The organism is Dietzia sp. 2505, assembly GCF_040546785.1.
Classification (GTDB): Bacteria; Actinomycetota; Actinomycetes; order Mycobacteriales; family Mycobacteriaceae; genus Dietzia.
Map to the genome: position 1 here is coordinate 743,208 of NZ_JBEPON010000001.1, position 57,671 is coordinate 800,878.

The window sequence follows — 57,671 nt, forward strand, 5'->3', positions numbered from 1 at the left end:
GTAGATCCTGCTGATGACCGCCCGGGGAGAGTTGGCTGGTGCCTCCGCGGTGAGAGGAATCGAGTCGAGTAGAGGAGTAGGGATGAAGAAGTCCGCGAGTGCCCCTTTGACCAGGGACGGAACGTTCGCCCGTCGGACCGAGGAGCGGGTTCGGGAGATGATCCTCGACGGCACCCTTCCCCCGGGGGAGCGATTGAACGAGGTGTCGATCGCCGAGGTGCTCGGGATCAGCCGGGGGCCGCTCCGAGAGGCCATCCAGCGCTTGGTGGGCGAGGGTCTGTTGACGATCGTCAGCCACCGCGGGGCATTTGTGAAGACGTTCGAGCCCGGTGAGGTCGACGACCTGTACGAACTCCGAACCGCTCTGGAGACACACAGCGTCCGCCTCGTCTGCCGGAGGGCGACGGAGGAGGAGCTGCGGGAGCTCGAGCAGCTGGTCGGAGAAGCGGGGGAGGAGCTGTCCCAGGATCCCGCCCGCCCGTATCCCGCCGACCGGGACCTCCACACCCGGTTGACGTGGATGAGCGGCAATGACGCCCTGGCCGCCGCGACGGTCGAGGTCCAGCGTCAGATCTCCCTCGCGAGACAGACATCGGCCAAGAAGCCCGATCGGGCCCGTGAGGCGCTCGCCGAACACGAGCGACTCGTCGCGGCGATCGTCGACCGCGACGAGGACCGTGCGGCAGAGATCCTGCGACTGCACCTCGACAAGGCACGGAAGAGCGCCGTGGACGCACTGGGGATCACATCCGAATAGCGGCTCAAACGGGCCAGGAAAGGTGCAACAACCCATGACGACAACCAAGAAGTTGCGGGGTCTCCTCTCGTCAGGAGGGCTTCCGTTGATGGTGCCGGGTGCTCCCAACGCGCTCACCGCCCGAGTAGTCGAGGAGACGGGATTCGAGGCCGTGTACGTGACCGGCGCAGGAGTGACGAACTCCTACCTCGGTGCCCCCGACCTCGGACTCATCACCCTGAGTGAACTGGTGGGTCACGTCAACGCGATCGCCGACGCCGTGCAGATCCCGGTGGTCGTCGACGGCGACACGGGCTTCGGCAACGCGTTGAACGTGCAGCGCACCGTCCGGCTCATCGAGGGTGCCGGTGCGGCCGCCCTCCAACTGGAGGACCAGGTCAGTCCCAAGAAGTGCGGCCACTTCACCGGGAAGGAGGTCATCTCGGCGGACGAGATGGTCGGAAAGATCAAGGCTGCTGTCGACGCCCGTAGAGACGACGACTTCGTGATCGTCGCCCGGACGGATGCCCTGGCCATCGAGGGCATCGACGCGGCGATCGACCGCGCCGGACGGTACCTCGAGGCCGGGGCGGACGTGCTCTTCGTCGAGGCCCCCCGGGACGTGGACCAGATGCGCAGGATCACGACGAGTGTCCCGGGGATCCACATGGCCAACATGGTCGAGGGTGGACTGACCCCGCTGCTCCCGCGGGAAGAGCTGGGTGAACTCGGTTTCGCCGTTGCCCTCTACGCGAACGCGGCCATGCGTGGCGCGGTGGCCGGGATGCGTCAGGTGATGAACCACCTCGCGGAGGTCGGGGACACTCGTGACGCCGGTGAGCTGATGATCAGCTGGACAGACCGACAGGCCCTGGTGCGCAAACCCGAGTTCGACGAGCTCGACACGAAGTACGCGGTGGCGCAGAACACCGAGAATGGAGCAGTCGTATGACCACGTATGACCTTCGTCTGCACGGCGGCGATGTCTTCCTCAACGGAGAGGGGGTCCGCCGGGTGGACCTACTCGTCAAGGACGGGACAATCGCGGGGATCGTGACCCCCGATGTCGAGGTGGAGGCCACCGAAGTCGTCGACCTGCAGGGAAAGCTCGTCCTCCCGGGAGCGATCGACCCGCACGTGCACCTGGGAAAGGACATCAGGGTCCCCCGCGATCCCGATGACGCCCTCTTGGAGTCCGCGTCGGCCGTGGCCGGCGGCGTCACCACGATGCTGGTCTACCTGATGAGCGGCGAGTCCTATTCGGATGTGCTCCCCGGGTCCCGGGACGTGATGTCGCGTGACTCCCACGTGGACTTCGGGTTCCACATCGTCGTCGGCTCCGAGGCGCACTACGAGGAGATGCCGCACTACATCGACGAGTTCGGCGTCTCAAGCTTCAAGTTCTTCATGAACTTCCGCGGTGAGGAAGGCGCGTACCTCGGGCTGCCCGGCAACGACGACGGTTACATGTACGACGTGCTGGGCATGGCCGCCGATCGTGGAGCCATGATCAATCCCCACCCGGAGAACATCGAGTTGGTCTGGAAGCTCAAGGGCCGCCCGATCGACGAGTCCCGCGGCCCATTGCACGCCTGGAACATGTCGAGGCCGTCGTTCGTCGAGGCGGAGGCGGTGCAGAGGGTCTCGTTCATGGCGAAGGTCACCGGTGCCTCCATGTACTCGGTCCACACCAGCAGCGCTCTGGCGCTCGAAGCCGTCCTGCGTCAGCGGGAGTCGTATGAGAACCTCTTCGTCGAGACCTGCACGCAGTACCTCACCCTGACCACCGAGACCGATCCCGGGCCGGGAACCTACGGGAAGGTCAATCCTCCTCTCCGTGAACCGAGGGACCTCGAAGCGTTGTGGACCGGACTGGCGAACGGCGACGTCGACACCGTCGGCTCCGATCACAATGCCCGGCACCGCGTGAACAAGGAGAAGGACATCTGGAAGGCCAGTGCCGGCTTCCCCGGGGTGGGGGGCGTCCTGCCACTGACCCTGACGGAGGGGCTGCGCCGCGGCGTCCCGCTCGACCGGCTCGTGAACGCCACGTCCACCCGGTCCGCGCAACTCTTCGGCATGTACCCGAGAAAGGGCACGATCCAGGTCGGATCGGATGCAGATCTCGCGGTGGTCGACCTCTCAGGGGAGACCGTGATCGAAGCCGCGACCCAGCACTCCGGGGCCGAGTACACGCCCTGGGAGGGCACGCGGGTACCGATGCGGGTCGTCCACACCCTGGTCCGTGGGCACTTCGCGATGCGTGACGGTGAACTGTCCGCGACGACCACCGGCGAGTACATCGAGCGTCCCCACAGCGGCGCGGCGGCACTCGCCGAGCTGACCAGTCTCCCGAAGGAGGAGCGATGAACGAGTCCTCGGCACTCGACGACCTCACCCGCCGACGGTACGAGGCCGCGGGCTTCGGCCGGCCGGTCGGCCTGGGTCGGCGTCCCGGTCTGCTCATCATCGATGTGCAGTACCGCACCGTCGGTACCGCCCCGATGCCCTTCGACGACGCGCTCGAGGAGTTCCCCACGAGCTGCGGTGAGGTCGGCTGGCAGGCGGTCAGTCACATCGAACGCCTGCTCGCGCTGTTCCGGGCGAAGGGGTGGCCGGTCCTCTACCCCCATGTGGCTCCCAAAAAGGAGTACGACCAGGGCGCCCTGGGGGCGAAGGTCCCCGGCATCATGTCCATCCCGGAGAAGGGCTACGAGTTCGTGGCCGAGGTCGCTCCACGGGACGGAGACGTCCTACTGCCCAAGCGTCACCCGAGCGCGTTCTTCGGCACACCGTTGGCCAGCTATCTCGTCCAGGCGGATGTCGATTCCCTCGTCGTGACCGGGTGCACGACCTCGGGGTGTGTCCGTGCCAGCGTTGTCGATGCCTTCTCGTACAACTACAAGGTCGCCGTCCCATCGGATGCGGTGTACGACAGGAGCCCCACGGTCCACGAGGTCAACCTGTTCGACATGGCGCAGAAATACGCTGACGTGTCTACCACTGACGCTCTTCTGGGCGCGCTGGACGGGGTTCCCGCGCGCCACTGACAGACCGGTCCGTGGGTGGAGGTTGGCCCGGGCCGCGGCGTCCAATGAGAATCGCTGCAGGTAGATGGTGTTTCGACGGCGCTGCCGGGCCCGCGTTGGTTTAACACGATGGAAACCGCGTGCGGCCAGAAAACTGTTGACAGTTAGCAGACGACAGAATAATGTGGGTTCCGTCACAAAGGGCGGTCCGCAGTGGCAGCCCGCACGGGTGCCTCAATGGAACAGGAGAGGTCCGATGAGCTCGTTTCGAGCACGATGGGACGACCTTCCCGAGAGGGAAGTGCTTACCAACAATTTCCGTACCGCGATGACCGGTAAGGAGACCGGCGTCAACCGGATCCGCTGGATCCACCCGACCGTCGTCCCCACCCACTCCCACCCGGACTGCGAACAGACGGTGATCGTCACCAAGGGGAAGATCATCTTCACCGTGGAGGACGACGAGTTCACCCTCGAGCCCGGCGAGATCGCTATTCTCCCCCGCAACGTTCCCCACGGCGGCCGCAGCATCGAGGGTGAGGCGGAGTTCATCGAGATCTTCGCCCCCACCCGCATCGAGAACCTGCTCGGATTCGTGGGGTCCTCGTCCATGCCCGATCCGGATGAGGGGACGGGCGCATGAGTGTCAAGCAGGTCAGCCCGCACGTCCACGTGGAGACCGCGTATCTGGGATCCAACAACTCGATCATCGTGGGCACGGACGGGGTCGCGCTGGTAGACACCCCGCACAAGCCGACCGACGCGCAGGCATGGCGACGGGTCGTCGACGGCTTCGGGGCCACCCGCTTCGTGGTCAACACGGACCATCACCCCGATCACACCATCGGGAACTTCTGGATGGGGGGAGAGGTCGTCTCGCATCGTGGGACCCGCGATCGGCTCCTGCGGGATGCGCCCACCGAGGAGTACCTGCGGGAGCTGTTCGAGGTCATCGACCCGGACGCAGTGGATCTGCTCCCGTCCTACTCGGTGCGCATCCCGGAGGTGGTGTTCCAGGATCGTCTCGATCTGCACCTGGGCGACGTCCATCTCGAACTCCGCTTCCAACCCGGACACACGGCGAACAGCCTGCTCGCCTACCTCCCCGAGGACGGCGTGATCTTCACCGGGGACATCGTGTGCGAGTCGAGCCTCCCGTCGTTCCAGGACTGCCGCCTGTGGGACTGGTTCGACGCGATCGACGCCGTCGAGTCCTACGACTTCGACGTCCTCGTCCCCGGACACGGTGAGGTCACCGACCGCAGCGCGGTCGAGCGGTACCGCCAGTGGGGACGGGACGTGGCGGGGGAGGTCGCCGCCGCGATCGACGCCGGACAGACCCTCGAGCAGGCCTGCGATGAGATCCGATTCGAGGATCTCATCCACGTCGGGAACGAGGACTACACCGGTTACCCGGATCCACTGATCGAGATGTTTCAGCGCAACTCGATCGCACGTATCTACCACGACCTTTCCGAGCGGCCCGAGCTCGCCCGGTAACAACACCCTCGAGTGATGGAGAAGACATGAGAATCAGCAAGTCCATAGTGGCTGTCGCTGCCGCCACCACCCTCGCGCTGACCGGATGTGGAGCAGACTCCGGGTCGGACGGAGGATCGTCCGGTGCCTCCGCCGACGGCGCCGCACTGGCAGAAGAGGCCGCGGCCATGGTCGACGAGTACCGGGCCGTCCCGACCCCCGACGACCTCGGAGCCCCGATCGACATCAGCGAACTCGAGGGCGAGACCATCTACAGCATTCCGATCGACAGCGGGGCTGAGTTCTACGCCGACGGTGAGGCGGCCATGGCCGCCGTCGCCGAGGAGGCCGGCGTCGACTTCGTGACCTTCCCCTCCGACGGTACCCAGACGTCGTACCAGCAGGGCATCCAACAGGCGATCAACGCGGGCGCAGGCGCGATCCTGCTCAACGGACCCCTGCCGGAGACCCTCGGTCCGCAGATCGACGCCGCGAAGGACGCCGGCATCCCGGTGGTGCCGCTGCACATCAACGACATGGAGAGCGGGACCTCGGAGGGCCTGGAGTACGAGGCGTTCGCCCCGTTCAACCTGGCCGCGCGGTTGATGACGCTCGACGCGATCGCCCATCACGAGGGCGCCCCCGTCAACGCGCTGATCATCCAGTCCTCGGAGACCGGCCCGGCCGCGGGCATGGTCGAGACGATGCAGGAGACGCTGGACGAGTACGGTCCGGAGGGGTCCAAAGCCAGTGTGATGAACGTGGCGGTCCCGCAGTGGTCGACCCGGATCCAGGACGAGGTCCAGTCGAACCTGCTCAGGGATCCGACGATCAACACGGTGCTGCCCATCTACGACAACATGGCGACCTACGCGTCCCCCGGTATCCAGCAGGCCGCCGCCGGCCGGGACGTCCCCATCTTCACCTTCAACGGAACCCCCTCGATCCTCCAGATGGTCGCCAACGGGACCGTCGCGATGAACGTGGCCGAGAACCCGGACTGGGTGGCGCACGTCAACATGGACACCGCGTTCCGGGCGATGCTCGGTGAGGAGCCCATCGAGGGTGTCTCCGGGCCCGTCCGCGTCATCGACGAGACCAATGTGGAAGAGACCGGGAACCCGCCGCGCAGCGGTGAGGGCTTCGGCGACGAGTACCGCGACGCCTACCGCGAGCTGTGGGGACTGATCTGATCATGACCGCCCAGCATCCACCCTCCGCGGACCCGGCGCCTCTTCTGGAGATCCGTCAGCTCACCAAGTCGTTCAACGGCGTGTCCGCGTTGAGCGGTGTCGACCTGGCGATGTATCCCGGGGAAGTGCACGGTCTGCTCGGTGCGAACGGCAGCGGAAAGTCGACCCTGATCAAGGTTCTCGCCGGGGTCCATGACGCCGACGGGGGCGAGGTCACGGTGCACGGGACGCGGGTGTCGACCCCGTTCGGTGCCCGCGGCCTCCGTGATCACGGGCTGGGCTTCGTCCACCAGGATCTCGGACTGGCCCCCTCCGGAACCGTCCTCGAGCACATGGCCCTGGACTCCGGTGGAACCTCGATGGGGCTCAAGCGGGTGCCGTGGGGCCATGAGCGAGAGCGGGTGGGCGAGCTTCTCGACCGGTTCGGGATCGACATCCACCCGGATGCGACGATCGACATGCTCACTCCCGTCCAGCGCGCCATGTTGGCGGTCGTCCGGGCCGTGGGGGGGCAGGAGCTCAAGTCGGAGCCGGGACGTCCCCAGATCCTGGTCCTCGACGAGCCCACCGTCTTCCTGCCGCGGCAGGAGGTGGACGTTCTATTCGCAGTGCTCGATCGCCTGCGGGACCGCGGTGACGCGGTATTGCTCGTGTCCCACGACCTCGACGAGATCCTGCAGGTCACCGACCGGGTGACCGTCTTCCGGAACGGGGGACTGGCCGGAACCCGCGAGACCCGGGGCGCCACCCGGGATGATCTGGTGAGCCTGATCCTCGGATCGAAGGCAGAGCACCTGACCAAACACGACGCCGTGGTCGATTCCGATGCGCCGCCCGTGCTGGCCGCCCGCGCCCTCACTGGGGAGCGGGTCCACAACCTCGACCTCGAGGTCTACGCGGGTGAGGTGGTGGGCGTGACCGGGCTGGCAGGCTCCGGGACCGAGGAGCTTCCCGACCTTCTCTTCGGGGCGCGTGCGTCCAAGTCGGGGTCCGTCGAGCACCAGGGTGAACAGGTGCACGACCCCACACCGGCTCGTTCCATGGACGCGGGGGTCGTCCTCATCCCCGCGAACCGCAAGGAACAGGGCGGCTCCCTGGAACTCAGCGTTCTGGAGAACATGTCGCTGCCCTTCCTCGGCCGCCGCGCCGGCGGTGCGCTGATCGACTGGGCCGGACTGCGTCGACAGGCCGACGAGACGCTCGCCCGTCTCCGGGTCAAACCACAGGACTCCTCGGCGATGTTCGGTCACCTGAGCGGCGGAAACCAGCAGAAAGTGCTGATCGGGAAGTGGATGGACACGCAGCCGACGGTCATGCTGCTCAACGAACCGACGCAGGGCGTCGACGTGGGCGCACGTCGCGAGATCTTCAAACTCGTCCGCGAAGCCACCCAGAAGGGCATGGCGGTGCTGTGCGCCACAACGGACTACGAACAGCTCGTCGAGATGGCCGACCGAGTCGTGGTCCTCGACCAAGGTGAGATCCGGGCAGAGCTGCGCGGAGATCACATCACCAAGGACGCACTCGCGTCCGCCGTCTATTCGGAGGAAGTGGCATGACCGCCTCGGAGAAGAACCACGCGGGAACGGCGACCGCCTCCCGTCCGCCGTCGCAGGCGGTCAAGAGGCCGGCCCAGCCTGAGCGTTTCGCGCTCCTGGGCGTCTGGGTCGTCCTGATCATCGCGTTCAGTGTCCTGGCCCCCCAGACGTTCCCGACGACGGCGAACGTCGCCAACATGCTCGGGTCGCAGGTCGTCCTGCTGATCCTGGCACTGGGACTGGTGTTCCCGCTGCGTGCGGGAGACTTCGACCTCTCGGTCGCGACCACCCTGAACATGTCGATGGTGCTGGTGGCCGTCCTCAACGTCAAACAGGGGTGGAACATCTGGGCCGCGGTCCTCGTCGCGATACTGGCGAGCCTGGTCGTCGGGGTGGTCAACGGGTACATCGTGACGAAATTCGACATCCACTCGTTCATCGTCACGCTCGGCGTGGGGACCGTCGTCCAGGGCTTCATCTACTTCATCTCGGGTTCGGTCACCATCAGTGGCATCGATCGCGAACTCACCGACGCGGTGCTCACCCGACCGTTCCTGTCCGTACCGATCGGCTTCTACTACGCGGTGATCCTGTGCCTGCTGGTCTGGTACATCTTCGACCACTCGGCTTTCGGCCAGCGCCTGCTCTTCGTCGGTCAGGGCAGCGAGGTCGCCCGACTCAACGGCGTCAACGTCAAGGGACTTCGCTGGCGGGCACTCATCATCTCGTCGGGGTTCGCCGGGCTCGCGGGTGTGGTCTACGCGGGCACCACGGCCAGCGCGGATCCCGTCTCGGGGGGCGCGTTCCTCCTACCGGTGTTCGCGGCGTGTTTCCTCGGTTCGACCGTTCTCAAGATCGGGCGGTTCAACCCGTGGGGCACCTTCATCGCGGTGTACTTCCTGGTCACCGGGATCACCGGGCTGCAGCTCCTCGGTGCACAGCAGTACGTGCAGGAACTCTTCTACGGCGGGGCCCTGGTCATCGCCGTCATCCTGTCCAAGGTCATCCGCACCCGCGGTGAGCGGATCCGTAGGACACAAGTCCAGAACGCGTAGTCACACCATCGTCCGCCTCGGGCCGAACCCGGCCCGGAATACCCCGAACTCGGGACGACGCGACACCACCGACCACCGGTCGGCAACGGAAAGGGAACGCAAAATGAAGGCACGCGGAGCAGTAATCCACCAGGTCGGCGAACAGTGGGAGGTCCAGGATCTCGAGGTGAGTGAACCCGCCGAGGACGAGATCCTCGTCAAGGTGATGGCCAGTGGCCTGTGCCATTCCGACGACCACTTCGTCACCGGCGACATCCCGGTGAACCTTCCCATGGTCGGTGGGCACGAGGGCGCCGGCATCGTCGAGAAGGTCGGCTCCCGGGTCACCCGGGTCAAGCCCGGCGACCACATCGCCACGCTGTTCATCCCGGCCTGTGGTGTGTGCAAGTACTGCGTCCGGGGCCAGAGCTACATCTGTAACAACGGCGCGGGCATGGAGACCGGGATGGCGATGGACGGCACCGCCCGGTTCCACGACACCGACGGGAATCCGATCGGCGGCGTGACCCGGCTGGGGTCGTTCTCCAACTACCTCGTCTGCCACGAGACGCAGGCGGTGAAGCTGCCCGACGACATCCCGTTCGACCTCGCGTGCCTGGTCTCGTGCGGTGTGGCCACCGGTTACGGTGCCGCCGTCAACGCCGCTCCGGTCCGGCCCGGCGACGTCGTCCTGGTCATGGGACTGGGTGGCGTCGGCGCCAACGCGGTCCAGGGTGCCAAGCACGCCGGAGCCGATCACATCATCGTCGTGGACCCGGCGGAGAACAAGATGGAGCTCGCCGCGGGCTTCGGGGCCACGGCAGCCTTCACCTCCATCGACGAGGCCCGTCCGCTGATCGCCCAGCTGACCAACGGACAGGGCGTGGACGTCACCATCGTCACGGTCGGCCGGGTCGACGGCGACATCATCGGAGAGGGATTCGACACCGTCGGCAAGGCGGGGAGCCTCGTCCTGGTGTCGGTGGGCTCGCACGAGCGCTCGCTGAGCGTGAGCCCGCAGGACATGACGAATCTCGCCAAGTCCATCAAGGGCGTCATGTACGGCAACTGCCGTCCCCTGGGCGACATCCCTCGGCTCTTCGACATGTACCGCACGGGCAGCATCAAGCTCGATGAGTTGGTGACCACCCGATACAAGCTGGACGACATCAACCAGGCCGTCGAGGACATGCACGCGGGCCGCAACATCCGCGGCGTCATCGTCCACGAGCACTGAGAACTGTCTCACTCCCGACCGGGGTGAACCGCCCGGCACACCGCGAGCCGGTGGCACACACGCAGCTACGTAAGGAATGTGATGACGACTCCCCAGAACCAGCCCGACGCCAGTAAGCCGATCGAACACACCCGACTGCACATCGGCGGTGAATGGGTCGACGGCATCGCGGGCGCTGAGTTCGACACCGTCAATCCCGCCACCGGCGAGGCGTTCGCCAAGGTGGCGGAGGGTCGCGCCGAGGACGTCGACCGGGCCGTCAAGGCGGCCCGGGAGGCGTTCGAGAACGGGCCGTGGTCGAGGATGAAGCCCAAGGAGCGCGCTGCCGCGATCTGGCGACTCGGCGACCTGCTCCTGGCCGACGCCGAGGAGATGGCGCGGGTGGAGACCCTCGACCAGGGCAAGCCCTACGTCGCGGCCCGTGACGGCGACGTCCCCACGGCCGCCGGTCTCTACCACTACATGTCCGGCTACGCGACCAAGATCGAGGGCGAGACGATTCCGATCTCTGCTCCGGGCGAGTACCACACCTACACGCGACGCGAACCCCTAGGCGTCGTCGGCCTGATCGTGCCGTGGAACTTCCCGCTCGTCATCACCGCGTGGAAGCTGGCGCCGGCCCTCGCTGCGGGCAACACCGTGGTGCTCAAGCCCGCCGAGGCCACACCTCTCTCCGCACTACGCCTGGCCCACCTCGCACTCGAGGCCGGTATTCCGCCGGGGGTCCTCAACGTGGTCAACGGTTTCGGCCCGACCGCCGGGCAGGCGATCTCCGAGCACCCGGGTATCGACAAGGTCTCGTTCACCGGCTCGACGGCCACGGGTCGCAGGATCCTCGACGCCGCGGGCGGCAATCTCAAACGCGTCACCCTCGAACTCGGCGGTAAGAGCGCCAACATCATCTTCCCGGATGCGGACCTGGACAAGGCCATCGCGGGCTCGTCCAACGCGATCTTCTACAACGCGGGACAGGCGTGCGCCGCCGGTGCGCGGCTGTATGTCCACGACGACGTGTACGACCGGGTCGTGGAGGGACTGGTCGCCAAGGCCGAGGAGATCACTGTCGGCGACGGTTTCGACCCCGCCAGCGAGATCGGCCCGGTGGCCAGCAAGACCCAGTTCGACACCGTCTCGTCCTATCTCGAGGTCGGGCGCTCCGAGGGCACCGTCCTCACCGGCGGCTCGCGCAAGGGTGACCGCGGGTACTTCATCGAGCCCACCGTCCTGGCGGATGCGGGCCAGGATTCGAGGATCATCAAGGAGGAGATCTTCGGTCCGGTGGTGGTGGTGTCGCGGTTCAGTTCTGAGGACGAGGTCGTCGAACTCGCCAACGACACCCGGTACGGGCTCGCGGCCGGGATCTGGACGGGCAGCGTCGGCAGGGCGCACCGTGTCGCCGCGAAGCTCCGGGCGGGCACCGTGTGGGTCAACACCTACGGGATCTTCGACCCGAGCATGCCCTTCGGCGGCATGAAGGAGTCGGGCTGGGGCCGCGAGATGGGCCACGAGGTCCTCCACGACTACACGGACCTCAAGACCGTGTGCGTGGACATCGCCGAGTGAACGGGACCGGTGAGAGCGTGAACGCACAGGCCACGGAGTCGTCATTGCTGTTCGAACCGTGGCGGCTCGGTCGTATCGAGCTGGCGAACCGCGTCGTGATGGCACCGATGACGCGGAACAGGGCGGACCGCGCCGGTGTGCTTCCGGACTCCGCCGTGACCTATTACGAACAACGTGCCGGTGCAGGCCTCATCGTCTCGGAGGCCGCCCAGCCCTCCGCGTCGGGGCAGGGCTACCCCGGTACGCCGGGCATCCACGATGACCGGCAGGAAGCACAGTGGACGAAGGTCGCGGACGCGGTGCACGCCAGGGGCGGCAGGATTTTCTGCCAGCTCATGCACACGGGGAGGATGAGCCACGAGAGCTTCATGCCGCCCGGTGCGAAGGTGGTCGCGCCGAGCCCGATCCGCGCCGGGATCGAGGTGGAGACCATCGACCGCGTGATGGCCCCGGCACCGGTGCCGACCGAGCTGGACCAGGACGGGATCGACGGGATCATCCGGGACTTCGCCGACGCCTCCGAGCGGGCCGTTCGCGCCGGTATGGACGGAGTGGAGATCCACGGGGCGAACGGCTACCTGCCCCACCAGTTCCTGTCCCCGGGGACCAACCACCGCACCGACGCCTACGGGGGCAGCCCCGAGGCCCGGTCACGGTTCGTGGTGGAGCTGCTGCGCGCGGTCTCCGACCGGATCGGTCACGACCGGGTGGGTCTGCGGATCTCGCCCGGAGGTCAGTTCAACGACATGTCGGACAAGGGCAACGACGAGACCTACCTCTCCCTGATCGACCAGATCGACGAACTGCGGATCGCCTACCTACATACGTTGCGTCGCCGGTCGACGCCGCTGCACGAGCAGCTCCGCGGACGGTGGAGTACCACCTACATGTTGAACACCGGATTCCACGGGCCCAGCGAGCGGGAGGACCTCGAGCCTCTCCTGGAGGCCCGTCAGGCAGACCTGGTGAGCGTCGGCAGGCTGTTCATCTCCAACCCGGACCTGCTCGACCGGTGGAGGCACGGTATCGAGCGGGTGGAGTGGGACGAATCCACCTTTTACACCGGCGGCGACAGAGGGTACATCGACTACCCGGCAGTGCAGTACTAGCGACCTCGTCAGGAGAAGACCATGTCCGAACAGAGAACGATCCCGGCCCCACTCGGCGGCAAGGTGGTGGTGGTGACCGGGGCGGCATCCGGAATCGGTGCCACCGCGGTCGAGGTACTCCGCGACCAGGGCGCCGCCGTCGTCGGGTGGGATCTGGCGGGTACTCCCGAGGCGGGCCCGCTCGACCTCACCGACCGCGCCGCGGTGCATGCGGCCGCGCAGACCGTGCTCGCCGACCACGGTGCGGTGGACGCGCTGGTCAACTGCGCCGGGGTGATCACCGAGAACCTGCCGTTCGAGCGCGTCGCCCCACAGGACTTCCTCAAGTGCTTCAACGTCAACGTGATGGGCATCGTCCATGCCAGCCAGGCGCTGCATCCGGCGTTGGTGGCCGCAGGTGGGGCGATTGTCAACATCGCCTCGCAGGCAGCTCTCGTGAGCCTGCCCGACCAGTCGGCCTACTCGGCGTCCAAGGGCGCCGTCGCGGCGCTCACGCGGTCGATGGCGATCGACTGGGCCCCGGCCGGCGTCCGGGTCAACGCCATCTGCCCTGGCTTCACCCTCACACCCATGGCCAAGCAGCAGATGACCCCGGAACTGGACGCCGCCGTCTCCCGCCGGGTGCCGTTGGGGCGGATGTTCGAGACCGAGGAGATCGGCGCGGTCATCGCGTTCCTGGCCTCTCCGGCGGCCTCCGCCGTCACCGGAATCGTCATGCCCGTCGACGGCGGCTGGACCGCCGGTGAGCCGGCGCTGCCGATGGGTGGCGCGGAATGAGTGATCGAGGCACCGCCTACGTGTCAGGGGCGAGCTCGGGGATCGGTCGGGGAGCGGCGGTGCGCCTGGCGGCGGATGGCTACCGGGTCGTCCTGCTGGGCAGGAACGAGGCCAGGCTCGCCGAGGCGGCCGCGGAGTGCGGAGATGACGCCCGTTACGCGGCCTTCGACGTGACCGATCCCGCCGCGGTCGACGACACGCTGCCGGCGCTGATCGACGAGCTCGGACCGCCCACCGCCGTGCTGCACAACGCCGGCCAGACGATCGTCGGTGCACTGGACCAGCTCACGCCGGACGAGTGGCAGCGCCAGATGGACGTCAACCTCACCAGCATCTACGCGTTGAACCGGCATCTGTGGCCTGCGATGGTTCCGGGCGGCGGCAGCATCGTCCTGGTGGCCTCGACCGCGTCGTTCGCGGCGTTCCCCCAGGACGCCGCCTACGTGGCCTCCAAGGGAGCCGTGCTGGCCCTGACCAAGGCGATGGCCCTCGACGGAGCCCCTCACGGCATCCGCGTGAACGCCGTGTGCCCCGGATTCATCCTGACCCCCAACCTCCAGGGCTTTTTCGACTCCCAGGATGACCCGTCCGGGGCTGCCGGCGGCGCCGCCGCTTCCGCCCCGTTGGGCCGGATGGGGAGTCCGGAGGACGTCGCCGGGGCGATCTCCTTCCTCCTCTCACCCGACGCGGCTTTCGTGACCGGGACGCCGATACTGGTCGACGGCGGCCTCATGGCAAGGGTGCCCGGATAGCCGACGGGAACGGCGCACGGCCGACGGTCGTGACGACCGGACAACACGCGACTCACCGATGCAGAAAGCGACAGGTTCCGTTCAGATGGTCACAGAGGTCTCACCCCAGTCCGACACCGAGGTCGATGTCGACGTCGTCATCGTCGGCGCAGGCGGAGGCGGTCTGACCGCGGCCCTCGCGGCCGCGGACTCCGGCGCATCCGTGGTCGTCCTGGAGAAGCTCGACGTTCCCGGCGGCAACACCGCGCTGTCCACCGGATCGGTGCCGGGCGCCGGTACCCGCCAACAGATCGAGGCGGGTGTAGAGGACGATGCCGAGCGAATGACGGCGGACCTGCTCCGGCAGAGCGGACCGCACGAGGCCGAGCATCTGACCAGACGACTGGCCCGGTCCTCGGGTGCGTTGGTGGACTGGCTCGTGGACGCGCACGGGGTCGACCTCAAGCTGATCATGGAGTACAAGCACGTCGGCCACTCGGTCAACCGGCTGCACGCACCGCCGTCCCGTCGCGGTCAGGACCTGGTCGACGACCTGGTGGCTGCGTGCGGCCGTGCGGGTGTCGAAGTGGTCACCGGTAATCCCGTCGCGGGTCTGCTCGTGGAAGACGGAATCGTGCGCGGAGTCCGGGTGGCCGGGGAGCGCGTGCAGGAGTACACGCTCCGCTCGCATGCGGTCATCCTCGCGGCCAACGGGTTCGCGGCCAATCGAGACCTTGTGGGCGAGTGGGCACCGGAACTCGTCGGGCTCGAGTACTTCGGTGCTCCAGGATCAACGGGGGAGGCGATCGAGTGGGGACTGGAGCTCGGCGGTGAACTCGAGAACCAGCAGGCCTACCAGGGATACGCCGCGGTGGCGTACCCGTACGGCAACATCCTGTCCTGGACCACGGTGGAGAAGGGTGGGGTGCTCATCGACTCGACCGGTGGTCGGCTCGGTGACGAGATCGTCGGGTACTCCGGTTTCACCACCGAGGTCCTGGCCGGTCAGGGACCTATCTGGGCGGTGTTCGACACCCGGATCCGGGATGTGACCTCGCTCGAGGACGAGTTCCGCGACCTCGTCGAGATGGGCGGTGCCAAGGAGTGTGCGTCGACCACCGAGCTCGCCGCGGTGACGGGCGCACCGGAGGACGCGGTGATCCGAACATTGGAGAACTACGCGGCGGCCGCCCGGGGAGAACGCGCCGACGAACACGGACGGACCGAGTTCGCCATGGCGCCGCTGCAGCCTCCCTACGTCGCGGCACGGGTCACCCCGGGGTTGTTCCACACCCAGGGCGGGCTCCGCATCGACGACGAGGGGCGAGTGCTGCGTGCTGACGGCTCCACGATCCCGGGTCTGCTCGCCGTGGGTGGCGTCGCGGCCGGCGTGAGTGGTCAGACCGGAGGGCGCGGCTACTCGTCGGGCAACGGGTTGCTCACGGCGATCGGTCTGGGGCAGCTGGCCGGTGCCGCCGCGGCGGCCGCCAGATGAGCGCCGCTCCGGGCTGGTTCGAGTGGCGTGACCACCTCGCCGACCGGTTGTCGGGTGATCCGGTCGGCTCCGACCCCCGGCTCAGGCGCAAAGCCGCGCTCGTACTCGTCGACGACCTCGCCGCGATGGTGTTCGGTCGGCAGCACGACGAGATCCGGACCTTCGCCGACGCGATGTCCCGTGGTGACGTGCGCGGCGAGGCCGCCGTCGTCGCGGGGGGCCGCGCCCCGCGCGAGCGGGCCGCGGCGGCGAACGCCGTCGCGGCGGGATGGGACGAGCTCGACGAGGGATACCGGCCCGCGACATGCCACGGGGGGCTGTACGCGATTCCCGCCGCGATGGCCGAGTCCGAGGTCACCGGTGCGTCGGTCGATGACCTGCTCAACGCGGTGGTCGTGGGGTACGAGGTGGCCACAGCGGTGGCCAGAGCGTTTCCTTCACCTCGGCCACTCACCCTGCATCCGCACGCAACCCTGTCGCCGATCGGCGCCGCCGCGGCGGTGACCTGGCTCCGAACGCGGAGCGGTGCGGCCGTCCTCGGTGCGGTGGACGCTGCGGCCACGATGAGCATGGCCGGCCCGTTCCGTCACGCCACGGTGGGAGCCCAGGTGCGCAACGTCTGGGCCGGGGGAGGAGCGGTGCTGGGATTCCTCGCCGCCGATGCCGCCGCAGCAGGCCTCCGCGGGGACGACGTCACGCTCTTCGACGTCTTCAGTTCGACCTATGGGCAGGGCGTCGACCCCGAAGAGCTGGCATCCGAGCGCGACACGTGGGCGATCCTCGACGGCTATCACAAGCGATACGCCGCATGTCAGTACACCCACGCCGCCCTCGAGTGCGCGCTGGAGATCACCGACGGAGTGCCGCTCCCGTCCCCCGAGGACGTCGTGACGATCGAGGTGTCCACCCATCCGCTGGCGATGGCCCTCGACGACCGCGCCCCGACCACGGCCCTGGGCGGAAAGTTCTCCGTCCCGCACGTCGTCGCGGCGGTCCTGGCGTCCGGGTCCGGTGACGCCCCCGTCTTCGCCTCCGAGGGGCTGGGGGACCCCACTGTCGCGGCCCTGCGTGATCGGGTCCAGCTGACGCTGTACGGCTCCCTGCCCGAGCCGCCCCACGACCGGCCCGCCAGGGTGACGGTCCGGTACGCCGACGGGTCGCGTCGCGACGCCGAATGCCTCAGCGCCGTCGGAGGTCCGGACAGACCACTGGGCGAGACCGAGGTGCTTCAGAAGGCGGCGGACCTCACGTCCCGGCACCTCCCCGCCTTCACCGGCGTCGCAGCGCAGATCGTCAATGGCGAGGTGGCGGGGAACGCTCCGTGGTCTACAGTCCTGTCCTCACTCGTCCCGGAGGTCGGTCGATGAACTCGAACTCGAATCCGTTGCCCGACGGCGGACTGACGCTGTCGGAGAAGCTGGTGGCCGCGGCCGTGGAGGCGATGACCTCGGTCCCCGACACCGTCCTGGCATCCGCCAGGCTTCATCTGCTCGACAGCCTGGGCGTCGGGATCCTGGGATCCGTCAGCGGTCCTGTCAGGACAGTCACCAGTATCGCCGACTCGTCCGGTCACGGCCCCTGCACCGTACTCGGACGAGAGGACGGCGCACCGGCCCCGGTCGCGGCCCTGGCCAACGGTTCCCTCATCCACTCCCTGGAGTTCGATGACACCCACGTCGCCTCGGTTATGCACGGGAGTTCGACCCTGACGTCGGCTGCGCTGGCCGCGGCCGAGTCCAGTGGCGCGGACGGCGACCGGATGACCGCCGCCTATGCCATCGGGTGGGAGGTCCTCATCCGGATGGGCCTGGCCAGTCCGGGAACCCTACAGTCACGCGGTTTCCAGACCACGAGCGCCGCCGGCCCGTTCGCCGCCGCACTGGTGTCGATCCTGATCCGAGGGGACACCCACAACGGCGCCGACGCACTCGGCATCTCCGGCAGCCAACCCGGCGGAACTTTCGCATTCCTCGCGGAGGGGGCGACGGTCAAGGCCGCACAGCCGGCGTGGGCCGCTCACTCAGGACTGTGGGCGGCGGAACTCGCCCGGGCGGGGATCACCGGGCCATCGAGAGTCCTTGACGGCGACCACGGCTTCTACACCTTGTTCGCGGACGACCCCGGAGCGCCGGCCAGGCTCGACGCGCTGCTGGGCGACCTCGGTGAGAGATGGCACCTCCCGGACGCCGCGTACAAGCTGATCCCGTGTTGTCACTTCATCCATCCGTTCGTGGAGGCCGTCGAGCAGTTGCTCTCGGAGGGCCTTCAGCCGGCGGACATCGACAGTCTCCACTGTCACGTCCCCGCCGGGGCCGCACCGGTGATCGCCGAACCGTGGAGTACCAGGCAGATACCTCCCAGCGGACACGATGCGCGGTGGAGTCTCCCGTACGTCCTCGCGGCTCGGTTGGTCGACGGCGAGGTCAGGAACTCTCTGTTCACCGACCCGATCGGCGGGGAGCGGGCCGCCATGGCCGGCAGGATGACCTACGAGCTCTGGGATGACTCCGGGTTCCCCGCCCGGTACCCGGCTCGTGTCGACGCGCGGACCCGGGACGGCCGCGTGCACACGGCGAGCGTCCGCGACGTGCTCGGTGGGGCCGGGCGCCCGGTTCCCGAAGAGGCGATCCGCGCGAAAGCCGACAGGAATCTGCGTCTGGCCGGCTGGACGGAGGACGAGGCGGCGGTGTTGATCGAACTGCTGGTGGACAGTCCGTCCCTGGACCTGTCCGCGCTGAGCGCAGTGCTCCGGGGAGCTGCCAGCGCCGGCCAGCGGTAGCCGCTGACGGCTCCCCGCCGGTGGCTCGGACCTGCCGGCGCGAGGTCGCACCCAGCATCCGGAAGGCTCTGCGCACGCTGTGATCCGCTCGATCCGGACTGAGGTGGAGCAACGCGTGGATGTCGGACCGGAACGGTATACCCAAGGACGCGACCATCGTGGTCGCGAGTCAGTTCCAGCCAGTCCGAGGAGAACTCCGTGAGCGCCACCAGATTCGATCCCTACGAGCCCGACCTGTTGCCGGCTGCTGTCCGCGGATATCTCGAATCCCAACTCAGCAGCACGCGCGATTTGCCCGCCGACACCGTGTTCACGGCGGACGCAAGGGTGGTCGACGAGGACAAGGAATACCTCGGTTCGGCGGCGATCCGAGAGTGGTTGACCACGTCCGCCAGTCAGTACACGTACACATTGGACTACATCGGCCAGACGAGGACGGCCGACGACACGTGGCTCGTGGCAGGCCACCTGGAAGGCAACTTCCCCGGGGGGAAGGCCGATCTCTGGTACCGGTTCCGCCTCGATGGGGACAAGGTCTGCGACCTCATCATCGAGCCGCCTCCCGCCGGGTAGGCGGCAGCTGCTGTGCCCCGGGCAGGCGGCAGCTGCTGTGCCCCGGGCAGGCGGACGCTGTGGTGCCCCCGGTCGGACTCGAACCGACACTGGACGGGTTTTGAATCCGTTGCCTCTGCCAATTGGGCTACGGGGGCGAACGCGGCGAGCCGCTGGTCGGAAAGTCTAACCGACGACCGGTGAGCGGCTGTCCGACGCCCGCCCTAGAGTGGCCGTGTGAGCAACACGAGCCAGACCGCCGAAGCCAGTTCCGTCGCCACCACCGCGTCCGCCGACGCCGAAGCACACGGGCCCACCCGTCTGTTGCTCCTCGACGGGCACTCGCTGGCGTTCCGCGCGTTCTACGCCCTTCCCGCAGAGAACTTCTCCACGGCCTCCGGGCAGCACACCAACGCGGTCTACGGCTTCCTGTCGATGGTCGCCAACCTGGTCACCACCGAGGAGCCCACCCACCTGGCGGTGGCGTTCGACGTCTCCCGGGCGACCCTGCACCGGACGGCCGAGTACCCGGAGTACAAGTCCACGCGGTCGGCGGCCCCGGAGGAGTTCAAAGGTCAGGTCGAGTTGATCCAGGAGGCCCTGGTGGCACTCGGGGTCCGCACGCTGTCGCTGGAAGGCCACGAGGCCGACGACATCATCGCCACCCTGGCCACCCAGGCCGCAGGGGCCGACACGCTCATCTGCACGGGGGACCGTGACGCGCTGCAGCTGGTCTCCGACTCGGTGACGGTCCTCTACCCGGTCAAGGGAGTCTCGGAGCTCGCCCGCTTCACCCCCGAGGCCGTGGAGTCCAAGTACGGGGTCACCCCCGCGCAGTACCCGGACGTCGCGGCTCTGCGCGGCGACACCTCCGACAACCTCCCCGGCGTGCCCAAGGTCGGTGACAAGACGGCGGCGAAGTGGATCGTGCAGTACGGAAGCCTCTCAGAACTCATAGCCCACGCGGACGAGGTCAAGGGCAAGGTGGGGGAGAGCTTCCGCGAGCACCTCCCGCAGGTGCAGCTCAACCGGCGTATCACCGAGCTCACCCGGGACCTCGACCTCGGCGTCCAGCTGGATGAACTCACCCGTCGCCTGCCCGAGCGGGCGGACGTCAACGCCCTGTTCGACCGGCTGGAGTTCGGTCCCCAGGCACGCGACCGGTTCCTCTCCGCGTTCCTCCCGGAGGGCGCACCCGATCCGGTCCCCGAGATCGAGATCGAGCAGGCCGCGGTGCTGCGGGCGGGCGAGGTCTCGGATTGGCTGGCGGCCCACGCGCCGGCCGGGAGTCGGCACGGCCTCGTCGTCGTCGGTCCCTCACGACCGGGCGCGGGGGACGCGCAGTCGGTCACTGTGGCCGCGGCGGGCGGAGCCTCCGGACACATCGACCTCGCGCGGATCGACCCCGCCGACGAACAGGCTCTACAGGCGTGGCTGGCCGACGACGCGGTGTCGAAGGCGGTACACGACGCAAAGGCCGCCACCCACGCCCTGATGGGCCGGGACCTCCGGCTGGGCGGGGTGACGCTGGACGTGGCACTCGCCGCGTACCTCGTCCGGCCCGGTCAGCGCAGCTACGGACTGGCGGAGTTGTTCCAGCGTCACCTGCAGCGTGAGCTCCCGGAGCCCGAGGCGGCGGAGAAGCAACTGTCGCTCCTGGACGAGGTCGACGAGCCCGAGGCCGAGCAGCAGGCGGCCAACTCGGCGGCGACCCGCGCCCGGGCCGTGATCGACCTCGCCGAGCGCCTCGACGTGGAGCTGGAGCAGGTGCACGGCGCGCAGCTGCTCGCGGATATGGAACTGCCGCTCGTGCCGGTGCTCGCGAGGATGGAGTCGATCGGCATCGCGGTCGACTCGTCGGCCCTGGACGACCTGCGCGACGGGTTCGCCGACCGTGGGCGGGACGCAGCGGAGGCGGCCTACGCCGCGATCGGGGGCGAGCAGATCAACCTCGGCTCGCCCAAGCAGCTCCAGGTGGTGCTGTTCGACACCCTGGGCATGCCCAAGACCAAGAAGACCAAGACCGGATACACCACCGACGCCAAGGCGCTGGAGGAGCTTCTCACCAAAGAAACCGGGGACACCCCGGGACGGGCCTTCCTCGAGGCACTGCTCCTGCACCGCGAGGCGACCAAGATGCGCACCACCGTCGAGGGTCTGATCAAGTCCATCGGGGACGACGGGCGCATCCACACCACGTTCAACCAGACGGTAGCCGCGACCGGGCGATTGTCCTCCACCGATCCGAACCTGCAGAACATCCCGGTCCGCACCGAGGACGGCCGACGGATCCGCAAGTCGTTCGTCGTGGGCGAGGGTTACGACTGCCTGCTCACGGCCGACTACAGCCAGATCGAGATGCGCGTGATGGCGCACCTGTCCGGTGACGAAGGGCTGATCGAGGCGTTCCGGACCGGCGAGGACCTGCACTCCTTCGTCGGTTCACGGGCGTTCGGGGTGCCCATCGACCAGGTCACCCCCGAACTCCGGCGCCGGGTCAAGGCCATGAGCTACGGGCTCGCCTACGGGCTCAGCGCGTTCGGGTTGGCCGCGCAGCTCGGGATCAGCCAGACCGAGGCCCGCGAACAGATGGACGCGTACTTCTCCCGTTTCGGGGGAGTCCGCGACTACCTGCACGCGGTGGTGGACCAGGCCCGACGCGACGGCTACACCGAGACACTCTTCGGTCGTCGCCGTTACCTGCCCGAGCTCAACTCGGACAACCGGCTCAAGCGCGAGAACGCCGAGCGTGCGGCCCTCAACGCCCCCATCCAGGGCACCGCCGCGGACATCATCAAGGCGGCGATGCTCAAGGTGGACGCCGACCTCGACGAGCGGGGGCTGCAGAGCCGTCTGCTGCTCCAGGTCCATGACGAACTGGTTCTCGAGGTGGCGAAGGGCGAGCTCGAGGAGGTCCGCGAGCTCGTCGTCGACCGGATGTACTCCGCGATCGAACTCAACGTCCCGCTGGACGTCTCCACGGGCACGGGGCCCGACTGGGACTCCGCCGCCCACTGAGTAACCAGTGAGTAACCACTGACGCCAAATGCGGGCGGTGCGTTTTGTGGTGCCCGACGTATGCCCTAGGTTCATTGCAGATTCGGCTACCCGACGCCTGAAAGGGCACGCACATGACCCTCACCTCACGGCGCGGCCTCCGTGCCGCACTGGCACTGACCGCCACCGCGGCCCTCGCGCTCACCGGCTGCACGACCAACACCGAGGGGCCCGAGGACTCGGGGGAGCCCAGGCAGGAGGTCTCGCTCGAGGCGGACGACGAGATCGCCGCCCTGGTGCCGGCCGAGATCCGCGAGAAGGGCGTGCTGGTGATCGGCACCAACCCGCCGTACGCGCCCAACGAGTTCAAGAACGAGCAGGGCGAGATCGTCGGCTTCGACATCGACGTGATGACCGCCGCCGCCCAGCTCATGGGATTGCGTGCGGAGTTCCGCGAGTCCGACTTCGAGAAGATCATCCCCGCGATCGAGGGCGGCACCATGGACATGGGCGCCTCGTCGTTCACCGTCAACGACGAGCGGCTGCAGACCGTCGACTTCGTCACCTACTTCGAGGCCGGCATCCAGTGGGCATCGGCGGCGGGCACCGACGTCGATCCCGACGACGCGTGCGGCCTGAGCGTCGCGGTCCAGCGGACGACGGTCTCCGACCAGGAGGACGTGCCCGCCCGCAGCGAGGCGTGCGTCGCCGCCGGAAATCCCGCGATCGAGAAGGTCCAGTTCGACTCCCAGGACGAGGCCTCCACCGCCGTGGCGCTCGGCAAGGTCGACGCGATGTCCGCCGACTCGCCCATCTCGGCGTACGCCGTCAAGCAGTCCGAGGGCAAGATGCAGCTGGCCGGGGACGTCTTCGACTCCGCCCCCTACGGCTGGCCCGTGCGCAAGGGGTCCGAGCTGGCCGCCGCGCTCGAGGCCGCAGCGGACAAGCTCATCGAGACCGGTGACTTCGAGAAGATCGCCCAGAACTGGGGCCTCGAGGACGGGTTGATCGACGACGCCGAGATCCGGAAGGGCTGAGTGACCGGTCGGTGAGCACCGCGCATAACGGCGCCTCGGCCCCCCGAGACGCTCCTGACCCCATCGAGGCGGTGCCACTCCGGCACCCATGGCGGTGGGTCTCGGCGACCATCGTCCTGGTCCTGGTGTTCCTCTTCATCTGGGGCGCCGCGACCAACCCCGCCTATGGCTGGGGCACCTACGGCCGCTACCTGTTCGACACCCGGTTCGGCATGGCGGTGTTCTACACCATCGCGCTGACGGTGCTGTCGATGATCCTCGCGGTCATCCTGGGGGTCATCCTCTCGGTGATGCGGATGAGCAGCAACCCGGTGCTCAAGGCCGTGGCCTGGGTGTACCTGTGGATCTTCCGCGGAACCCCCATCTACGTCCAGCTGCTGTTCTGGGGCCTGATCTTCACGCTGTACCGGCAGGTCCAGTTCGGCATCCCCTTCACCGACCTCCAGATCGTGCGCTTCGACGACACGATGGTCCTGTACTCGGCGTTCTGGCTGGCGGTGGTGGGTCTGGCCATGAACGAGGCCGCCTACATGGCCGAGATCGTGCGGGCGGGCATCTCGTCCGTCCCGGAGGGACAGGCCGAGGCCTCCACCGCGCTCGGCATGTCGTGGGGTCAGACCATGCGCCGGACTATTCTGCCGCAGGCCATGCGGGTGATCATCCCGCCGACCGGCAACGAGTTGATCTCGATGCTCAAGACCACCTCACTCGTCGTGGCCATCCCGTTCTCCGGCGAGCTCTACGGTCAGGCCCGCGACATCTCCGGGGTCAACTTCCAGCCGATCCCGCTGCTACTGGTCGCGGCCACCTGGTACCTGGTGATCACCAGTGTGCTCATGGTGGGGCAGCATTTCCTGGAGAAGAAGTTCTCGCGGGGCGCCACCCGCCAGCTCACGGCAAAGCAGCTGCGGGCGCTGGCCGAGGCGGACGGCCTCACCCCCTCGGGGCTCGCGGCGGCCAGAGGGACCGACCAGTCGGGAGGTATGCCATGACTCCGATGGTCAGGGCCGAGCAGGTCTGCAAGAGCTTCGGCTCACTGAGGGTGCTCAAGGGCATCGACATCGAGGTGGCGGCCGGAGAGGTGCTGTGCCTGGTCGGCCCGTCCGGCTCCGGCAAGTCCACCTTCCTCCGGTGCATCAACCACCTCGAGCGTGTCGATGCGGGTCGGCTGTACGTCGACGGCGACCTGGTGGGGTACCGCGAGAAGGGCGACAAGCTCTACGAGATCTCGCCCAGGCACGCCGCCAGGCAGCGCCGGGACATCGGGATGGTGTTCCAGCACTTCAACCTGTTCCTTCACCGCACGGCCCTCGAGAACGTCATCGAGGCGCCGATGCTGGTCAAGGGGGAGTCGCGGGCCGAGGCCACCGAGCGGGCCAGGGCCCTGCTGGAGAAGGTCGGGCTCTCGGCGAAGGCGGACGCCTATCCGGCTCAGCTGTCCGGTGGTCAGCAGCAGCGGGTGGCGATCGCCCGCGCGCTGGCGATGGAACCCAAGCTCATGTTGTTCGACGAGCCCACGTCAGCACTCGACCCGGAGCTGGTCGGTGAGGTCCTGGGCGTCATGCGGGACCTCGCGGACGGCGGCATGACCATGATCGTGGTCACCCACGAGATGGGCTTCGCCCGGGAGGTCGCCGACACGATCGCCTTCATGGACGACGGAGCCGTGGTCGAGGCCGGGCGCCCGTCGGAGGTGCTCGTGGCGCCCCGGCACCAGCGGACGAAGGACTTCCTGTCGAAGATCCTGTAGTCGGCGCGACGACAGCCGGCGGTCAGGGGAGGGTGGCCACGAAGATGGCCGTTCCGGGGAAGACGCTGCCGCGCATCGGGCTCCACTGACCCCATTCGCGGTCCAGCCATTCCGGCCACTCAGGCTCGATCAGATCCCGGACCACGAACCCGGCACCGACCAGTTCCCGGATCCGGTCACCCACCGTGCGGTGGTGCTCGACGTAGGTGAGGCCGCCCTCCTCGTCGTACTCGGTGTAGGGAGTCCGGTCGAAGTACGGGAACGCGGCCACGAGTCCCTCGGGGCCCGGATCGTCTCGGAAGATCCACCGCATCGGGTGGTTGACGGAGAAGACGAACCGGCCGCCGGGCCGGAGCACTCGTGCCGCCTCCGCCATCACCCCGGCCGTGTCCGCCACGAAGGGGATGGCCCCGAACGCGGAGAACGCGACGTCGAAGCTGCCGGCGGCGAACGGCAGGCGGCCGGCGTCGGCCTGGATCAGCGGCACCCCGGCCGCCGGACCCGTCGACCTGCTCGCCGCCTCGGCGCCCACGCGGAGCATCCCGGCGGAGAGGTCGACGGCGACGGCGCTGGCCCCGCGGCCGGCGATCCACCGGGAGCACGGCGCGGAACCGCACCCGATCTCCAGGACGTTGCGGCCGGCGACGTCACCGAGGAGGGCCCAGTCGCCCTCGTGCAGGCCCTCGGGACACCACACGAACTCCCCGTCGGGGGAGTGGGCACCCAGGAAGTCGCCGTGTTCGTCGTGGTACTCGACCGCTTCGGTGTCCCACCACGCGCGCGAGGCGCGGACGGACTCACCGTGGTCGGGGGGGTTTGTGGACGTCACGCTGGCAGAGTACAGTTGACCGTCGCGTGCGTACACGCTCGCGAACATCTGTCCACCTACGATTCCTATCCACTCCGGAGCACCCCACCCTATGACCACCAAAACCACCTCGCCGCAGGTAGCCGTCAACGACATCGGCTCCGCGGAGGACTTCCTCGCCGCCATCGACGCCACGATCAAGTACTTCAACGATGGCGACATCGTCGAGGGCACGATCGTCAAGGTCGACCGCGACGAGGTCCTGCTCGACATCGGATACAAGACCGAGGGTGTCATCCCCTCGCGCGAACTTTCCATCAAGCACGATGTCGACCCCGGTGAGGTCGTCGAGGTGGGCGACGAGGTCGAGGCCCTGGTCCTCACCAAGGAGGACAAGGACGGCCGTCTGATCCTGTCCAAGAAGCGCGCCCAGTACGAGCGCGCCTGGGGCACGATCGAGGAGCTCAAGGAGAAGGACGAGGCCGTCAAGGGCACCGTCATCGAGGTCGTCAAGGGTGGCCTGATCCTCGACATCGGCCTCCGTGGCTTCCTCCCCGCCTCCCTGGTGGAGATGCGCCGCGTCCGCGACCTCCTCCCCTACGTGGGGCAGGAGCTCGAGGCCAAGATCATCGAGCTGGACAAGAACCGCAACAACGTCGTGCTCTCGCGTCGTGCATGGCTCGAGCAGACCCAGTCCGCGGTCCGCTCGGAGTTCCTGCACCAGCTGCAGAAGGGCCAGGTCCGCAAGGGCGTCGTGTCCTCGATCGTCAACTTCGGTGCGTTCGTCGACCTCGGTGGCGTCGACGGTCTCGTCCACGTGTCCGAGCTGTCCTGGAAGCACATCGATCACCCGTCCGAGGTCGTCGAGGTGGGCCAGGAGGTCACCGTCGAGGTCCTCGACGTCGACCTGGACCGCGAGCGCGTCTCGCTGTCGCTCAAGGCCACCCAGGAGGATCCGTGGCGGCACTTCGCCCGGACCCACGCGATCGGTCAGATCGTGCCGGGCAAGGTCACCAAGCTCGTCCCGTTCGGCGCGTTCGTGCGTGTCGACGAGGGCATCGAGGGCCTCGTCCACATCTCCGAGCTGGCCGAGCGCCACGTCGAGGTCCCGGATCAGGTCGTGACGGTCAACGACGACGCCATGGTCAAGGTTATCGACATCGACCTCGACCGTCGCCGTATCTCGCTCTCGCTCAAGCAGGCGGACGAGGACTACACGGAGGAGTTCGACCCGTCGAAGTACGGCATGGCCGACAGCTACGACGAGGCTGGCAACTACATCTTCCCCGAGGGCTTCGATCCCGAGACCAACGAATGGCTCGAGGGCTTCGAGAAGCAGCGCGAGGAGTGGGAGAACCGCTACGCGGAGGCCGAGCGTCGTCACAAGATGCACACCGGTCAGATCGAGAAGGGTCGCGCCGCTGCCGCGGAGGCCGCGGAGGCCGCGCCGACCAACTACTCGTCCGAGTCCGCCCCGTCGTCGTCCCGTCCCGCTGCTGCGGAGACCAGCAGCCCGGCCGAGTCGACCGGTGGTTCGCTGGCGTCCGACGAGCAGCTGGCCGCCCTGCGGGCGAAGCTCGCCGGCGGTGAGTGACCTCGCGGTCTGACGGCGCCACTGGCGCCTGACGGCCCGGACCACGGCCCCGGACGGTCGTCCCACCTCGCGGTGGGGTGCCGACCGGGGCCGTGGTCTATTTGTTCCGGGGGAGGTGCCTCGGCGGCCGGGGGAGACTCCGGTCACCTAGACTTCGACTCATGCTGATGGTGGGTCTGACCGGTGGAATCGGGGCCGGCAAGTCGACGGTGACGGCAGTGCTCGCGGAGGCCGGTGCCGTGATCGTCGACGCGGATCGGATCGCGAGGGAGATCGTCGAACCGGGCACACCGGGTCTGGCGATGCTCGTCGCCGAGTTCGGCGACGACATCGTGGGGCCGGACGGCGCTCTCGATCGGGCCGCGCTCGCCGCCCGCGCCTTCGTCGACGCGGAGCGGACCGCCGCGCTCAACGCGATCACCCATCCGCTGATCGGGGAGCGCACTGCCGAGCTCTTCGGTTCGGCGCCTCCGGACGCGATCGTCGTCCACGACATGCCGCTGCTGGTGGAGGGCGGAATGACCCCCGCGTACCACCTGGTGATCGTGGTGGACACCCCGGCAGAGATTCGGCTCCGGCGACTGGTCGAGCAGCGGGGGATGCCGGAGGACGACGCCCGCGCGCGCATGTCCCGTCAGGCGACCGACGAGGCACGTCGGGCGGAGGCCGATGTCCTGATCGACAACTCCGGCGACCGCGAACCGGTTCGGGAGATCGTCCGTATGCTCGTCGAGCTACGACTGCAACCCTTCGAGCACAACCTGCGTACGGGCACACCTGTGGTGGGGGACCGGACCGTGGTGCCGTTCCGGCCGGAATGGGCGGCGGAGGCGGCGAGGGCGACGGCGAGGTTGCGACATGTGCTGGGGGACGTCGCGATCCGTATCGATCACGTGGGCCCCACCTCTGTCGACGGTCTCGATGCACCGGACATCGTGGATTTGCAGGTGACGGTGCGGGACGAGGCGGCCGTGGAGCGTGCGCTGGCGCTCCTGACCGGCGCGGGATACGTCCGTGACCGCTCGGCCGAACGTCCTCTGCTGCACTGGTGTGACCCCGCCCGGCCGCTCGAGGTGTCGATCCTCGCCGAGGACGATCCGGAACACGAGTTCGCCCTGCTGATCGCCGAGGCCATCGGTTCGGATCCGAGCGCGCGGGTGGAGTACTCGGAGATCCTCCGCCGGGCCGACCGCGAGGAGACCCGGGAGTGGGAGCGGACCCTCTGTGAGGCGTCGGACCGCTGAGCGGTCACCCGGCTCGCGTGCCTCGGCCGCGTCGGCCCGATCATCTCGGCCTGGGTGCCTCGCCCTGACCACCCCGCCCTGACCACCCCGCCCTGCTCACCCCACCGCGGTCACTCCGTCGGGACCGCACCGCCGACGAGCTCGGCGCGGTCACTCCGTCGGGACCGCACCGCCGACGAGCTCGGAGACCGGCACATGCCTGATCACCTCGGAGGCCGGGGGTCCGGCGGGCGCCGTGGCCCTGCGGAGGGCGGTCGGGACGACCTCGGACAGGCTGGTGCGCACGAGGAACACGTTGTAGGCATTCCACGTGGTGACCAGGTAGTACAGATCCTCACCCTGGGCCCACGGGTGCATGAACGCGCCGTAGACCCCGGGGAGCATGGAGTAGTCCACGAGGACGGTGGGCGCGGTCCAGGGGCCCTCCGGGCGATCGGCGGTGCGGAGCACGACGGAGTTGTAGCCCTGGGAGTACATCGCGGTGTACTTGTCTAGGTAGTCGTTCCACATCACGGAGAGTTCGCTGGCCGGGCGGGGCAACACCGGCTCGGCGTCCGACGGGTCGGCCACCCAGTCTGTGCCGTCCCAGTAACGGTAGGCGGCCGGATCGAGGATTCCCGCGGTCGGCGGTGACCCACCGGCTCCGTCGAGGTCCTCCGCCGACGGGGACCCGGCGACCGGTACGCGGGCGAGGATCGCGGATCCCTGCCTCCCTGACGGTGTGAGGTACTCGTAGAGGTGCTCTCCGGTCCGGAGGTAGGAGCTCATCTGCGAGTCCCGCCAGACGGGGTCGACGGGGGGTGCGCCGTCGCCCACCGGGACCGCGGAGGTGATCGGTCGTGCCAGAGCGGGCACGACGGTCCAGTTCTCCCCGTTGTCCGTCGAATAGGCCAACCCCGAGTAGTTGGTGGTCCACGACCCCGGTTGCCCCCAGCGGGCGACCGACATGAAGCGCAGGTACTGGACCCCCTCGACCGCGATCCCCGCGGTCGGGATGATCGTGACCTCCCCGGGTAGTCCCGAACGGGGAACGATGGACTTGGCCAGACCGTCGGGGCCGGTGGCCGCGGAGTCGATCTGCACACCGTCGCCGAGGTCGGTGTCACCGGACCGGAACAGGACGTTCGACCGCCACTGGCTCCCGGGGACGGTGCAGTCACCCATCGTGTCCCCGAAGGCCATGAGGATCTCCGGATCGGTGGCGTGCCCGTTGTCCCACATGATGCCGAGATCGGTTCCGGCCACCCCGTAGCGGCTGATCGACTCGGTAGGACTCGTGGGCCCCGTGACGAGCTGGAGGAACTGGGTGGGGCCGCGGAGGACGGGGACGGTGCCCTCCTCTCCGGTGATCCAGGGGGGCATCCCGTAGACGGACCCGGCGACCGTGTTCAGGGAGCCGGAGAGTCCGTTGCCCAGGGACCCGGTCTCGAGCTGCTGCACGAGTGACCCCGAGCGGTCGGCCGAGCCCATGGCCCGCGAGGCGGATCCGGGTGGACCGGTGGAGGCCGAGCCTGCGGACCCCAGCGAACCGCCCGCCATACCGGCGCCGGTCTGGTTCTCCAGCAGCGAGCCGAAGTTGCCGAACATGACGCTGCACGGGCCGGCCGTGGCGATGCCGGCCCCGGTGTCGGCGAGCATCGTGACGGACGCCGACACGGTGACGAGTGCCGCTGCGGCCAGTCGCGGCAGCGCCCTGCTCATCAGGCCCTCGGGATGGGGAGACGTTCGACGAGAACGGTCTCACCGGTCTCGGCCGGGTCCGGGGTGTTTCGGGTCCAGCTGTTGTCCGCGACGCGCATCCGGCTCTCGGTGGCCGGGAGCGCCCTCGCGGGTATCTGGTTCAGGTCGGTCTTCATGAGGAAGACGTTGTAGGCGTCCCAGGTGGACATGGTGAAGTACAGGTCGGACCCGACCGTCTCGACCGCCGGGCTCCACGGGTGGACGAACGCCCCGTACAGGGTGGGGACGTGCCGGTATGACAGCAGGATGTCCTCTCCGGACCACGGCCCCTCGGGCCTCACGGCCTGACGCATCACGATGTCGTTGTTGCCGTTGGTGTACAGGGAGATGAAGCGCCCCAGTCGGGCGCTCCACGACACGGACAGTTCGCTCACGCGGGGCTGGATCACGGACGCCGCCGAGCGGTGGTCGCCGCCCCAGCCGGACCCGGTCCAGAACTCGTAGGCCGACATGTCCCTGATCGAGCGCTCCGGCACGCGGGCGAGCGTCACCGCGCCGCTGCGGCCCGACGGGGTCAGGTATTCGTAGACGAACCCGTCGTGCTTGAGGAACGCGCTCATCTGGCCGGCGGTGTGGGTCGTGAACGGGGCCCCGAGGTTCGTCGGGACGAGTCGCGCGCTCCCGGTGCCGGTGCGGGCGGTGCCCGCCACCGGGGTCCAGTTCTCCCCGTTGTCCCCCGACGCCGCGAGCGCCGAGTAGTTGGTGACCCACTCGCCGGGGTCGCCCCAGCTGGCGACGGACATGTACCGGAGGTACTGCGTGCCACCGACCTCCACTCCGGCGGTCGGGATGACGGTGACCTCGCCGGGGAGGTTCGAGCGGGGGAGAATGGATTTGGCCAGGCCGACCCGCTCCATCGGTGCGTCGTCGATCCGCATCCCGTTCGACAGCGTGCGGTCGGACGAGCGGAAGAGGATGTTGCTGCGCCACTGGTCTCCCGGGACACTGCAGTCGCCCATGGTATCGCCCAGAGCCATCATGATCTGAGGGTTCGAGGCGTTGCCGTTCTCCCACAGGATCCCCAGGTCGGTGCCGGAGATCCCGAATCGTTCGACGGTCCTGTTGGGACTGGTGGGGCCGGTGAGCAACTCCACCGTCGTGGTGCGCCCCTGCAGGACGGGGATGTAGCCACTCGCCCCGTTGGCCCACGGGGTGGCCGGCGTTCCCACTTGCGTGTCGGCGGATCCGGAGAGGGAGCCCGATCCGCCGATTCCGCCGGTCCCGCCGGTCCCGCCGGCCGGGGGCCACGGGTCACACGGCGCGGCCGCCGCGACGGGTGACAGCACCGACAGCGCTCCGATCGCGAGTGCGGCGACCGTGCCCGCCGCGAGGGGTGAAGGTGTCCTCCGGGAAAGACGGGGACGACGAGGGGTGTTCCGGGACACGGCTTCTCCAGACGAGGGCAGCGAGATGAGGGGAGCTCCAGTGCAGAGTAATAGCAACCTGAGGCGCCGGAGGTCTTTCGTCGAGAGGCGGGGGTGCGCGGCGACTCGTAAGCTGGCGGTATGGCTTTCGCGACCGAGATCCCCGACGACGGGATCCCCGCAGACCCGACCGTCCTGTCTTATTCCGAGTTCCGTCCCATCGGGGATGTCGAGCGCACCACCGACCGGTTCGAGGTGGTCAGTGAGTTCGTCCCGTCCGGGGACCAGCCGACGGCGATCGCCGAGCTCACCGAGCGGCTGGGGCGGGGAGAGCGGGACATCGTGCTGCTCGGGGCCACCGGTACCGGTAAGTCCGCCACGACGGCCTGGCTCATCGAGCAGGTACAGCGGCCGACCCTGGTGATGGCGCCCAACAAGACCCTCGCCGCGCAGCTGGCCAACGAATTGCGGGAGATGCTCCCCAACAACGCCGTCGAGTACTTCGTCTCCTACTACGACTACTACCAACCCGAGGCGTACATCGCCCAGACGGACACCTTCATCGAGAAGGACTCGTCCATCAACGACGACGTGGAGCGGCTCCGTCACTCCGCGACGTCGTCGCTGCTCTCGAGGCGCGACGTCGTCGTCGTCAGTTCGGTCTCGTGCATCTACGGTCTCGGCACACCACAGTCCTACCTGGACCGGTCCGTCGCACTGGCCGTGGGCCAGGAAGTCGAACGCGACCGGCTACTGCGATTGCTGGTGGACGTGCAGTACGAGCGCAACGACGTCTCGATGACGCGCGGGACGTTCCGTGCCAAGGGTGACACGGTCGACATCATCCCCACCTACGAGGAGCTCGCGGTGCGCATCGAGTTCTTCGGTGACGAGGTCGACGCCCTGTACTACATCCATCCCCTGACCGGAGACGTGGTCCGGAAGGTCGACGAGGTACGGATCTTCCCCGCGACGCACTACGTCGCCGGACCCGACCGTATGGCCAGGGCCATCGCCTCGATCGAGGAGGAACTGGAGGTGCGGCTGGCCGAGCTGGAGAACCAGGGCAAACTCCTGGAGGCCCAGCGACTGCGGATGCGCACCTCGTACGACATCGAGATGATGCAGCAGGTCGGATTCTGTTCCGGGATCGAGAACTACTCGCGGCACATCGACGGCCGCGCCGCGGGCAGCTCCCCGGCCACTCTGATCGACTACTTCCCCGAGGACTTCCTCACGGTCATCGACGAGTCCCATGTGACCGTTCCCCAGATCGGCGCGATGTTCGAGGGCGACGCCTCCCGCAAGCGCAACCTCGTGGACTTCGGTTTCAGGCTCCCGTCCGCACTCGACAACCGACCGCTCACCTGGGAGGAGTTCTCCGACCGGGTCGGCCAGACCGTGTACCTGTCGGCCACCCCCGGCGCGTACGAGATGGGACGGACAGGGGGCGAGTTCGTCGAGCAGGTCATCCGTCCCACCGGTCTGGTGGACCCGAAGATCGTCGTCAAGCCCACCAAGGGGCAGATCGACGATCTCCTCGGTGAGATCCGCGCCCGGGCCGATCGCGACGAGCGGGTGCTGGTGACCACCCTGACCAAGAAGATGTCCGAGGATCTCACGGACTATCTCCTCGAACTGGGTGTGCGTGTGCGGTATCTGCACTCGGAGATCGACACCCTGCAGCGGGTGGAGCTGCTCCGCGACCTGCGACGCGGCGAGTACGACGTCCTGGTGGGCATCAACCTGCTCCGGGAGGGACTCGACCTCCCCGAGGTCTCCCTTGTGGCCATCCTCGACGCCGACAAGCAGGGTTTCCTCCGGTCGGCCACCTCGCTCATCCAGACCATCGGACGTGCGGCCCGCAACGTCTCCGGCGAGGTCCACATGTACGCGGACTCCGTCACCGAGGCGATGCGACAGGCCATCGAGGAGACCGACCGCCGGCGTGAGAAGCAGGTCGCCTATAACACCGAGCACGGCATCGATCCGCAGCCCCTGCGGCGCAAGATCGCCGACATCCTCGACAGGGTCGGGGAGGACAAGGACGGTGAGTCGTCCTCCGACCCGCGGGACCGGCCCGAGCTCGTGGGTGCTCGGGCGGCGGGTGAGTCGGCGCGGCCACGGAAGGAACTCGAGAAGCTCATCGGGGAGATGACCGAGCAGATGATGTCGGCGGCCACGGACCTACGGTTCGAGCTGGCGGGTCGGCTCCGGGACGAGATCGCCGAGCTGCGCAAAGAGCTCAAGGGGATGCGTGAGGCGGGAATCGACTGACCCGTCACTGTGACGTCGCGCGCTTACCGGGCACGGCGGGGACCCACGCGCACTACGCTGGGTAGAACTTGTTGCCGACGAGAGGAAGAGAATTGAGCGCCTACAAGAAGGTGGTCGTGGGTACGGACGGCTCGGAGTCGTCCTACCGGGCCGTCGACCGTGCCGCGTCGCTTGCCGCCGACGAGTCCGCGACCCTCGTGATCGCCTGCGCCTACGTGCCCGCCGATCCGCGTTCGGTCAGCCAGGCCGCCGATCAGCTGGGCGCCGACGCCTATCAGATCCGCGGTGACAACCCGGCCGAGGATATCGTCCGGACCGCCAAGGACCGGGCGGTCGCCGCAGGAGCGTCGACGGTCGAGGCACGCACCGTCAAGGGCGCGCCGGTCGAATCGCTCATCAAGCTGGCCGACGAGGTGGACGCGGATCTGCTCGTCGTGGGGAACAAGGGCCTCAACTCGCTGACCGGCCGACTCCTGGGTTCGGTGCCCGCGGATGCGGCCCGCCGGGCCGTCTGCGACGTGCTCATCGTCCACACGACCTGAGTTGGCGGACGACCCGGGTCGGTGGACCGGGGAGCGTCAACCGCAGAGGTGGGCCCGGCTCGCATCGATGATGGCCCGGCCCACCTCGGCGGTGTCACGCTCCGGATCCTGCGCGGCTATCGCGCTGGTGAGCGGGCGGAGGTGATCGAGGATCGTCTCGGTGTCGGACCCGTCGGAGATGTTCCGACAGATCCCTATACCCACCTCGACGGTGGTGGCGGCGGTCATCTCAGTGGGTAGTCCGAACGCCGTCAGGTCGTCGAGGAAATCCTGCTCGCTACCGTTCCGGGCAGGGCCTCTCGCGCCGCCCGCGGCGGTCTCCCCGGCTTCGGCCTCGGCCCCCTGACCGGTGGTCTCCGCCCTCACGGTCCGGTCGGTCGCCTCCTCCGCGGGCCCGCATCCGCCGCCCACCGCGAGGACCGCGCACAACGCCGTGACGGCCGAGATCCGCACCGCGTGTGTGCTCATGCGCTGAGCTCCTCTGTGTCGTCCGAGACGGTCTCGCGGATCCGTGAGAGCAGTGGCCCGAACCGACCGGGCTGGACGAGGACCAGTTCCTGGGTGGCGCGGGTGGCCCCCACGTACAGATCCTGGAGCCCCTGCGGTGATCGTCCGAGGACGTGCTCCGGATCGACCACCACCACCACGTCGAACTCGAGTCCCTTGGCCAGGGCCAGGGGGAGGACCGAGGCGTCCGGGCGCGCCGCGAGCACGGCCTCCCTGAGGGCGGCGATCCCGGACGCGTTCTCGTGCTCGAGGTCATCGGGGAGGAGCACGGCCACCGCCCGGTCCTGCGGCACGAGGGAGATCTCGTCGGCCACCACCCGGCCCACCGAGCCCGTCTCGGTCTCGAGCCACGCGACAGGCCGTCGTCCGGCACGTACCGGGCGCGGCGAGGTCGCCCCCGGATCGATCTGCGCGAGCAGCTGCTCCGCGACCGCGGAGACGGTCTCCGGGGTGCGGTAGTTGACGGTGAGCTCGCAGAGGACCCACCGGTCGTCCACGTACGGCGAGAGCGCGTCCTCCCACGAGTCGATGCCCGCAGGGCTGGAGGTCTGGGCGACGTCCCCGACGAGGGTCATCCAGCGGTTGGGGGAGCGGCGCATCAACGCCCGCCACGCCATGGCGGACAGCTCCTGCGCCTCGTCGACGATCACGTGCCCGAACGCCCACGTCCGGTCCGCGCCGGCACGATCCGCGACGGTGAGGTCCGAGTCCGCACTGTGCCGCCGGGCGAGGGACTCGGCGTCGACCACGTCGTACGCCATGAGGACCTCCGGATCCAGATCGTCCTCGATGTCCTGGACCGCCGAGCCGGTGAGGATCTCGAGCGCCTCCTCCGCCTGCCGGACCTGTTCGGCCCAGGCCCGGTCCGCCTCGCTGCCCTCCTCGGTGGGGTCCTCGCCCAGCAGTTCGGCGAGTTCGTCGAGGAGCGGGACATCGGCCACCGAGAACGCCCCGCCGTCAGCGCGGAGTAGAGCCTCCTGGTCCTCGGCCACGTAGTCACCGGCCGCCTCGGCGATCCGCTCGCTGCTGGAGAACAGGTCGGCCAACAACCGCTCCGGCCGCAGTGTGGGCCACCACTCGTCGATCGCGGCGAGGACCTCGGGAGCGCGTTCGACCTCGGTGCGCAGCGCGGCCCGGTCCTCCGCGTCCAGCAGAGGCCGGGCGGGGTCACCGAGATCCCCGACCCCGTCGCCCTCGGGGGACCAGGCGTCGTCCTCCGCGTGTCCGACGGGATCGGTCAGGGACGCCACGTACTGCTCCGTGAGAGCGTCGATGATCTTCGCCGCGAACGTGGAACGCGCCTGATTGTGCGGTCGCCGCGTCATCCGGGCCCGGCCGCGGGCGGCGCGGACCACCGCGGGCGTGAGGACCAGGTCGTGTCCCTCGCACCGCACCACCACGTCCGCCTCCGGGGCGAACTGGCGGGCGCGGACGGCGGCCTTGAGGATGTCGACCATGTCCGCCGAGCCCTTGACCTCCTCGCCGCGGAGCGTCTCCGAACCGGTGGCACGGACCCCGGGGTAGAGGTCGGCGAGTGTGCGCAGGACGACGCCCGACTCGCCGAGGGACGGCAGCACGCGCGCGATGTAGTCGAGGAACCGCGCGTTGGGTCCCACGATCAGCACTCCGCTGCGGTCCAGCCTGCGGCGGTGCGTGTAGAGCAGGTAGGCCGCACGGTGCAGGGCCACGGCGGTCTTCCCCGTCCCCGGCCCGCCCTGGACCACCAGGACACCGGCGTGGGGGTTGCGGATGATCTCGTCCTGCTCGCGTTGGATGGTCGCGACGATGTCGGTCATGTGAGCGGAGCGCGCGCTGTCCAGTGCTTCGAGCAGGGCGGATTCCCCGACGACGTCATCGTGGTCCTCCGGCACCTCACCGTCGACCGGTGCCGTGAGGTACTCGTCGTGGACCCCGATGACCCTTCTGCCGATGGTGCGGAGATGACGACGACGGTGTGCGCCTTCGGGACGGGCGGTGGTGGCCAGATAGAACGGACGGCTGTGGTCCGCGCGCCAGTCCAGCAGGAGCGGAGTGAGGTCCTCGTCGTCGTCCCTCAGTCCGACGCGACCGATCCTCCGGACCTCTCCGTCCTCCATGTCCAGCCGTCCGAAGTACAGGCCCAGGTTGGCTGCGTTGAACGCCGCCAGCTCCGACGAGTAGAGCCGCGCGAACGACTCCCGCTCCGATCGCGCCTGAGGAGTCCCCCCCGTGCCCCGGAGGACGGCGTCGAGGCGGGCCCGGGTGTCGGCCCGGAGTTCCTCGAGACGATCGAGGAGACGGCCGAGGTGGCGCTGTTCCTCGTCGACGGCGTCGTGTCCCGTCATGCGCACTCCTCTCGGGTGGGGACTGCGCATCGGGTGGGTGGACCGCGCAGTGCAGGACAACCAGGCTACCGGGTCACGCGCAGGGCCCCCCGACGCCGACGACCCCGCCGGTGGGGGCGGGGTCGTCGACTTCCGGTACGTGGGCACCGGGGGAGCGGATCGTCAGGGCCGGATGGCGGCTGCGGCCTTGCTCCGGGCGCGGTCACTCGTCTTCTTCGCGGTGGTGACCTTCTTGCGGGCGTCCTTCCGGGCCTTCTTCTTGGCCGACTCGACGGACTTGCGGAGGTCCTTGGTGTCCACCTTGTCGGCGCGCGCGGCGGCGACCTCCCGGACGTGGGCCGCGCGGTCGCGGGCGACCTCGCGGGTCTCCGCGGCCTGTTCGGCGGCGACGTGGGCGGCGACGCCGGCCTGGTCCCGCACCTGGGCGGCGATCGGGGCGGCCTGCTTCCGTGCCGCCGCGGTCCGCTCACGGAGGAGCTCGGCGACCTCCGGGGCCTTCGCGCGGACGGTCTCCGCGACGCCGGTCGCCTGACCACGGACCTGGTCGGCGACCTCGGGGGCCTTCTCGCGGACGGTGTCCGCGACCTCGGGGGCCTTGTCCTTCACGGTGTCGGCGACGCCGCGGGCGTGGTCGGCCACGTTGTGGGCGACCCCCGCGATGGCGGCACCGGCTGCGACGGACTCGGCCTTGGCCCCGGGCAGCTTGGCCGAGACCTTGTCCCCGGCCTTGCGGGCACGCCATGTCAGGCCCGGCTGGCCCGCAGTGTCGACCGACGCCAGCAGGAGCGCACCGAGCAGGGCGACGTCGGTGGCCAGACCGGTGGTCTTGCGGCTCTTGGCGGCCGGGTCGGACTCCGCCCAGAAGTCGTTGCGGGTGACGGTCGTCGGCAGGTGCGACGCCGTCAGGGCGAGGGCCGACAGGCGGGGCGCCTTGCCGAGCGCGAACAGCACGCCGGCACCGACCTTCACGCCGGCGAGAGCCTTGACCAGGGTCTCGGTGTCCTTGGTGACCGGGGGTACGGAGGTCGTCACGTGCTCGTTGACGGCCTGCTCGCCCTTCTCCACCAGGGGCGCGGCCTTGTCCACGAGCGGGGCGGCCTTGGCGACATGGGCCTGCGGATTGCGTAGCGTCTCCACGCCGTCGATGACGAACACCGTGGCGAGCATGGGTCGTGCGAGTCGTCGGATCATCGTTCCTCCTGGGAATTGGGATGCGTGGTCGAACCTAGTGAAAACCCCGGCGCTGCGCCTCCGGTCGGGGGATCGTCCCCGGACCCGGACCCCACGGACCTGCGTGATGCGCTGGGACGATCAGCTTGGACGGGGGCCGGATAACGATTCTGATCGGCCGGTCGGTCGGTGCCGTCGGGCGTCACCAGCCGCGCTCCCGCCACGTGCCGAGATTCGGACGCTCGGCCCCGAGCGTGGTGTCGTCCCCGTGCCCGGGGTGGACCACCACGTCGTCGTCGAGCACGGCGAACACCCGGGACTCGAGGTCGTCCATGAGGGTGTCGAACTGCTCCCGGGTGCCCGTCTTCCCCGGTCCGCCGGGGAAGAGGGAGTCACCGGGGAACAGGTGGGTGCCCTCCTCTGTGCGTAGCAGGAGGCCGATGCCGTCCGGGGTGTGTCCCCGCAGGCCGATCACCCCGAGGCGCAGATCCCCCACGACGAGCTCGTCACCGTGGGAGACGTGGCGGTCCGTCGGTACGTGGATGTCCCCGGCGTCGCCGGGTGAGGCGATGGTGGCCAGGCCGAGGGCCTCGACGGTCTCCGGGAGACCGATCCAGTGGTCGGCGTGCAGGTGGGTGGTGACCACCTCTCTCACCCCGGGGGCGTGCGCCCGCAGGTGCGCGATGAGCTGGGGGGCGTCGTTCGCGGCGTCGACGAGGAGTGCCTCGCCCGTCGAGACGGACTCGATCACGTAGACGTTGTTGTCCATCTCGCCGACGGAGATCTTGGACAACCGGGCCGGGCCGACGGTCCAGCGCTCACCGGTCAGGCGGCCACCCAGGCGGCCGGAGTAACCCTCGGTGAGGGTGATGTGCTCGGGGACGGACTCGGTGGGATTCGTCATATCTGCAGGCTACTGACGGCGACGGCGGTTCGTGGTGGTAAGCGTGTCGGTGTTGGTTGGTACCTTCGTCTGCGGGACGGCGGCCATGCGGCGCGCACGGCCACCGCCACGGGTCCGTGGCGACATCCCCCTCGGAAGGAGTACCCATGGTGGACCGTCTGGTCGTCCGCGGCGCACGGGAACACAACCTCAAGGGCGTGGACATCGACGTCCCGCGCGACTCCCTGATCGTCTTCACGGGCTTGTCGGGCTCCGGCAAGTCCTCGTTGGCCTTCGACACCATCTTCGCCGAGGGGCAGCGGCGATACGTCGAATCCCTCTCCTCCTACGCGCGCATGTTCCTCGGTCAGATGGACAAGCCGGACGTCGACTTCATCGAGGGACTCTCCCCGGCGGTGTCGATCGACCAGAAGTCCACCAACCGGAACCCTCGGTCGACGGTGGGCACCATCACGGAGGTGTACGACTACCTGCGTCTGCTCTATGCGCGGGCGGGTGTCCCTCACTGTCCGACGTGCGGTGAGGTGATCTCGCGCCAGACCCCTCAGCAGATCGTCGATCAGATCCTCGAGGGGGAGGAGGGGGCCCGGTTCCAGGTCCTCGCACCGGTCGTGCGCACCCGTAAGGGCGAGTTCGTCGACCTCTTCGCCCAACTCGCGGCCGACGGGTACAGCCGCGTGCGGGTGGACGGTGAACTCCACACCCTCGCGGAGCCGCCCACGCTCAAGAAGCAGGAGAAGCACGACATCGAGGTGGTCGTGGACCGCCTCGCCGCCAAACCGTCCTCCCGCCAGCGGCTCACCGATTCAGTGGAGACCGCGTTGGGACTGGCGGACGGCGTGATCGTCATCGATTACGTGGATCTCGAGGAGGCCGACCCCGGCCGGCGGCGCCGGTTCTCCGAGCACATGGCCTGTCCCAACGGCCACCCGATCGGGCTCGACGACCTGGAACCCCGCGCGTTCTCCTTTAACTCGCCCTACGGCGCCTGCCCGGTCTGTGACGGGCTCGGCTCGCATCTCGAGGTGGACCCCGACCTGGTGATACCCGATCCCGAGCGGTCGTTGGCGGACGGCGCGATCGCCCCGTGGTCGGGGGGCCAGAGCGCCGACTACTTCCAGCAGCTGCTCTCGGGACTGGCCGACGACATGGGCTTCGACCTGCGCACCCCCTGGCAGGACCTGCCCGCCAAGGTGCGCAAGGCGGTGCTCGGAGGGGCGTCGACGAAGGTCCGGGTGCGGTACAAGAACCGCTACGGCCGGGTCCGGACCTACGACGCCAAGTTCGAGGGCGTCATGTCGTTCCTCAAACGCCGACTGGAGCAGACGGAGTCGGAGTCGCAGAAGGAGCGCTACCAGGGGTACATGCGGGAGGTGCCGTGCCCCGCCTGCGAGGGGACCCGCCTCAAGCCGGAGATCCTCGCCGTCACGATGACCGGCCCCGGCGGGCGTGACCGGTCGATCGCCGACATCTCCCGGATGTCGGTCGCGGACTGCGCCGAGTTCCTGGACGGCCTCGAACTGGACTCCCGCCAGGCGATGATCGCCGGCCGGGTCCTCAAGGAGATCCAAGCCCGCATGGGTTTCCTACTCGATGTGGGACTGGATTACCTGTCCCTGGACCGGGTGGCGGGCAGTCTGTCCGGCGGCGAGGCCCAGCGGATCCGGTTGGCCACCCAGATCGGGTCCGGTCTCGCCGGCGTGCTCTACGTGCTCGACGAACCGTCCATCGGTCTGCACCAGCGGGACAACCGTCGCCTGATCGACACTCTGGTCCGGCTGAGGGACCTGGGGAACACGCTGCTCGTGGTGGAGCACGACGAGGACACCATCCGCGCGGCGGACTGGATCGTGGACATCGGCCCCCTGGCCGGCGAGCACGGCGGACGGGTGGTGCACTCCGGAGACTACGAGGGCCTGCTGGCCAGCGAGGAGTCGCTCACGGGTGACTACCTGGCGGGCCGGAGGTCGATCGCGGTGCCCGACACCCGGCGTGGCCTGAACCCGGAGAAGGTCCTCCACGTGCGCGGCGCACGCGAGAACAATCTCAAGAACGTCGACGTGGTGTTCCCCGGCGGTGTGCTGTGCGCCGTCACCGGCGTGTCCGGCTCGGGCAAGTCCACCCTCGTCAACGACATCCTCGCCACCTCGCTGGCCAACCAGCTCAACCGGGCGCGCCAGGTTCCCGGACGGCACTCCCGCATCGACGGGGTGGAGTCGTTCGACAAGCTGGTCCAGGTGGACCAGTCACCGATCGGTCGCACCCCGCGGTCCAACCCGGCCACGTACACCGGGGTGTTCGACAAGATCCGGACGTTGTTCGCGGCGACCACCGAGGCCAAGGTCCGGGGTTACAAGCAGGGACGGTTCTCGTTCAACGTCAAGGGCGGCCGGTGCGAGGCGTGTCAGGGGGACGGCACGCTCAAGATCGAGATGAACTTCCTGCCGGACGTCTATGTCCCGTGCGAGGTGTGTCACGGCGCCCGGTACAACCGCGAGACCCTCGAGGTGCACTACAAGGGCAAGACCATCGCCGAGGTGCTCGACATGCCCATCGAAGAGGCGTGCGAGTTCTTCGAGCCGATCACCTCGATCCACCGGTATCTCAAGACCCTCTCGCAGGTCGGCCTGGGGTACGTGCGTCTGGGCCAGTCGGCACCCACGCTGTCCGGCGGTGAGGCGCAGCGGGTCAAACTGGCGGCCGAGCTGCAGAAGCGGTCGAGTGGACGGACCGTCTACATCCTCGACGAACCCACCACGGGTCTGCACTTCGAGGACATCACCAAGCTCCTACTGGTGATCCAGGGGCTGGTCGACAAGGGCAACACCGTCATCGTGATCGAACACAACCTCGACGTGATCAAGAGCGCCGACTGGGTGATCGACATGGGGCCCGAGGGTGGCGCCGGTGGTGGCGTCGTCGTGGCCGAGGGCACACCCGAGCAGGTCGCGGCGGTGCCGGAGAGTCACACCGGTCGCTTCCTCGCGCAGGTCCTCCCGGTCACGCAGGAGGTCCCGGAGGGATCCCGGACCGCCCAGGCATCGGCCGGTGGTGCGCCCGTGAAGAAGTCGGCGGCGAGCAAGGCGGCCGCGAAGAAGACGCCCGCGAAGAAGGCTCCCGCGAGGACGACGGCGGCGGACAAGACCGCGGCCAAGGCGGCACGCAAGGCACGGGCCCTGCGCTGAGCCGACGCCGGAGCGTGCGACCGTGGCGTCGCGTACCCGGGCGTCGGTCAGTCGGGGGTCAGTAGACGGGGCCGGTGAACTTCTCGCCGGGGCCCTCGCCGGGCTCGTCGGGGAACGCGCTGGCCTCGCGGAACGCGCGCTGCAACCCCTGGAGTCCGTCCCGCACCACGCTGGCCTGCGGCCCGAGGTACTCGGCGGACCCGGTCACGAGCCCGGCGAGCGAGGTGATCAGCTTGCGCGATTCGTCGAGGTCGAGGTGCGGGCTCGCGGTCGGGTCGTCGTCGGACAGTCCCAGCTTCTCCGCCGCGGCGCTCATCAGCACGACGATCGAGCGGAAGATGATCTCCTGGGCAGGGACGTCGGCGAGTTCTACGATCTCGACCTCGCGGGCGTCGAGATGGTCCTCGAGAGAACTCTCTGCGGTCGCGTCGGCGGCGGGATCGGTGGACGCGGGGTGGTCGGTGTTCATGCCGAACACTGTCCCACGGGCCGGTCGTCTCCGGGCGGTCGGACCGGTTTGGGGGTCCCCGGGAATGCTGGTAGAGTTCTGCCCCGACTGTGGGAATCCGCTTCGTGGTGGGTTCCGACGTCCAAGAGGAGCCCGATCTCCCACCATCCGACGCCCCAGGTAGTTTGATGGTCACCACCCCCGACGAGGGGTCTGCGAGCATATCGCAGGGATGTCTCGTCGACGGGTGAGGAGTGAGAGGCCCCCGGTATCCGTGCCGTGGGGCCTTCTCGGTTTCACCGGTGTGTCCGGTGTCGCCGTGGGTACCTCGAGGGCGGATGCGCGACCGCGCCAGTGGTCGCGGGCAGAGCACCATCTACCGAGGAGGGCCCATCAGCGCCGAAGCACGTATCAACGAACGAATCCGTGTCCCCGAAGTCCGACTCGTCGGCCCCGGGGGCGAGCAGGTGGGGATCGTTCGCGTCGAGGATGCACTTCGTCTGGCCCTCGAGGCCGATCTGGACCTCGTCGAGGTCGCGCCCACCGCGCGCCCGCCGGTCTGCAAGATCATGGACTACGGAAAGTTCAAGTACGAGGCGGCGCAGAAAGAGCGCGAGTCGCGGAAGAACCAGCAGCAGACCGTGGTCAAGGAGCAGAAGCTCCGGCCGAAGATCGACACTCATGACTACGAGACCAAGAAGGGGAACGTCGTCCGTTTCCTCGAGAAGGGCTCCAAGGTCAAGGTGACGATCATGTTCCGCGGTCGCGAGCAGTCCCGCCCCGAACTCGGGTACCGGTTGCTCCAGCGCCTGGCGGACGACATCACCGAATACGGATACGTCGAGACCAGTGCCAAGCAGGACGGCCGCAACATGACCATGGTCGTCGCCCCCCACAAGGGCGCCAAGACCCGGGTCAAGGCGCAGGAGTCGAAGGTCACCGACCCCGCCTCGGAGTAGGACTCCGGCACCACACCGACCACCGGACGCACGTCGTCCGCTCACCCGAGACCTCGCCGGTCTCCGGGACGAACCATGTGAGGAAGACCGATCATGCCGAAGATGAAGACCCACAAGGGCACCGCCAAGCGTTTCCGGAAGACCGGAACGGGCAAGCTCGTGCGCCAGCAGGCCAACCGCCGCCACATCATGGAGAAGAAGCCCACCAAGCGTACCCGTCGTCTCGACGGTCGCACGGACGTCGCCCCGGCTGACGTTCCCCGCATCAAGCGGCTCCTCGGGCTCTGAGCCCTCTCCCCATACGTAGTACTTCCGGTTGCCGTGAGGTGACCACCCAGATCAGTGAGGATTGACCAGTGGCACGCGTGAAGAGGGCAGTCAACGCCCAGAAGAAGCGTAGGACCGTACTCGAGTCCACCAAGGGCTACCGTGGGCAGCGTTCGCGGCTGTACCGCAAGGCCAAGGAGCAGATGCTCCACTCGATGACCTACAGCTACCGTGACCGTCGCGCGCGCAAGGGCGACTTCCGGAAGCTGTGGATCACCCGCATCAACGCGGCGGCCCGCGCCAACGACATGACCTACAACCGCTTCGTCCAGGGCCTCAAGCTCGCGGGCGTCGAGGTGGACCGCAAGGTGCTCGCCGACCTGGCGGTCACCGACCCGGCCGCCTTCACGGCGCTCATCGAGGTCGCCCGCAAGGCCCTGCCGGCCGACGTCAACGCACCGGCTGCCTGACGTCTGCGAATGTGACGCACAGCGCTCTGCCCGAGGAGGGCACGGGACGACCCGCGGATCCGTTCACCGAACGGACACCGCGGGTCGTTTCCGCATCCAAGCTCCACCGCGCGGCCGCCCGGCGTAAGGCCGGGCGCTTCCTCGCGGAGGGGGCCAACTCGGTCGAGTCGGCCCTGACGACCGGGGCGGCGGTCGAGGTGTTCTGTGGCCAGGACTCGCTCGACCGGTTCGCCGCCCTCGTGACCACGGCGTCCGCGTCCGGGGTCACCGTCTCCGTGGTGACCGACCGCGCGGTCAGGGCGCTGTCGGACACCGTCTCGCCCACGGGCATCGTGGCGCTGTGCCGGTCGGTCGTACGCGACCCAGAGGGACCGGACGTGGGGTCTCCGCGCCTCGTCGCGGTGGGCCAGGCGCTGGCCGAACCGGGGAACGTCGGCACCCTCATCCGCGTCTCGGACGCACTCGGCGCCGAGGCCGTGTGGCTCACCGGCGGCGCGGTGGATCCGGAGAACACCAAGGCAGTCCGCGCCTCCGCCGGCAGCCTCTTCCACCTCCCCGTGGTGCGCGGGATCACGGAGACGGACCTGGTCGACCGCGCCCACCGGCTGGGCCTCCAGGTCGCCGTGGCCACCGGGGAGGGCGACGTGGACATCGAACACGCCGACGACGTGCTGTCCCGGCCGACCGCGTGGGTCTTCGGCAACGAGGCGCACGGCGTCCCCGTCGAGCTGGCCGACGCTGCCGACCTCCGGGTGCGCATCCCCCTCCGCGGGCGGGCCGAGAGCCTGAACATCGTCACCGCGGCCTCGATTTGCCTCCACACCAGCGCGCGCCTGCAGGCCGCCGGCTCGTGACCGCAACCCTCACCGCCCGCGGCCTGGGAGCCTCACGAGGTGCGCGGACCCTCTTCGCCGGTCTCGACCTCGTCGTCGCCGAGGGTGACGTCTGGGGGCTCACCGGCCCCAACGGCGCCGGTAAATCGACACTGCTCCACGCCCTCGCCGGCGAGCCCGACGCCGAGATGACGGGGACGATGGCCATCAGTCCACCGCACGCGACGGTGGGGCTCCTCCGTCAGGAGGTGGATCGTCACGACGACGAGGAGGTGCGCGACTTCCTGCACCGCGTCACCGGGGTCGCCGACGCGCAGGCGCACATGGACGCACTGGCGCTGCAGATGGCGGACTCGGAGTCGGCCGCCGACGCCTACGGCGACGCACTCGAGCGATGGTTGGCCCTCGGCGGTGGAGACCTGGACGAGCGGATCCCGGTGACCGCCGCCCGGCTCGGACTGGACGGCGCCGTTCTGGGCCTGCCGATGGCGGCGCTCTCGGGCGGCCAGGCCGCCCGCGTCAACCTCGCCGCCGTGCTGCTCAGCCAGTACGAGATCCTGCTGTTGGACGAGCCGACCAACGACCTCGACCTCGCGGGGCTCGCGGTGTTGGAGGACTTCATGCGGACCGAGCGGCGTCCGATGGTGGTGGTCAGCCACGACCGCGAGTTCCTGGCCAGGTGTGTGACCGGGATAGTCGAGCTCGACTCGGCCCAGCGGCAGATCACGGTGTTCGACGGAGGATACGAGTCGTATCTCGCCGAACGCGCGCTGGCGCGGCAGCGGGCGCGCGAGGCATACGAGGAGTACGCGGGCCGGGTCGGTCAGCTCAAGGACCGCATGCAGACCCAGAAGACGTGGCTCGACAAGGGCGTCCGCAACACCATGCGCAAGTCGGGCGGCAAGGACGCCGAGAAGGACAAGCACATCCGCAACCGGGCCGGCCAGCGGTCGGAGAAGCAGGCCGCCAAGATCTCCCAGACCGAGCGTGCGATGGAGCGGCTCGACGTGGTCGCCGAGCCGCGCAAGGAATGGGAGCTGCAGATGGAGATCGCGACCGCGCCCCGGTCGGGGTCGGTCGTGGCGGTGCTGTCCGAGGCCGTCGTCCGCCGCGGTGACTTCGTGCTCGGTCCGGTGACCCTGCAGATCGACTCGGGGGACCGGGTGCTGATCTCCGGCGCCAACGGTTCCGGCAAATCCACGCTGCTGGGTCTGCTCGCGGGCGATCGACTCCCGGATTCCGGGCGGGTGAGCACGGGAGCCGGCGTCGCGGCGGGGCGGGTCGACCAGGCCCGCGCGGAATTCGGTGGCCCCGGCCCCCTACTGGAGACGTTCTGCGCGGCCGCGGACCCCGCGGGGCTGGACCCCACCGAGGGTCGGACGGTGCTGGCCAAGTTCGGACTGGGCGGCGAGCACGTCGGACGGTCGTGCGCGTCCCTGTCCCCGGGGGAGCGGACCAGGGCGGCGTTGGCCCTGCTCCAGCAGCGCGGCGTCAACCTGCTAGTGCTGGACGAGCCCACCAACCACCTGGACCTGCCCGCGATCGAACAGCTCGAACAGGCCGTGGAGGCCTTCGACGGCACGGTCCTGCTGGTGACCCACGACCGGCGGATGCGGCAGGGTTTCCGAGCGACCCGCGAGCTCGTGGTGGACTCCGGGGCCGTTCACGAGGTGCGTTAGCGGGCGGCCCCTCGAGTCGAGGGGTACGCGCAGGTGGGCCGGGGGGTCCGATCCCGATCGACTAGTCTGTTGCGGGATGCCGCCGGCGGTCGCCGGAGATCGCCGCGACGGGGAGGACGAGAGCACAGGTGAGCGAAGACACGAGCGCTGTCGAGGTGCGGATCGACGAGGAGTCGCTGGCGAGGTACGCGGCGGAGGCCGAGGCGGCGTTCGCCGCCGCCACGGACCTGGACGCCCTGTCCGTCGCCAAGACCGCCCACCTGGGCGACCGCAGCCCGATCGCGCTGGGACGCCGGACCCTCGGATCGCTGCCCAAGGAGCAGAAGGCCTCCGCCGGTAAGGCCGTCAACGTGGCGCGGGGGAGGGTTCAGCAGGCCTATGACGCCCGCCTCGCCGAGCTGCAGGCAGAGCGTGACGCCGCGGTCCTGGTGGCCGAGACCCTGGACCTGACCGTGCCGTCGGGTCGGGCGCCCGTGGGCGCCCAGCACCCCATCACGATCATCACCGAGCAGGTCACGGACGTGTTCGTGGCGATGGGCTGGGAGATCACCGAGGGCCCGGAGGTCGAGGCGGAGCACTACAACTTCGACGCCCTGAACTTCCTCCCGGATCACCCCGCGCGCACCCTGCAGGACACCTTCCACATCGCCCCCGAGGGCAGCCGCCAGGTGCTGCGCACCCACACCTCGCCCGTGCAGATCCGGACGATGCTCGACCGGGAGCCCCCGATCTACGTCGCCTGCCCCGGGCGGACCTTCCGCACGGACGAGCTCGACGCCACCCACACCCCGGTGTTCCACCAGGTGGAGGGGTTGGCGATCGACAAGGGGCTGACCATGGCGCACCTGCGCGGTGCACTCGACGCCTTCGCCCGCGCGCTCTTCGGCCCGGAGACCCGTACCCGGATGCGGCCCAACTACTTCCCCTTCACCGAGCCCTCGGCCGAGGTCGACGTGTGGTTCCCGCGGAAGAAGGGCGGCGCGGGCTGGGTCGAGTGGGGCGGGTGCGGGATGGTCCACCCCAACGTGCTGACCGCCTGCGGTATCGACCCGGAGGTCTACTCGGGGTTCGCGTTCGGCATGGGCCTCGAGCGCACCCTGCAGTTCCGCAACGGACTGTCCGACATGCGGGACATGGTCGAGGGGGATGTGCGGTTCTCGCTGCCCTTCGGCATCCGCGCCTGACCCACCGCCCCCTTCCACCCGAGAAGACTAAGGACCCCCACAGTGCGAATTGCGCAGTCCTGGCTGACCGAGATCCTGCAGCGGGCCAACGACGGTTGGTCGGTGAGCCCGGCCGAGCTCGACGCGGGGTTCGTGCGCGTCGGCCTCGAGGTCGAGGGCGAGCCCGAGCAGTTGCCCGAGATCTCGGGACCGCTCACCATCGGTCGGGTCAGCAGTATCGAGGAGCTCGAGGGGTTCAAGAAGCCCATCCGCTTCTGCCTGGTCGACGTGGGTGCCGACGAGCCACAGCAGATCGTCTGCGGGGCCCGGAACTTCGCCCAGGGCGACCTGGTGGTGGTCGCGCTGCCGGGAACGGTCCTTCCCGGTGGGTTCGAGATCGGCAGGCGGAAGACGTACGGCAAGCCCAGTGAGGGAATGATCTGCTCGGCGTCCGAGCTGGGGATCGGATCCGACCACAGCGGCATCATCGTCCTGGCCGAGGGGACGGCGCAGCCCGGCGACCCGGCCGGGCCGGTCCTCGACGCCGGGGCGGCGGGACCCGACACCGTCATCGAACTCAACGTCACCCCGGACCGCGGGTACTGCCTGTCGGCGCGTGGCCTGGCCCGCGAGCTCGCTTGCGGCTTCGGCCTGGACTTCGCGGATCCGGCGGTCGAGCCGGGGCTGCCCTCCCAGGGCGAGACCTGGCCGCTGGAGGTGGCCGGGGAGTCGGGCGCACAGCGGTTCGCCCTCCGTCGCGTGACCGGTGTCGACCCGTCCGCCCGCACGCCGTGGTGGCTGGCCAGGCGGCTGCTGCTGTCGGGCGTCCGCCCGATCTCGCCGGCGGTCGACGTGACCAACTACGTCATGCTGGAGCTCGGGCACCCGATGCACGCGTTCGACGCCGCTACGCTCGAGGGCGGGCTCGTCGTCCGCCGGGCGCGGGCGGGGGAGGAGCTCACGACCCTCGACGACGTCGCGCGGACGCTCGACCCCGAGGACGTGGTGATCTGTGACGACCGAGGCCCGATCTCACTGGCGGGCGTCATGGGCGGCGCGAGCACGGAGGTGTCCGGGCAGACCACGGACGTCCTCCTCGAGGCCGCAGTGTGGGACACTCTCGCGGTGTTCCGGACGATCCGCCGTCACAAGCTCCCCAGTGAGGCGGGCAAGCGGTACGAGCGCGGTGTCGACGCCGCGGCCACGATCGCCGCACTGGACCGCGCGGCGACTCTGCTCGCCGAGATCACCGGCGGCTCGGTCGAGCCCTCGCTCACCGACATCGGTTCCGCCCCAGCCATGCCGACCATCGCGTTCGATGAGGGCCGCCCCTCCCGCGTCGCCGGCGTCGACTACCCGACCGGCACCGCACGCCACCGCCTCGAGCAGGTCGGGTGCACCGTCACCGGGGACGACGAGGTTCTGCTCGAGGTCACCCCGCCGACCTGGCGCCCGGACCTCACGCTGCCCGCGGACCTGGTGGAGGAGGTCCTCCGCCTCGAGGGGCTGGAGAACATCCCGTCGCTGCTGCCGACCGCGCCGGCCGGCCGCGGGCTGACCGCGTTTCAGCGCGGTCGCCGTGCGGTGGGCCACGCCCTGGCGGCGGCCGGGCACGTCGAGGTGCTCACCTCGCCGTTCTGTGATCCGGCGGTGTTCGACGCCATGGGACTGGACGACGACGACGAGCGGCGCAGGACGATGTCCGTGGTCAATCCCCTGGAGAGCGAGAAGGGGCACCTCGCCACCACGCTCCTGCCGTCGCTGGTGGAGATCGCCCGGCGCAATCTCACCCGCGGCACCCGCGATCTATCGCTGTTCTCGGTCGCGCAGGTCTCCTTCCGTACCCCCACCACCGGGGCGGTGGGGATGCTGCCCGTCGACCGCGAGCCGACGCCGCAGGAGAGGGACTCGCTCACGGCGTCACTGCCGGAGCAGCCCCTGCACGTCGCCGCCCTCTACACCGGCAGGCGCGAACCGGCGGGTCATGCCACGTCGGGCCGTGAGGCCGACGCCCTCGACGCGGTCGAGGCGGCCAGGATCGTCGCACGCGCTCTCGGCGCCGAGGTCGAGGTCCGTGCGGCCGAGTACGCGCCGTGGCATCCCGGCCGCTGCGTGGAGGTCCTGGTCGACGGCACCGTGGTCGGCCATGCCGGCGAACTGCATCCGGCCGCGTGTGAACGACTCGGACTGCCCGCCCGGTCCTGCGCGGTCGAGCTCGACCTCACGGCGATCGGGGCCCGTGAGGTCCTGCCCGCGCCGTCGATCTCGGCCTACCCGGCCGTCAACCAGGATGTCGCGCTCGTGGTGGAGTCTTCCGTGCCGGCGTCCTCCGTCGAGGCGGCCCTGCGCTCGGGCGGCGGGGATCTCCTGGAGAGCGTGCGACTGTTCGACGTCTACACCGGTGCCCAGCTCGGCGAGGGACGCAAGTCCCTGGCGTACGCCCTCAGTTTCCGGGCGGCCGACCGGACGCTCACCGAGGACGAGGCGACCCGGTGGCGCACGGCGGCGGTGGAGGCCGCGCAGGCGGCGGTCGGGGCTACGCTCCGTGGTTGACGAGGCTGAGGTGGCTGAGCGGACCGGGGTCCCGAGGGTCCTGTGCATCGCCGGCACCGACCCGTCCGGCGGCGCGGGCCTGCTCGCGGACGTCAAGTCCGTCGCCGCGATGGGCGGGTACGCGATGGGAGCCGTCACCGCGGTCACGATCCAGAACACCCTCGGGGTCAGCGGCGTACACGCCGTACCCGTCGAGACCGTGGTTGCCCAGCTCGACGCGGTGGCGGACGACGTGCGGATCGACGCGGTCAAGATCGGCATGCTCGGCGAGGCCTCCCTCGTCGAGGCGGTGGGGGACTGGCTGCGTCGCCGGAGGCCCCCGAACGTCGTCCTCGACCCGGTCATGGTCGCCACCACCGGGGGCAGGCTCGCCAGCGACGACGCCTCCCGCATGCTGCGCGACCTGGTCCCGCTCGTCGATCTGGTCACACCGAACGTTCCGGAACTCGGTGTCCTGTGCGGGGAGTCCACCGCGGGCAGCATCGAGATGATCGTCGAGCAGGCCGAACTCGTCCACGAGCAGACCGGGAGCTCCGTGCTCGCTACCACCGGCGATCTCGAGGACGGTAGCGCGGAGGACGTCCTCGTTCGATCCGAGGGGGGGTGGCGCGCGACGCTGCGACTCCCGTTCGTCCGCGTGGACACGCCGCACACCCACGGGACCGGGTGCTCGCTGTCCTCCGCCCTGGCCACCGCCCGGGTGGGGACCGATGACTGGGAGGCCGCGTACCGGCGAGTCCGTCCCTGGATGGACGGCGCCCTCCGGGGCGGGCTCGATCTCGAGGTGGGCCGGGGGGCGGGGCCGCTCGACCACACCTGGTTCCTCCACCACTGATCGTCCGGGATCCTCCATCCTGTCGTACACCTGTGCGAATATTCGGCTCACCACACAGCCGAGACCACCGGGAGTAGACCATGTCCATCACGCAGCCCGCCTCCGCCGAGTCCTCCGCCGCGAAGGCGCTGGACCGGGTCCGCAAACTGTTCGCCAAGGCCGAGAGCGTCGCCGGCACGCCGGAGGCCGAGGTCTTCCTCGAACGGGCCTACGGGTTGCTCGCGAAGTACGGCGTCGACGAGGCGCTGGCGAGATCGGGGCTCGATGCGCAGCCCGCGGAAGTGACCGTGCTCGATCACATGGTCGCCGGGAAGTACCAGCCGGACCAGGTGGGACTGGTCGCGTCCCTGGCCGGCGCGATGCACTGCCGGGCCGTCACCTCCACCCGCGGTGACGGTGCGAAGGTCGTCCATATCGTGGGGGTGCGTCGGCACGTCGAGCGGGTGGGCATGCTCGCCGGCGCGCTCACGGGGGTGATGCTCGCGGCGGCAGCGCGCCAGCGGCCGGCTCCCGGCGTCTCGCCGGTCACCCACCGGAAATCGTTCATGACCGGCTTCGCCTTCGAGGTGGGACGCCGATTGGCCGCGGCCGAACGCGGAGCCGTCGCCGGCAGCGCGGACGCCGCCGGAGCGGGACTCGTCCTGAGATCGGACGCCCAACGGGCGGACTCCGAACTGCGGCGCTGCTTCCCCTCGGCGGTCCGTGGTGCACGACGGCGGGTGGGTACCTCGGGCATCGAGGAGGGGCGTCGCGTGGGCGGATCGGTGGACCTCGGGCAGAGCCGCTTCCGCGGGGGACGGCGTCAACTCGGCGCCTGACCTGCCCGGAGTGGTGGAGTGCGGGGAGCCGGTGTGCAAAAGATTGCACAGTGATGCATACTTGTGCGCATGGCAATCAAGGTAGCGGTCGCAGGTGCTTCGGGTTACGCGGGCGGAGAGTTCCTCCGCCTCCTGCTCGGGCACCCCGCCCTTGTGTCGGGCGAGATGGAGATCGGGACCCTGGCCGCAGGGTCCAACGCCGGGCAGCCGCTGGTCCACCACCACCCCCATCTCCTGCCACTCGCGGACCGCGTCCTTGTCGAGACCAGTGCGGACACGCTGGCCGGGCACGACGTCGTGGTGCTGGGCCTTCCGCACGGCCACTCCTCGGCGATCGCCGAGCAGTTGGGACCGGACGTCCTCGTCGTCGACCTGGGTGCGGACTTCCGGCTGACCGACGCCTCGGACTGGGAGGCCTACTACGGTTCTGCGCACGCCGGCACCTGGCCGTACGGTCTGCCCGAACTCCCCGGAGCGCGTGAGGCGCTGCGATCGACCCGCCGGATCGCGGTGCCCGGGTGCTTCCCCACGGGGGCGAGCATCGCGCTGTTCCCGGCGGTGGCGGCCGGACTGGTCGATGCGTCGGGGATCACGATCGTCTCGGTCACCGGCGCCTCGGGCGCAGGGAAGTCCGCCAAGGTGCCGATGCTCGCCTCGGAGGTCATGGGCTCGGCTAAGGCGTACGGCGTCACGACCCACCGCCACGCGCCCGAGATCACCCAGAACCTGCGGGCGGTCACCGAGTCGCCGGTGTCGGTGAGCTTCACCCCGGTCCTGGCCCCGATGGCCCGGGGCATCCTCACCACCGCGGTCGCACCGACCACGGCGGCGGCGGGGGAGTTACGGCGGGTCTACGCGGAGGCGTTCGACGACGAACCCTTCGTCCACGTGCTCCCCGAGGGCGTGCAGCCGATGACCGCCTCCGTTCTCGGGTCCAACGCCGTGCAGCTCGGCATCGAGGTGGACGAACGGGCGGGGCGTGCGGTATTCACCGCGGCGATCGACAACCTCGCCAAGGGCACCGCCGGTGGGGCGATCCAGTCCATGAATCTGGCACTCGGACTGCCCGAGACGGCGGGGCTCAGCACGGTCGGCCTCGCCCCGTGAATGCGGGCATTCTGTCCGGGGCGGTATCCGGTGGTCGCACCCACGGTCTCGAATCGTGGTCTGACCCGGTGCGGAGCGACGCGGTGTTCTGGGTGGCTCCCGCGGGCGCGACGTCCGTGCTGGAGGTCGTCGGCGAGGGAACCGACGCCGCGGAACTGCGGTGGAGCACCCTGAGCGCCGAGATCCCGTCGATCCGCGCGGTCGTCCTGCTCGACGGCCCCGGTGCCGGTGTCCCCGGCGAGGACTTCACGTACACGCACTGCGTCGCCGAGGACGTCGCCCGGTTCGTCGGCACCCGGTCAGGTGCCGAGGTCGGACCGATCGAGGTACTCGTCTTCCGACCGGACACCGATCACACCCCGTGGCCGGAACCCGCACCCACGGCCGACGGAGTGGAGTTCCGGTTCCGCCACCGCGGCGGTGCCGACGTCCGACTGACCCTGACCGTTCCCGACCAGCCCGGAGAGGCCTGACATGACCACCGAGATGAACGACGGGTCGACCGAGTTGACGCCGTTCGTCCGTGCCCACGTCCTCGCCGAGGCGCTGCCGTGGCTGCAGAAGTTCCACCACAAGATCGTCGTGGTCAAGTACGGCGGTAACGCGATGATCGACGACCAGCTCAAGGCGGCGTTCGCGGCCGACATGGTGTTCCTCCGGACCTGCGGTCTCAAGCCGGTGGTGGTCCACGGGGGCGGCCCCCAGATCACGTCGATGCTCGGTCGCCTGGGGATGGAGGGCGAGTTCCGCGGGGGATTCCGGGTGACCACGCCCGAGGTCATGGACATCGTCCGCATGGTGCTGTTCGGCCAGGTCGGCCGAGAACTGGTCGGGCTCATCAACGCCCACGGGCCCTACGCGGTCGGGATCTCCGGAGAGGACGCGGGATTGTTCACCGCGGTCCGGCGGACGGCGATGGTGAACGGCGAACCGACCGACATCGGACTGGTCGGCGACGTCGAGTCGGTGGACCCCGGCGCCGTCCTGGACCTCATCGAGGCCGGCCGGATCCCCGTCGTGTCCACCATCGCCCCGGATGCCGACGGCACGGTCCACAACATCAACGCCGATTCCGCCGCCGGCGCACTCGCCACCGCTCTCGGCGCCGAGAAACTCGTCGTCCTCACCGACGTCGAGGGGTTGTACACCGACTGGCCGGACCGGTCCTCACTGGTCACGCATCTCGGGACCGGTCCCCTCGAGCGAGTTCTACCGTCGCTCGAGAGCGGCATGGTCCCCAAGATGGAGGCGTGCCTGCGTGCGGTGCAGGGCGGGGTGCGGGCGGCCCACGTCATCGACGGACGCGTCGAACACTCCGTGCTGCTCGAGGTCCTCACCGAGGGCGGCATCGGGACCATGGTCACCGAGGGTGACCACGAGATCCGCACGCCGGCAGGAGGAGCGAGATGACCGGGACCGACACCATGTCCCTCACCGCACGGTGGGACGGCGCGCTCATGCGTAACTACGGCACCCCGCCGCTCGAGCTCGTCTCGGGCCGGGGCGCCACCGTCACCGCCTCGGACGGTCGCGAGTACGTGGACCTGCTCGGGGGGATCGCGGTCAACTCACTCGGTCACGCGCACCCCGCGGTGGTCGACGCGGTCAGTCGCCAGATCGCCGAGCTCGGCCACGTGTCCAACCTCTACATCCACCCGACGGTGGTGACGCTGGCCGAGCGTCTCGAGTCGCTGCTGGCGGTGGACGCGCCCGTCCGCGCCTTCTTCTGCAACTCGGGTGCGGAGGCCAACGAGGCCGCGTTCAAGATCGCCCGTCGGACGGGACGCTCGCGGATCCTCGCAGCGGAGAACGGCTTCCACGGGAGAACCATGGGCGCCCTCGCGATGACGGGTCAACCCGCCAAACGCGAGCCGTTCGAACCGATGCCCGCAGGGGTCGAGTTCTTCCCCTACGGCGACACCGCCGCGCTCACCGCTCTCGTCGAGCAGGCTCCCGGGGACACGGCCGCCGTGATCGTCGAGCCGGTCCAGGGTGAGGGAGGGGTGGTCGAACCCCCCGAGGGCTTCCTGGCCGACGTGCGATCGTTGTGCAGCGAGCACGGCATCCTCATGATCGTCGACGAGGTCCAGACCGGGATCGGTCGTACCGGTGCGATGTTCGCCACGCGGCGGGCCGGGGTGGTCCCTGACGTGATCACCCTGGCCAAGGGCCTGGGAGGCGGGTTGCCGATCGGTGCCTGCCTGGCGGTCGGTGCGGCCGGGGAGCTTCTCACCGCGGGCCAGCACGGGACCACGTTCGGCGGTAACCCCGTCGCGTGCGCGGCCGCCCTGGCCGTTCTCGACACGATCGAGGCCGACGACCTGATCGCGCACGTCGACCGACTCGGGAAGATCATCGCCGCGGAGATCGAGTGCCTGGACCACCCGTTGGTCGACCACGTGCGGGGGAGGGGCCTGCTGCTCGGGGTCGTGCTCACCGCCCCGCTCGCCAAGGCCGTGGAGGGGGCGGCCCGGGAGGCCGGGTACCTCGTCGGTGCCACCACCGCGGACGTGGTCCGACTCGCCCCGCCGCTCGTGCTGACCGAGGAGCAGGTCGCCCGGTTCGTCGCCGGACTCCCGGGCATCCTCGACGCCGCGACCCCGAAGGAGTCCAGCTCATGACCGCAGCATCGTCGTCGGTGCGGCACTTCCTGAGGGACGACGACCTCAGCCCCGCCGAGCAGGCCGAGGTCCTCGATCTGGGGATGCGGCTCAAGGCGGCCCCGTTCTCGGCCCGCCCGCTCGAGGGGCCGCGGTCGGTCGCCGTGATCTTCGACAAGACCTCCACACGGACCCGGTTCTCGTTCGACGCGGGGATCGCCCAACTCGGTGGGAACGCCATCGTGGTGGACTCCGGATCCACCCAGATGGGCAAGGGTGAGACCCTCTCCGACACGGCGAGGGTGATGTCGCGCTACGTCGAGGCGATCGTCTGGCGCACCTACTCGCAGGACGGACTCGTCGAGCTCGCCGCGCACTCGGACGTGCCCGTCGTCAACGCCCTGACCGACGAGTTCCACCCGTGCCAGATCCTCGCGGACCTGCTCACCATCCGTGAGAACTTCGGTCACACCGCGGGCCTGCGCGCGGTGTATCTCGGCGACGGCGCGAACAACATGGGGCACTCGTATCTGCTCGGATTCGCGACCGCGGGCATGCACATCACCATCGCCGCGCCGGAGGGTTACCAACCGACCGGCCAGGTCGTGTCGGACGCCGAGCGCGTGGCGGCGGGGACCGGCGGCTCCGTGAGGATCACGACCGACGTCGACTCGGCGGTGGCCGGGGCTGACGTCCTCATCACGGACACCTGGGTGTCGATGGGGATGGAGGACTCGGCGACCGACCGGCTCCGCGATCTGGCCGACTACCAATTGGGGCAGGAATCCGTCGACAAGGCGTCCGACGACGTGATCGTCCTGCACTGCCTTCCCGCCTACCGCGGCAAGGAGATCGCGGCCGAGGTCATCGACGGCCCCCGCAGCCGTGTGTTCGACGAGGCCGAGAACCGCCTCCACGCGCAGAAGGCGCTGCTCGTGTGGCTCATGGAGCGGTCGTGACGACGGTGGGGACGGTCAGCAGGACCGCCAGGCACGCCAGGATCGCCGAGATCCTCCAGCGTCGACCCGTCCGGAGCCAGACCGAACTGGCGGAGGCCCTGGCCGAGGAGGGCATCGCGGTCGCGGTGGCCACCCTGAGCCGCGATCTCGACGAGCTCGGAGCCGTCAAGCTCCGGGCCGCCGACGGCGGCGCGGGCCGCTACATCATCCCGGAGGACGGCAGCCGGGCCCCGGGGATCCCCGGGGGCACGGACAGGCTCGGCAGGCTCCTCGGCGACCTCCTGG

General features: G+C 69.2%; 50 protein-coding genes and 1 tRNA gene (1 of these 51 only partly in view). 42 read left to right on the forward strand and 9 right to left on the reverse strand.

Annotated features, from left to right (window positions below):
- Positions 1–82: 82 nt before the first annotated feature.
- From ABIE38_RS03355 to ABIE38_RS03440, 18 genes are all read left to right on the forward strand, one after another.
- On the forward strand, positions 83–757 hold the full coding sequence (locus tag ABIE38_RS03355) for a GntR family transcriptional regulator (protein WP_354054003.1): 675 nt from the start codon (positions 83–85) through the stop codon (positions 755–757).
- 34 nt (positions 758–791) lie between these two features.
- A complete protein-coding gene (locus ABIE38_RS03360) occupies positions 792–1,688 on the forward strand; it encodes an isocitrate lyase/PEP mutase family protein (protein WP_354054004.1) in 897 nt (298 codons plus the stop codon).
- Positions 1,685–3,106 carry a dihydroorotase gene (locus ABIE38_RS03365; RefSeq protein ID WP_354054005.1) on the forward strand — a complete coding sequence of 474 codons (1,422 nt, stop codon included), beginning with the start codon at positions 1,685–1,687 and terminating at the stop codon, positions 3,104–3,106. Before ABIE38_RS03360 ends, ABIE38_RS03365 begins: the two co-directional genes overlap by 4 nt.
- Positions 3,103–3,786: an isochorismatase family protein gene (locus ABIE38_RS03370; protein ID WP_354054006.1), complete on the forward strand. Its 684-nt coding sequence runs from the start codon at positions 3,103–3,105 to the stop codon at positions 3,784–3,786. The genes ABIE38_RS03365 and ABIE38_RS03370 overlap by 4 nt, the downstream gene beginning before the upstream one ends.
- A gap of 307 nt (positions 3,787–4,093) precedes the next feature.
- Complete coding sequence (locus ABIE38_RS03375) at positions 4,094–4,408, forward strand: cupin domain-containing protein (RefSeq protein WP_354054007.1); 315 nt, start codon at positions 4,094–4,096, stop codon at positions 4,406–4,408.
- On the forward strand, positions 4,405–5,265 hold the full coding sequence (locus tag ABIE38_RS03380; RefSeq protein ID WP_354054008.1) for an MBL fold metallo-hydrolase: 861 nt from the start codon (positions 4,405–4,407) through the stop codon (positions 5,263–5,265). The genes ABIE38_RS03375 and ABIE38_RS03380 overlap by 4 nt, the downstream gene beginning before the upstream one ends.
- Positions 5,266–5,291: 26 nt before the next feature.
- The gene (locus ABIE38_RS03385) at positions 5,292–6,437 is read left to right on the forward strand and encodes a sugar ABC transporter substrate-binding protein (RefSeq protein WP_354054009.1); all 1,146 of its coding nucleotides are present in this window, start codon (positions 5,292–5,294) and stop codon (positions 6,435–6,437) included.
- 2 nt (positions 6,438–6,439) lie between these two features.
- Entirely contained in the window at positions 6,440–7,996 is a 1,557-nt protein-coding gene (locus ABIE38_RS03390; RefSeq protein WP_354054010.1) for a sugar ABC transporter ATP-binding protein, read from the forward strand.
- A complete protein-coding gene (locus ABIE38_RS03395; protein ID WP_095717241.1) occupies positions 7,993–9,030 on the forward strand; it encodes an ABC transporter permease in 1,038 nt (345 codons plus the stop codon). The genes ABIE38_RS03390 and ABIE38_RS03395 overlap by 4 nt, the downstream gene beginning before the upstream one ends.
- 103 nt (positions 9,031–9,133) lie before the next feature.
- Entirely contained in the window at positions 9,134–10,246 is a 1,113-nt protein-coding gene (locus tag ABIE38_RS03400; protein WP_354054011.1) for a Zn-dependent alcohol dehydrogenase, read from the forward strand.
- Positions 10,247–10,327: 81 nt separating this feature from the next.
- A complete protein-coding gene (locus tag ABIE38_RS03405) occupies positions 10,328–11,809 on the forward strand; it encodes an aldehyde dehydrogenase family protein (protein WP_354054012.1) in 1,482 nt (493 codons plus the stop codon).
- 17 nt (positions 11,810–11,826) lie between these two features.
- Positions 11,827–12,918, forward strand: a complete 1,092-nt coding sequence (locus ABIE38_RS03410; protein WP_354054013.1) for an alkene reductase — start codon at positions 11,827–11,829, stop codon at positions 12,916–12,918.
- A 21-nt stretch (positions 12,919–12,939) separates the two neighbouring features.
- On the forward strand, positions 12,940–13,695 hold the full coding sequence (locus ABIE38_RS03415) for an SDR family NAD(P)-dependent oxidoreductase (RefSeq protein WP_354054014.1): 756 nt from the start codon (positions 12,940–12,942) through the stop codon (positions 13,693–13,695).
- A complete protein-coding gene (locus ABIE38_RS03420) occupies positions 13,692–14,447 on the forward strand; it encodes an SDR family NAD(P)-dependent oxidoreductase (protein ID WP_354054015.1) in 756 nt (251 codons plus the stop codon). The genes ABIE38_RS03415 and ABIE38_RS03420 overlap by 4 nt, the downstream gene beginning before the upstream one ends.
- Positions 14,448–14,532: 85 nt before the next feature.
- Entirely contained in the window at positions 14,533–15,921 is a 1,389-nt protein-coding gene (locus ABIE38_RS03425; protein WP_354054016.1) for an FAD-dependent oxidoreductase, read from the forward strand.
- Positions 15,918–17,288, forward strand: coding sequence for an MmgE/PrpD family protein (locus ABIE38_RS03430; RefSeq protein ID WP_354054017.1), 1,371 nt, complete (start codon positions 15,918–15,920; stop codon positions 17,286–17,288). Before ABIE38_RS03425 ends, ABIE38_RS03430 begins: the two co-directional genes overlap by 4 nt.
- Positions 17,285–18,700 (forward strand): MmgE/PrpD family protein, encoded by a 1,416-nt coding sequence (locus ABIE38_RS03435; protein ID WP_354054018.1) that lies wholly within the window; start codon positions 17,285–17,287, stop codon positions 18,698–18,700. The genes ABIE38_RS03430 and ABIE38_RS03435 overlap by 4 nt, the downstream gene beginning before the upstream one ends.
- Before the next feature lie 198 nt (positions 18,701–18,898).
- On the forward strand, positions 18,899–19,273 hold the full coding sequence (locus ABIE38_RS03440) for a nuclear transport factor 2 family protein (protein ID WP_354054019.1): 375 nt from the start codon (positions 18,899–18,901) through the stop codon (positions 19,271–19,273).
- A 60-nt stretch (positions 19,274–19,333) separates the two neighbouring features.
- On the opposite strand, the gene ABIE38_RS03445 is transcribed toward ABIE38_RS03440, so the two are convergent.
- Positions 19,334–19,410, reverse strand: a tRNA-Leu gene (locus ABIE38_RS03445).
- Positions 19,411–19,489: 79 nt separating this feature from the next.
- Here ABIE38_RS03445 and polA point away from each other — a divergent pair.
- From polA to ABIE38_RS03465, 4 genes are all read left to right on the forward strand, one after another.
- Positions 19,490–22,270, forward strand: a complete 2,781-nt coding sequence (gene polA / locus ABIE38_RS03450) for a DNA polymerase I (RefSeq protein WP_354054020.1) — start codon at positions 19,490–19,492, stop codon at positions 22,268–22,270.
- Between the two features lie 113 nt (positions 22,271–22,383).
- Positions 22,384–23,286 (forward strand): ABC transporter substrate-binding protein, encoded by a 903-nt coding sequence (locus tag ABIE38_RS03455; RefSeq protein WP_354054021.1) that lies wholly within the window; start codon positions 22,384–22,386, stop codon positions 23,284–23,286.
- Between the two features lie 11 nt (positions 23,287–23,297).
- The gene (locus ABIE38_RS03460) at positions 23,298–24,278 is read left to right on the forward strand and encodes an amino acid ABC transporter permease (protein WP_354054022.1); all 981 of its coding nucleotides are present in this window, start codon (positions 23,298–23,300) and stop codon (positions 24,276–24,278) included.
- Positions 24,275–25,036 carry an amino acid ABC transporter ATP-binding protein gene (locus ABIE38_RS03465; RefSeq protein ID WP_354054023.1) on the forward strand — a complete coding sequence of 254 codons (762 nt, stop codon included), beginning with the start codon at positions 24,275–24,277 and terminating at the stop codon, positions 25,034–25,036. The genes ABIE38_RS03460 and ABIE38_RS03465 overlap by 4 nt, the downstream gene beginning before the upstream one ends.
- 22 nt (positions 25,037–25,058) lie before the next feature.
- Here ABIE38_RS03465 and ABIE38_RS03470 read toward each other — a convergent pair whose 3' ends face one another.
- Positions 25,059–25,913 (reverse strand): class I SAM-dependent methyltransferase, encoded by an 855-nt coding sequence (locus ABIE38_RS03470; RefSeq protein ID WP_354054024.1) that lies wholly within the window; start codon positions 25,911–25,913, stop codon positions 25,059–25,061.
- A 43-nt stretch (positions 25,914–25,956) separates the two neighbouring features.
- Between ABIE38_RS03470 and rpsA the strand changes: the two genes are divergently transcribed.
- Together rpsA and coaE are read left to right on the forward strand one after the other, a co-directional pair.
- Positions 25,957–27,438 (forward strand): 30S ribosomal protein S1, encoded by a 1,482-nt coding sequence (rpsA, locus tag ABIE38_RS03475; RefSeq protein ID WP_095717229.1) that lies wholly within the window; start codon positions 25,957–25,959, stop codon positions 27,436–27,438.
- A gap of 161 nt (positions 27,439–27,599) precedes the next feature.
- Complete coding sequence (gene coaE / locus ABIE38_RS03480; protein WP_354054025.1) at positions 27,600–28,682, forward strand: dephospho-CoA kinase; 1,083 nt, start codon at positions 27,600–27,602, stop codon at positions 28,680–28,682.
- 150 nt (positions 28,683–28,832) lie between these two features.
- On the opposite strand, the gene ABIE38_RS03485 is transcribed toward coaE, so the two are convergent.
- Both ABIE38_RS03485 and ABIE38_RS03490 read right to left on the reverse strand, forming a co-directional pair.
- Complete coding sequence (locus tag ABIE38_RS03485) at positions 28,833–30,383, reverse strand: glycoside hydrolase family 183 protein (RefSeq protein WP_354054026.1); 1,551 nt, start codon at positions 30,381–30,383, stop codon at positions 28,833–28,835.
- A complete protein-coding gene (locus ABIE38_RS03490) occupies positions 30,383–31,708 on the reverse strand; it encodes a glycoside hydrolase family 183 protein (protein ID WP_354054027.1) in 1,326 nt (441 codons plus the stop codon). Before ABIE38_RS03490 ends, ABIE38_RS03485 begins: the two co-directional genes overlap by 1 nt.
- Before the next feature lie 219 nt (positions 31,709–31,927).
- Here ABIE38_RS03490 and uvrB point away from each other — a divergent pair, with 219 nt between their 5' ends.
- Complete coding sequence (gene uvrB / locus ABIE38_RS03495; RefSeq protein ID WP_354054028.1) at positions 31,928–34,063, forward strand: excinuclease ABC subunit UvrB; 2,136 nt, start codon at positions 31,928–31,930, stop codon at positions 34,061–34,063.
- A 92-nt stretch (positions 34,064–34,155) separates the two neighbouring features.
- The gene (locus tag ABIE38_RS03500; protein WP_354054029.1) at positions 34,156–34,605 is read left to right on the forward strand and encodes a universal stress protein; all 450 of its coding nucleotides are present in this window, start codon (positions 34,156–34,158) and stop codon (positions 34,603–34,605) included.
- Between the two features lie 36 nt (positions 34,606–34,641).
- On the opposite strand, the gene ABIE38_RS03505 is transcribed toward ABIE38_RS03500, so the two are convergent.
- The 4 genes from ABIE38_RS03505 to ABIE38_RS03520 all read right to left on the reverse strand — a co-directional run bounded on the left by ABIE38_RS03505 (position 34,642) and on the right by ABIE38_RS03520 (position 39,510).
- Positions 34,642–35,073, reverse strand: coding sequence for a DUF732 domain-containing protein (locus ABIE38_RS03505; RefSeq protein WP_354054030.1), 432 nt, complete (start codon positions 35,071–35,073; stop codon positions 34,642–34,644).
- On the reverse strand, positions 35,070–37,436 hold the full coding sequence (locus tag ABIE38_RS03510; RefSeq protein ID WP_354054031.1) for a HelD family protein: 2,367 nt from the start codon (positions 37,434–37,436) through the stop codon (positions 35,070–35,072). The genes ABIE38_RS03505 and ABIE38_RS03510 overlap by 4 nt, the downstream gene beginning before the upstream one ends.
- Positions 37,437–37,598: 162 nt before the next feature.
- Positions 37,599–38,627 (reverse strand): DoxX family protein, encoded by a 1,029-nt coding sequence (locus ABIE38_RS03515; RefSeq protein ID WP_354054032.1) that lies wholly within the window; start codon positions 38,625–38,627, stop codon positions 37,599–37,601.
- 181 nt (positions 38,628–38,808) lie between these two features.
- The gene (locus ABIE38_RS03520) at positions 38,809–39,510 is read right to left on the reverse strand and encodes an MBL fold metallo-hydrolase (protein WP_354054033.1); all 702 of its coding nucleotides are present in this window, start codon (positions 39,508–39,510) and stop codon (positions 38,809–38,811) included.
- 146 nt (positions 39,511–39,656) lie between these two features.
- Here ABIE38_RS03520 and uvrA point away from each other — a divergent pair, with 146 nt between their 5' ends.
- On the forward strand, positions 39,657–42,695 hold the full coding sequence (uvrA, locus tag ABIE38_RS03525; protein ID WP_354054034.1) for an excinuclease ABC subunit UvrA: 3,039 nt from the start codon (positions 39,657–39,659) through the stop codon (positions 42,693–42,695).
- Between the two features lie 58 nt (positions 42,696–42,753).
- On the opposite strand, the gene ABIE38_RS03530 is transcribed toward uvrA, so the two are convergent.
- Positions 42,754–43,164 carry a DUF1844 domain-containing protein gene (locus ABIE38_RS03530; RefSeq protein WP_095717218.1) on the reverse strand — a complete coding sequence of 137 codons (411 nt, stop codon included), beginning with the start codon at positions 43,162–43,164 and terminating at the stop codon, positions 42,754–42,756.
- Positions 43,165–43,481: 317 nt separating this feature from the next.
- Between ABIE38_RS03530 and infC the strand changes: the two genes are divergently transcribed.
- The 15 genes from infC to ABIE38_RS03605 all read left to right on the forward strand — a co-directional run.
- On the forward strand, positions 43,482–44,102 hold the full coding sequence (gene infC / locus ABIE38_RS03535) for a translation initiation factor IF-3 (RefSeq protein ID WP_095717217.1): 621 nt from the start codon (positions 43,482–43,484) through the stop codon (positions 44,100–44,102).
- Positions 44,103–44,195: 93 nt separating this feature from the next.
- Entirely contained in the window at positions 44,196–44,390 is a 195-nt protein-coding gene (gene rpmI, locus ABIE38_RS03540; RefSeq protein WP_007630819.1) for a 50S ribosomal protein L35, read from the forward strand.
- Positions 44,391–44,458: 68 nt separating this feature from the next.
- Positions 44,459–44,839 (forward strand): 50S ribosomal protein L20, encoded by a 381-nt coding sequence (rplT, locus tag ABIE38_RS03545; RefSeq protein ID WP_095717216.1) that lies wholly within the window; start codon positions 44,459–44,461, stop codon positions 44,837–44,839.
- A gap of 11 nt (positions 44,840–44,850) precedes the next feature.
- Entirely contained in the window at positions 44,851–45,693 is an 843-nt protein-coding gene (locus tag ABIE38_RS03550) for a TrmH family RNA methyltransferase (RefSeq protein ID WP_354054035.1), read from the forward strand.
- Positions 45,690–47,351 (forward strand): ABC-F family ATP-binding cassette domain-containing protein, encoded by a 1,662-nt coding sequence (locus tag ABIE38_RS03555; protein ID WP_354054036.1) that lies wholly within the window; start codon positions 45,690–45,692, stop codon positions 47,349–47,351. Before ABIE38_RS03550 ends, ABIE38_RS03555 begins: the two co-directional genes overlap by 4 nt.
- Before the next feature lie 128 nt (positions 47,352–47,479).
- Positions 47,480–48,535 (forward strand): phenylalanine--tRNA ligase subunit alpha, encoded by a 1,056-nt coding sequence (pheS, locus tag ABIE38_RS03560; protein WP_354054037.1) that lies wholly within the window; start codon positions 47,480–47,482, stop codon positions 48,533–48,535.
- Between the two features lie 42 nt (positions 48,536–48,577).
- Positions 48,578–51,067 carry a phenylalanine--tRNA ligase subunit beta gene (gene pheT / locus ABIE38_RS03565; RefSeq protein ID WP_354054038.1) on the forward strand — a complete coding sequence of 830 codons (2,490 nt, stop codon included), beginning with the start codon at positions 48,578–48,580 and terminating at the stop codon, positions 51,065–51,067.
- Between the two features lie 10 nt (positions 51,068–51,077).
- Positions 51,078–51,902 (forward strand): bifunctional hydroxymethylpyrimidine kinase/phosphomethylpyrimidine kinase, encoded by an 825-nt coding sequence (gene thiD, locus ABIE38_RS03570; protein ID WP_354054039.1) that lies wholly within the window; start codon positions 51,078–51,080, stop codon positions 51,900–51,902.
- Between the two features lie 80 nt (positions 51,903–51,982).
- Complete coding sequence (locus tag ABIE38_RS03575) at positions 51,983–52,720, forward strand: DUF2786 domain-containing protein (protein ID WP_354054040.1); 738 nt, start codon at positions 51,983–51,985, stop codon at positions 52,718–52,720.
- A 69-nt stretch (positions 52,721–52,789) separates the two neighbouring features.
- Positions 52,790–53,827, forward strand: a complete 1,038-nt coding sequence (gene argC, locus ABIE38_RS03580) for an N-acetyl-gamma-glutamyl-phosphate reductase (protein WP_354054041.1) — start codon at positions 52,790–52,792, stop codon at positions 53,825–53,827.
- A gap of 68 nt (positions 53,828–53,895) precedes the next feature.
- The gene (locus ABIE38_RS03585; RefSeq protein ID WP_354054042.1) at positions 53,896–54,300 is read left to right on the forward strand and encodes a hypothetical protein; all 405 of its coding nucleotides are present in this window, start codon (positions 53,896–53,898) and stop codon (positions 54,298–54,300) included.
- Position 54,301: 1 nt separating this feature from the next.
- Positions 54,302–55,237 carry an acetylglutamate kinase gene (gene argB, locus ABIE38_RS03590; RefSeq protein ID WP_354054043.1) on the forward strand — a complete coding sequence of 312 codons (936 nt, stop codon included), beginning with the start codon at positions 54,302–54,304 and terminating at the stop codon, positions 55,235–55,237.
- Positions 55,234–56,448: an acetylornithine transaminase gene (locus ABIE38_RS03595; RefSeq protein WP_354054044.1), complete on the forward strand. Its 1,215-nt coding sequence runs from the start codon at positions 55,234–55,236 to the stop codon at positions 56,446–56,448. Before argB ends, ABIE38_RS03595 begins: the two co-directional genes overlap by 4 nt.
- Positions 56,445–57,386, forward strand: a complete 942-nt coding sequence (gene argF, locus ABIE38_RS03600; protein ID WP_354054045.1) for an ornithine carbamoyltransferase — start codon at positions 56,445–56,447, stop codon at positions 57,384–57,386. The genes ABIE38_RS03595 and argF overlap by 4 nt, the downstream gene beginning before the upstream one ends.
- On the forward strand, positions 57,383–57,671 hold the 5' portion of the coding sequence (locus ABIE38_RS03605) for an arginine repressor (RefSeq protein ID WP_354054046.1). 209 nt of this gene lie beyond the right edge of the window; 289 of the gene's 498 nt are visible here — the first part of the coding sequence; its start codon is at positions 57,383–57,385; its stop codon lies beyond the right edge, outside the window. The genes argF and ABIE38_RS03605 overlap by 4 nt, the downstream gene beginning before the upstream one ends.

What these genes read in the sequence shown, in the direction of transcription:
- ABIE38_RS03355 (WP_354054003.1), top strand. Translation starts at nt 83, where the DNA reads ATGAAGAAGTCCGCGAGTGCCCCTTTGACCAGGGACGGAACGTTCGCC.
- ABIE38_RS03360 (WP_354054004.1), top strand. Translation starts at nt 792, where the DNA reads ATGACGACAACCAAGAAGTTGCGGGGTCTCCTCTCGTCAGGAGGGCTT.
- ABIE38_RS03365 (WP_354054005.1), top strand. Translation starts at nt 1,685, where the DNA reads ATGACCACGTATGACCTTCGTCTGCACGGCGGCGATGTCTTCCTCAAC.
- ABIE38_RS03370 (WP_354054006.1), top strand. Translation starts at nt 3,103, where the DNA reads ATGAACGAGTCCTCGGCACTCGACGACCTCACCCGCCGACGGTACGAG.
- ABIE38_RS03375 (WP_354054007.1), top strand. Translation starts at nt 4,094, where the DNA reads ATGACCGGTAAGGAGACCGGCGTCAACCGGATCCGCTGGATCCACCCG.
- ABIE38_RS03380 (WP_354054008.1), top strand. Translation starts at nt 4,405, where the DNA reads ATGAGTGTCAAGCAGGTCAGCCCGCACGTCCACGTGGAGACCGCGTAT.
- ABIE38_RS03385 (WP_354054009.1), top strand. Translation starts at nt 5,292, where the DNA reads ATGAGAATCAGCAAGTCCATAGTGGCTGTCGCTGCCGCCACCACCCTC.
- ABIE38_RS03390 (WP_354054010.1), top strand. Translation starts at nt 6,440, where the DNA reads ATGACCGCCCAGCATCCACCCTCCGCGGACCCGGCGCCTCTTCTGGAG.
- ABIE38_RS03395 (WP_095717241.1), top strand. Translation starts at nt 7,993, where the DNA reads ATGACCGCCTCGGAGAAGAACCACGCGGGAACGGCGACCGCCTCCCGT.
- ABIE38_RS03400 (WP_354054011.1), top strand. Translation starts at nt 9,134, where the DNA reads ATGAAGGCACGCGGAGCAGTAATCCACCAGGTCGGCGAACAGTGGGAG.
- ABIE38_RS03405 (WP_354054012.1), top strand. Translation starts at nt 10,328, where the DNA reads ATGACGACTCCCCAGAACCAGCCCGACGCCAGTAAGCCGATCGAACAC.
- ABIE38_RS03415 (WP_354054014.1), top strand. Translation starts at nt 12,940, where the DNA reads ATGTCCGAACAGAGAACGATCCCGGCCCCACTCGGCGGCAAGGTGGTG.
- ABIE38_RS03420 (WP_354054015.1), top strand. Translation starts at nt 13,692, where the DNA reads ATGAGTGATCGAGGCACCGCCTACGTGTCAGGGGCGAGCTCGGGGATC.
- ABIE38_RS03425 (WP_354054016.1), top strand. Translation starts at nt 14,533, where the DNA reads ATGGTCACAGAGGTCTCACCCCAGTCCGACACCGAGGTCGATGTCGAC.
- ABIE38_RS03430 (WP_354054017.1), top strand. Translation starts at nt 15,918, where the DNA reads ATGAGCGCCGCTCCGGGCTGGTTCGAGTGGCGTGACCACCTCGCCGAC.
- ABIE38_RS03435 (WP_354054018.1), top strand. Translation starts at nt 17,285, where the DNA reads ATGAACTCGAACTCGAATCCGTTGCCCGACGGCGGACTGACGCTGTCG.
- ABIE38_RS03455 (WP_354054021.1), top strand. Translation starts at nt 22,384, where the DNA reads ATGACCCTCACCTCACGGCGCGGCCTCCGTGCCGCACTGGCACTGACC.
- ABIE38_RS03465 (WP_354054023.1), top strand. Translation starts at nt 24,275, where the DNA reads ATGACTCCGATGGTCAGGGCCGAGCAGGTCTGCAAGAGCTTCGGCTCA.
- ABIE38_RS03470 (WP_354054024.1), bottom strand. Translation starts at nt 25,913, where the DNA reads ATGTTCGCGAGCGTGTACGCACGCGACGGTCAACTGTACTCTGCCAGC.
- rpsA (WP_095717229.1), top strand. Translation starts at nt 25,957, where the DNA reads ATGACCACCAAAACCACCTCGCCGCAGGTAGCCGTCAACGACATCGGC.
- coaE (WP_354054025.1), top strand. Translation starts at nt 27,600, where the DNA reads ATGCTGATGGTGGGTCTGACCGGTGGAATCGGGGCCGGCAAGTCGACG.
- ABIE38_RS03485 (WP_354054026.1), bottom strand. Translation starts at nt 30,383, where the DNA reads ATGAGCAGGGCGCTGCCGCGACTGGCCGCAGCGGCACTCGTCACCGTG.
- uvrB (WP_354054028.1), top strand. Translation starts at nt 31,928, where the DNA reads ATGGCTTTCGCGACCGAGATCCCCGACGACGGGATCCCCGCAGACCCG.
- ABIE38_RS03505 (WP_354054030.1), bottom strand. Translation starts at nt 35,073, where the DNA reads ATGAGCACACACGCGGTGCGGATCTCGGCCGTCACGGCGTTGTGCGCG.
- ABIE38_RS03510 (WP_354054031.1), bottom strand. Translation starts at nt 37,436, where the DNA reads ATGACGGGACACGACGCCGTCGACGAGGAACAGCGCCACCTCGGCCGT.
- ABIE38_RS03515 (WP_354054032.1), bottom strand. Translation starts at nt 38,627, where the DNA reads ATGATCCGACGACTCGCACGACCCATGCTCGCCACGGTGTTCGTCATC.
- ABIE38_RS03520 (WP_354054033.1), bottom strand. Translation starts at nt 39,510, where the DNA reads ATGACGAATCCCACCGAGTCCGTCCCCGAGCACATCACCCTCACCGAG.
- uvrA (WP_354054034.1), top strand. Translation starts at nt 39,657, where the DNA reads ATGGTGGACCGTCTGGTCGTCCGCGGCGCACGGGAACACAACCTCAAG.
- ABIE38_RS03530 (WP_095717218.1), bottom strand. Translation starts at nt 43,164, where the DNA reads ATGAACACCGACCACCCCGCGTCCACCGATCCCGCCGCCGACGCGACC.
- infC (WP_095717217.1), top strand. Translation starts at nt 43,482, where the DNA reads ATGCGCGACCGCGCCAGTGGTCGCGGGCAGAGCACCATCTACCGAGGA.
- rpmI (WP_007630819.1), top strand. Translation starts at nt 44,196, where the DNA reads ATGCCGAAGATGAAGACCCACAAGGGCACCGCCAAGCGTTTCCGGAAG.
- ABIE38_RS03575 (WP_354054040.1), top strand. Translation starts at nt 51,983, where the DNA reads ATGTCCATCACGCAGCCCGCCTCCGCCGAGTCCTCCGCCGCGAAGGCG.
- argC (WP_354054041.1), top strand. Translation starts at nt 52,790, where the DNA reads ATGGCAATCAAGGTAGCGGTCGCAGGTGCTTCGGGTTACGCGGGCGGA.
- argB (WP_354054043.1), top strand. Translation starts at nt 54,302, where the DNA reads ATGACCACCGAGATGAACGACGGGTCGACCGAGTTGACGCCGTTCGTC.
- ABIE38_RS03595 (WP_354054044.1), top strand. Translation starts at nt 55,234, where the DNA reads ATGACCGGGACCGACACCATGTCCCTCACCGCACGGTGGGACGGCGCG.
- argF (WP_354054045.1), top strand. Translation starts at nt 56,445, where the DNA reads ATGACCGCAGCATCGTCGTCGGTGCGGCACTTCCTGAGGGACGACGAC.